This window comes from Oribacterium sp. oral taxon 078 str. F0263, assembly GCF_000469565.1.
In the GTDB taxonomy this organism is placed as follows: Bacteria; Bacillota; Clostridia; order Lachnospirales; family Lachnospiraceae; genus Oribacterium.
This window is the reverse complement of sequence record NZ_KI273128.1, coordinates 1-56538: the sequence shown is the minus strand read 5'-3', so window position 1 is coordinate 56538 and position 56538 is coordinate 1. Positions and strand designations below refer to the sequence as shown.

The following is a 56538-nucleotide window of genomic DNA, read 5'->3' as shown; positions in this document are numbered from 1 at the left end:
GAGACGAAGAAACGGATTCCATCCATAAAGAAAAGATCCATGCCGCATTCCGGAAGGCAGCAGGAATCCCCGATCCCCGGGACAGCGGAGCCGATCGAGGAATCAATTGAAGGAATGAGGGAAAGCGGGAGCGATCCGCGGCGGAGGGGAAAAGATGAGTTTTTTGAAAAAAAGCGGGGGGAAGCCCGAAGAAAAAGCTGATCCTGCGCCCTCCGAGAAGCGGGAACAGGGCGGAGAAGGGAAGCGGCAAAATGCTTTTCTCCGTCCTTTTTCGGGAAAAAAGCTTTTCCTTCCCCTCTTCGCGCTTTTCCTTCTTTTCGCCGCTCTCTTTTTCCTAAGCCGCCTCCTCTCCCCGGAAAAACGGGAGGAGGGAGCAGAGAGGGAGAGAAGAGGAATTTTATATATCGCAGATGGAAGGCTTTATTATTACAGCGGGGGAAAACCCGTGATTTTGACGGAGAAAGCACTTAATCATCGGACGATTACAGATTATAATGAGTATTATACACCGCTCTACAGAGCCGAATACACAGAGGATGGAAAGGCGATCCTCTTCTATGAGGAATTCGACGGAAAGGGCGGGAGGCTCTGTGTGAAGGGTCTTTCTCCTTCGGAAGGGAAGGAGGAGACGAGGCGCATCGCGGATTCCGTCAGCGACTTCGGGATACTGAAGGGAGAGAAGCTTTGGTATCGAAGCGGAAAGGAGCTCTTCTTCGGTTCATACCGGGGCGAGATGGAGAAGCTCTGCGAGGATGCGGCGGAGCAGTTTTTTTCCGAGGATGGGAGCGAGCTGATCTATGCCGATTCGGAGGGAAAGCTCTATCGCCTTTCCACAGAGAGCGGGGCGGAGAGAAGAAAGGTCGGAGAGAATTTCGCGGAGGCCCTGTCCTATAACGGAAGCCTGGACCGCTTTTTCTATGCGGACGGGAAGGGCGCCCTTTATTTCCTTGAGGGGGAGCGGACGGTGAAAATCGAGGTGGATGCGAAGGAGGCCCGCGGCCAAAGCGGCGGAGAGGGGATTCTCTTTCTTCGCTCCGGCGATTTCGACTACAGCCGTTTCTTTGATTTCAGCGGCCTCACGGAGGAGCAGGAGCGGAAGCTTCGGAGAGAAATGAAGGAGGGGGGCGGGGGAGAGAACGGCTTTGGAGATCTCTTCCGAAGCGATGGAAGAAAAGAGAGCCTTCTCGCATCCTCCGTCATATTGGACGAGGCAGAGCTCGAGAGCGGGACGGAAAAGACGGGAAAGGCGCTCCTTGCCATTCCGCTCAGCGAGATCAAGATGCAGAAGATCCGCCTTGCGGAGCTCCCCTCCTCGACTAACTGGGGGAAGGCATTAAATGACAGCTTTCAGGAGGACGCCTCTCTCACGATCAAGGCACAGCTCTACTACGACGGAAGGGCGCTCGGAAGCCTGGACTACCGCCCGAAGGCGGAGTACATTCTGGACCCGGACAATAAGCGTCTCTTTGAGATGAGCAGCGCGGAGGGAAAGACAAACCTCTCCCTCTTTCAGATCCGGGGCGGACATATCGGAGATGCGGAGCGAATCGAGAGAGGGGCATCGCAGATCCGGGGGGTCTTCCTCTCCGGAAAGGATTTCTACTACATCCGGGACCTGGATGAGAAGGGGATGGGGACGCTCTGCCGAAACGGAGAGCGGATCGCGGAGCATGTCGACAATATCGGGTTTTACAGGGGGAAAACCTATATCAACAGTGGGATTGAGAGGGAGGGCACACGGAGCAGCAGCACCTTTTCTGTCCTGGAGGGGGAGAGAATTCATGAGATTTCCGAGGAGGTCGTGGACTGGAATGTCTACGGAGCGGGGAGGATCGTACTCGGAAAGAATTATAAAAAGAAGAAGGACTGCTTTGATCTCTACGAGGTAGAGGAGAAGAGAGAGACATTGGTTCAGGAGAATGTCCAATCGGCACAGAGCAAGTGAACGGGGGGATGAGTATGAAATGTGAGAGATGCGGAGGCGAGATTTCGGAGAGAGCAAGCTTCTGTCCGCACTGCGGAGCGCCGCGTCCGAGGGGAGAGGGGAGTGCTTCCCCATCTGAGGGCAAGAGAACGGAGCAGGCGGGGAACGGAGACCGCCGGGCAGGGGGACAGGGAAGCGCCTTCTACCCGGCTCCAAAGCAGAGACCTCCGAAAAGGGGATTCAATGGCAAAGGGGCCCTGATCCTGGCTCTCGCCCTCTTGCTTTCGGCACTTCTTGGCGCGGGGAGTTTCTTTATGTTCCGTTATTTCACAGAGGACTCCCTTCTCTCTGAGGAAAGCTCTGAGAGAGGAAAGGGGGAAGGAAAGAAGGACAGAGAAGGGGATCGGGAAAGAGACAAAAGAAGGAAGCGGAAAACAGAGCGGGACGAAGAAGAGGAAGACAGCAGCGGCGGGAAGGAGAGAAAGAGCGGGGAAAAGAAGCGGAAAGCGGAGCGGAAGACATCTGAGGGAAAGAAGGGCTGGGAGCGGATGCTTCCGACCGCGGAGTCTTCCGGAGGAGAGGGAGAATCTCCGAAGCCGGAGAATGAGTCCGATTCGGAGTCGGCTTCTCCCGCCTTGACGGAATCGGAGCCGCCTTCGGACAGCGGAGGCTTTATCCTCCCGGACAGCGACAGCCGCTATTACAGCGCGGAGGAGATTTCGGGGCTCACGAAGGAAGAGCTTCGGATCGCGAGGAACGAGATCTATGCCAGGAGAGGGCGGATCTTCAGCGACAGCGGACTTCGGACTTATTTTGAAGGGAAGGACTGGTATCACGGCAGCATCGAAGCGGGCCGATTCAGTGATGATCAGCTGAATGACTTTGAGAAGAAAAACCGGGACCTCATCAAGGCGCGGGAGGAGCAGCTCGGAGGCTGAGAGATGGGAGAGAGCCGGTCCTCAAAGTAAGTAAGGAAAGAAAAACGGCTCTTTTCCGGATTCTGCGGGAAGGAGCAGGGAGAGGAAGATTGACAGACGGCGGCTGACCGGGGAGGAGAGAAGGGAAGATGAAGAGAAAGAAATGGATGTTGCTCCTGCTTTTTGCGCTGTCGCTTTCGGCGTGCCGGGGCCAGGAGAGGGCGGAGCTCAGCTCGGACGCCGCTTCGGCGGAGAGCGCGGCTTCTGAAAGCGCGGGGGGGAGTGTCGGATCGGAGGAGACGGAGAGCGGCGTCCTCTCAAACGGCGCGAAGCTGATTACGGTCGGAGAGACTCAGCCCGCCGCGGAGACGCTCTCTTCGAAGATTGAGTTTCAGAATGTGGATGAAACCGTCTATGTCACGGGGAGCAATATCAATATCCGAAAGAGTCCGGGAAAGGGGGGCGCACTGCAGGGGACTGCACAAAAGGGGCAGAGCTTCCGGCGGACCGGCTACAGCAAGGAATGGAGCCGCATCCTCGTAGATGGAAAGGAGAGCTATATCGCAAGCCGTTACCTTAGCGCAAAGCAGTCGGAGAGCTCCGCTTCCGCGGCCGATGCGGCCGGAAGCGCGGGACAGGCCGCGCAGAGCCTCTCCTTCGATCCGTCATGGCCTCTCGCCGCAAACTCCAAGATCCACAGCGGGAGCGCGCTTCTCTATAAGGCGGATGCCTCCGTATCCAATGGAAAGACGATCTGTGTCAACGCGGGTCACGGCACAAAGGGCGGCTCCGATGTGCGGACACTCTGCCATCCGGACGGGACGGCCAAGGTGACAGGAGGCTCGACCTCGGCGGGGTCCACCACTGCGACGGCGGTCTCCTATGGGACGACGCTGAAGGACGGCACGACGGAGGCCAAGGCGAATCTGACGGCCGCCCTTCTCCTCCGGGATAAGCTCCTCGCCGCGGGCTTTAATGTCCTTATGATTCGGGAGGGTGACGATATCCAGCTCGACAACATCGCCCGCACCTGCCTCGCAAACCAGTATGCGAATGTGCATATCGCGATCCACTATGATTCCACGGATTCCGACAAGGGCGCCTTCTTTATGAGCGTCCCGGAGGTGGGGACCTATCGGAGGATGGAACCGGTCGCCTCTCACTGGCAGGAGCACAATGCCCTGGGAAAGGCCGTCATCGGGGGAATCCGGCAGGCCGGGGGCAAGATCTTCGGAGCGGGCAATATGAATATGGACCTGACCCAGACCTCCTATTCCACGATCCCCTCCATTGATCTGGAGATCGGAGACCGCGCGTCGGACCATTCTCCGGCGGTGCAGGGAAAGCTCATGGACGGCGTGGTACTGGGGCTTAAGCAGTATTTCGGGCTCTAGCTCTCTCCCCTCTTTCTTCGAAAGCGCTTGACAGCGGAAAAATATTTGATAAAATAAAATTGCAAGCAATCAAATAATCTGACTGACGGGGCCTCTCCCCTCCGCATCCGGACAGAGAGAGGCCGGGACAGTTTCCGAAGGAAAGCGAGGATAAGATGGGATTTTATGACTATACGATCAGGAATGCGAAGAATGAGGAGCTTCCGCTCAGGAATTACGAGGGAAAGGTCGTCATGGTCGTGAATACGGCGACCGGCTGCGGCTTTACGCCGCAGTATAAGGATATCGAGGCGCTCTATGAGAAATATCACGATAAGGGACTCGAGATCATCGACATTCCGTGCAATCAGTTCTACGGCCAGGCGCCCGGAACGGATGAGGAGATTCACGAGTTTTGCACGCTTCACTTCAACACGCAGTTTCCGCAGATGAAGAAGTCCGATGTCAACGGGAAAGATGCACTTCCGCTCTATGGCTATCTGAAGTCGCAGCAGGGCTTCCGGGGCTTTCAGGATGGTCCCATCACGGATAAGCTGAAGGAGATTCTCTCGGGGATCGACAAGGACTATGAGCATAATCCGGAGATCAAGTGGAATTTCACGAAGTTTATCGTGGACAGGAAGGGAAATGTCGTCGCCCGCTTCGAGCCGACCGCGGATATGAAGGAAGTTGAGAGCTGCATCGCGTCCCTGCTGTAGGGCGGGCGAGGACCGGGGAAAGAGAAAACAGAAAGAGAGAAGACTGCGAAGGGGCGGAGAGAGCATAAAAAATGCTTTCTCCGCCTTTTCTGCCCTTTGTCCGCCCGGCCCAGGACGCTCTCGCTCCGATTCGGCTTGACTTTTCTAAAACATATGATAATATAATCATATGTTGATACGATGATCAAGGAGGACTCCGATGAGGAGAGGCCGGTACAGTGGGGAGGAGAGATGCTGATGAGAAGCGGAAGAAGTATTGAGCATATTATCCGAGACATTCCGGAGGAGGAGCTCTCTGATCTTGCGGAGCTTTTCAAGGTCTTCGGGGATTCCACGAGAGTCCGGATTCTCTATGATCTTATCAACGGAGAGAAAAATGTGACGGAGATCTGCGAGGACCTTGAGATGAACCAGTCCGCGGTCTCCCACCAGCTGAAGATCCTTAGGGTTTCGAAGCTCATCAATGCGAGGCGAAGCGGGAAGGCCATGATCTATTCCCTTGCGGATGAGCATGTGAAGACCATCATCGCCATGGGAATTGAGCACATTGAGGAATGAGGAGGGAGAGATGAGAAAGAAATTTCGCTGTGAGATCGACTGCGCAAACTGCGCAAGGAAAGTCGAGGATGCGATCCGGAAGCTGGATGGAGTGAAGGATGTGAAGGTCAATTTCCTGATGCAGAAGTTCACTTTGGAGACGGAGGATGAGCGCTTTGAGGAGCTTCTCGGGAAGGCCATCGAGACCGGAAGAAGGATCGAAGCGGGCTTTTCGGTGCTTTTATAAAATCAGGCAGAAGATCGGAACAGGGCGGAGGTAAGGATCGGATGGATGAGAAGCTGAAGAAGAGGGGGAGGAGGATCTTGTTCTCCCTCGCGGTATTTTTCATTATGCTGCTGCTGGATAAAGGCGGGGCGCTTCCCGCGGTCTTTGAGAATCGCTTTCTGAGCTTTCTTTGCTTCCTGATCCCCTATCTTTTCTGCGGATTTTCTGTCCTGCGGGACGCGGTATCCGGCATCAGAAACCGCCGCCCTTTTGATGAGTGCTTTCTGATGACGCTCGCGACGATCGGAGCCTTTCTCTCCGGAGAGAATGCCGAGGCAGTCGCCGTTATGCTCTTTTACCAGGTAGGGGAGTGGTTTCAGAGCTATGCGCTCGGGAGGACCCGGCGCTCAATCTCCGCGCTCATGGAGATCGCCCCGGAATCCGCCAATGTGGAGCGCCCCGACGGAAGCGTCGAGACCGTCGATCCCGAGGAGGTCTCGATCGGAGATATCCTTCTGATCCGGCCCGGGGAGAAAGTGCCGGTCGACGGCCTCGTGATATCCGGGGAGAGCCGGATCAATACGGCGGCGCTCACCGGGGAATCCGTGCCCCGCTCTGTCCGAAGCGGAGATCCCATTATTTCCGGCTGCATCAACGGGGAGGGATCGCTCCGCATCGAGGCGGTGAAGGTCTTTGAGGATTCGACGGTCTCCCGCATTCTCTCTCTCGTGGAGGAGGCCTCGGAGAAGAAGTCCCGGACAGAGAATTTCATCACGAGATTTGCGAGAGTCTATACGCCGATCGTCGTCTGCCTCGCACTTATGCTCGCTGTCCTCCCTCCGCTTTTCCTCCTTCTTGCCGTAAGGCTGGGGCTTACGGAACCGACGGTCTTTGCCCTGCACCCGCCGCTTTCCTTCCTCTATCGGGCCTGTACCTTCCTTGTCGTATCCTGTCCCTGTGCGCTTGTGATCTCCGTGCCCCTCGCCTTCTTCGGCGGGATCGGCGCTGCCTCCTCTTCCGGCGTCCTCGTCAAGGGATCGAACTATCTGGAGCTTCTCGCGAAGCTGAAGGTCGTGGTCTCAGACAAGACGGGGACTCTCACCGAGGGGAATTTCGAGGTCGCGGAGCTGCTTCCCTCGCCCGGAACAGAGGAAAGAGAGCTCCTTTTTCAGGCGGCTCTCGCCGAGGGGCTCTCCACGCATCCGATCGCGAAGTCCATCCGGGAGGAGTACCGAAGGCTCTTCGGGGGACAGGATCCTTCGGAGGGCGGAATTTCGGAGACAGAGAATCTGTCCGGACTTGGGATACGAAGCCGGGTGAACGGGAGAGTCATCCTGCTCGGAAATGAGAAGCTGATGGAGAGCTGTGGGATTTCGTATCAAAGGGCGGAGGACCGGGCCGCTACGATCAGCTATGTCGCCCTGGACGGGCGCTGTCTCGGCGCGATCCTCATAAGGGACAGGCTGAAGAAGGGGGCGAAGGAGGCCGTTGCCGCGCTGAAGAAGGAGGGCGTCGAGCGCTTTGTCCTGCTCACCGGGGACAAAGAGAGCGTCGGGGAGGCCGTCGCGGGGGAGCTCGGGGCCGACAAGGTCTACGCGGAGCTTCTCCCGGAGGGAAAGGTCGAGAAGCTGGAGCTTTTGCTCTCGGAGGAGAGGGAAAAGGGCAGGAAGGGGGTGCTCGCCTTCATCGGGGACGGCATCAACGACGCTCCGGTACTCTCCCGTGCCGATGTCGGGATCGCCATGGGGGCCATGGGATCGGACGCTGCGATCGAGGCCGCGGATGTCGTCATCATGGATGATGATATCGGGAGGCTCCCGGATGTCATCCGGATCGCAAGGCGCGTCATTCGGATTGCCGTGCAGAATATCGCCTTCGCCCTGATCGTAAAGATCTGCATCCTGCTTCTCAGTGCCCTGGGCTTCGCCAATATGTGGGCCGCCGTCTTCTCGGATGTCGGGGTCGCGGTCATCTGCATCCTGAACTCCATGCGCCTCCTCGGAAGGAGAGAGCGGGGAAAAGATTAGAAGCTTCTATCGGACTGTTAGTATTGACTTTGCGGGCTGACAGCGTTTACAATGACCTACGTTGAGGATAGGAAAGAGACTACTGCGGAGAAAACGCAGAGGATAGGATAGTAATAAGGGAGGCAAAATATGTTTTTCTGTGATTGGAAAAAGCTTGGTCTGTTCGCGGGCGGCGTCCTCTTTGGAACCGCTGGGCTGAAGATTCTCTCCAGCGATGACGCAAAGAAGGTCTATACAGAGGCGACTGCCGCTGCTCTGAGGGCGCAGGACTGTGTCATGAAGGTCCATAGCTGCGTCCGGGAGAATGCCAGCGATATCCTGGAGGATGCAAAGCGCATCAATGAGAAGCGCGCAGAGGAAAAGGCCGCCGCCGTTATCGAGGATGAGAAGGCGATCGAGGACGATGCGAAGGAGGTCTGAGAGGACTTCAAGGGGACAGGGGGGCGGAGCATTTCGCCTCCCTCTTCCTTTGTCCCGAGAAATGCCCGATGAGTCCGCCCTCTGCCGCCTAGGCGGAAGAGGGCCTTCGAGAGAGAAAAGGAGAGAAAAGGAAGAGCATGAAATGTCAGATTTTACATGAATCCCCCGGGCGGCTCCGCGTCCATGTGATGCGCCCCCGCATGAGCCTCCGAGAAGCCGACATTTTGGAGTACTATCTCCGTAGACTTCAAGATGTCAGAGAGGTGAAGGTCTATGACAGGACCGGGGATGCCGTCATTTTGTACCGCGGAGAGCGGAGCGGAATCGTCCGCGCTCTGGCACGGTTTCGCTATGAGGGGAATGAGTCCCTCGTCCCGGAGCGCACGGGGCGGGCTTTAAATCGAGGCTATGAGGACAGGCTTGCCCGGGCTATTGCGGAGCGGGTCATCAATGTCCTCTTTTATCCTGCGCCCCTTAAGATCGCGCTCTCACTCATTAAGTCCGTCCCCTTCCTTCTCCGGGGCATAGGCTGCCTTCTCCGGGGAAAGATCGAGGTTCCGCTCCTGGATGCCGTCGCGATCACAAGCTCGATGCTCCGGGGGGATTTCGGCACCGCTTCCTCCGTCATGTTCCTGCTCTCGATCGGAGAGACGCTGGAGGAGTGGACGCACAAAAAATCCGTGGATGATCTGGCCCGCACCATGTCTTTAAATGTGGACAAGGTCTGGGTCGTCGTGAACGGGCAGGAGCTCCTCCTTCCGATCAATGAGGTGAAGACCGGCTCGGAAATCGTGGTCCGCACGGGAAATATGATCCCTCTCGACGGGAAGCTCTCCGCGGGGGAGGCGATGGTAAATCAGGCCTCCATGACAGGGGAGTCCATGCCGGTCCGGAAGACGGTCGGCGGCATGGTCTACGCGGGCACGGTCGTCGAAGAGGGGGAATGCCGGATCCTGGTGGAGCAGGAGGCCGGCTCCGGGCGCTATGACCGGATCGTCCGCATGATTGAGGAGTCCGAGAAGCTAAAGTCGGAGACGGAGGACAGAGCCTCCCATCTTGCGGATAAGCTCGTACCCTACAGCCTGGGAGGGGCGGTGCTCACCTATCTCCTCACCCGGAACCCGGTAAAGGCCCTCGCCTTTTTGATGGTGGACTTCTCCTGCGCCCTGAAGCTTTCCATGCCGGTCGCCGTCCTCTCCGCAATGCGGGAGGCCGGGAAATACCGGATCTCCATCAAGGGAGGGAAGTTCATGGAGGCCGTCTCCGACGCGAAGACCATCGTCTTCGATAAGACCGGGACTCTGACCCACGCCTCCCCCCAGGTGGTGGATATCATCACCTTCGGAGGAGAGGATCCGAACGAGATGCTCCGGATGGCGGCCTGCCTGGAGGAGCACTACCCGCACTCCATGGCGAACGCCGTCGTGAAGGAGGCAAAGAAGCGGAAGCTCCGCCACGAGGAGCGCCACTCAAAGGTGGAGTATGTGGTCGCGCACGGCATTTCCAGTATCTATGAAGGAAAGCGCGTCTTTATCGGAAGCTATCACTTCATCTTCGAGGATGAGCACTGCCTGATCCCGGAGGGGGATGAGGAGAAATTCCGGAATCTCCCGGAGCACTTCTCCCATCTTTATCTCGCGGTGGAGGGGAAGCTGGCCGCCGTCATCCTGATCTCCGATCCGCTCCGCGAGGAGGGTCCCGCGGTGATACGGGAGCTGAGGAAGCTCGGCATCGACAAGGTGGTGATGATGACCGGAGACAGCCGGCGGACCGCGGCGGCTGTCGCAAAGCTGGTCGGAGTCGACGAGTATTTTGCGGAGGTTCTTCCGGAGGAAAAGGCGGCCTTTATCCGGAGGGAGCACGAGGCCGGACGGAAGGTCATCATGACGGGAGACGGAATCAATGATTCACCGGCCCTCTCCGAGGCGGACGCGGGGGTCGCGATCAGCGCCGGGGCGGCCATCGCAAAGGAGGTCGCGGACATCACGATATCGGAGGGGGATCTCTATGAGCTCGTCGTTCTCCGGAAGCTGAGCATGCGCCTGATGGAGAGAATTCAGGAGAATTATCACTTCATCATCGGCTTCAACGCGCTCCTCATCGGACTTGGCGTAGCAAGCATCCTTCCGCCCGCAAGCTCCGCGCTCTTCCACAATGTCTCTACGATCGCGATCGGGATGAAGAGCATGACGAAGCTTCTCCCCGAGGAGGAGCTGGAGCGGGAGAAGAGAGAGGAGGAGAAGGGGAGACTGCTGAAAGCGGGAACCGCCGCCTGACTCCGGTATCGCTGACGGAGCTCCCCTTCCGAAGAGCCGCTTTGTCTGTTTGTGCATAGCCCGTCTTACGACGCGTTTGGGAAGATAAGTCCCGCGCGCTGTGGGACAGAAGGTATATCGGAAGGTCCTGCTGACATTTTCGTGAAGGAAGCTTCTGTCAGCAGGACCTTTCAGCGAAATGAAAGAGCTCCTCCATCCGCCCGCTTTCGGGCAGATGGAGGAGCTTCTTCATTTGCAGCTTTTGGCTTTAGCCTGCTGAGCAGGAGCTTCGTTTGCAAAGCAAGGGAAGCATTGCGAAGCAAAAAACCACCCGCTATGCGGGTAGGGACAAATTTTCTCAGACCTTCGGCTCCACCTTGCAGTGGGCGTGATAGTATTCCTTGATCTTTGAGAAGGATTCCGGGCTCAGCACGTGTTCGATCCGGCAGGCGTCCTGGGAGGCCGTGTAGGCATTGACCCCGAGCGCCACCAGAACATCGGTCAGAACGAGATGCTTCTCATAGGTAGACTGCGCGATCTTAAGGCCCGTCTCGGTCAGGCTCAGGAAGCCTCTCTCATCGACCTCCACCTTTCCCTCCTCCCGGAGGCGCTTCAGGGCGACGCTCACGCTGGGCTTCGAAAAGCCCAGCATATTCGCGATATCGATCGCCCTCACATTTCGATGATCGATGGAGAGCATCAGGATGCTCTCCAGATAATTTTCCTCCGACTCATGTGTTTCGTATGCTTTCATTTCCCATCCTCTTTTTCTCTCCGCTGTCCTTTTCCCCGCTTTTCTCTTTTGTCTCCGCCGCCTCATCCTTTTCTTTCCGCTTCGACGAAACTCCGGGCCGCGCGCAGGATCCATGCTCACAATAAATACCGGGGCGGCAGATCTTGTCCTCTCCGGGGATTAAAGATAGTTTACTATTTTTTTGGAGAAATGCAATTAAATCATTGACTTTTAGGTTAGACGATGCTAATTTATTCTGGCAGTTAGGCAAGGCTACAATTATGCTGGCCGAATTGACGGCTGGCGGTAAGGAGGCGGAGATGGTGCCATTGACATTGGCAGGGACAGGGACGGCCCAGACGATCCAGAAGATCGGCGGAAGCAGCGAGGTGAGACAGCATCTGAGCGATCTGGGCTTCGTGGTCGGCGGGGAGGTGACTGTCATTTCCACCTCGGCGGGCAATGTGATCGTCAAGGTAAAGGAAGCGCGTGTTGCGATCAGCAAGGAAATGGCGAACCGCATTATGGTTTAGGAGTGGTGAGTGAAGGAGGGGAATATGACATTGAGGGAGATGCGCCCGGGGCAGACGGCGGTAGTGACGAAGCTCACGGGAGAGGGCGCCGTGAAGAGAAGGATCATGGATATGGGGATCACGAAGGGGGCGGAGCTCTACGTCCGGAAGGTCGCGCCGCTCGGCGACCCCGTGGAGATCACGGTCAGAGGCTATGAGCTCTCTGTCCGGAAGAGCGACGCGGAGATGGTACAGATAGAGTTGAAGTAAGGAGGCATAGTTATGGCAATCACGATCGCGCTGGCGGGGAATCCCAACGCCGGCAAGACGACACTTTTCAATCAGCTGACCGGATCCAATCAATACGTCGGAAACTGGCCGGGCGTCACCGTGGAGAAGAAGGAGGGGAAGCTCAAGGGGCACAGTGACGTGACCATCGCGGATCTCCCCGGCATCTATTCCCTCTCTCCCTATACACTGGAGGAGGTGGTGGCGAGAAACTACCTCATCAACACAAGGCCGGATGCGATCCTGAATATCGTTGACGGAACCAATCTCGAGAGAAATCTCTATCTTTCCACGCAGCTGAAGGAGCTCGGGATCCCCGTCGTCATGGCGATCAATATGATGGATGTCGTCGAAAAGAGCGGCGATGTCATCAACCTGAAGGAGCTCGAGAAGGCGATGGGCTGCAAGGTCGTGAGCATCTCCGCGCTCCGCGGAAAGGGCGTGAAGGAGGCGGCGGAGCTCGCTGTCCGGGTGGCGAAGAGCGGTGAGGGCACCGAGGTCGTGCACAAATTCAAGCCCGATGTCGCGGAGGCGATCCAGGAGATCGAGGACAAGATCAGCTCCTCCGTTCCGGAGAAGCAGCAGCGCTTCTTCGCGGTGAAGCTCTTTGAACGGGATGACAAGATCCGAAACGAGATGAAGGAGCCCGGAAAGAGCGTCAATATCGAGTCCCTGATCGCGGAGGTCGAGAAGAAGGAGGACGATGATGCGGAGTCCATCATCACGAATGAGCGCTACAGCTACATTCAGAGCATCATCTCCGCCGCCTATAAAAAGAAGAAAAGGAACGGACTGAGCACCTCCGACAAGATCGATGAGATCGTCACGAACCGTTTCCTCGCGATTCCGATCTTTGCGCTCATCATGTTCGTCGTCTACTATGTCTCCATCCAGACCGTCGGTACGGCGATGACGGACTGGGTGAACGATGTGCTCTTCGGCTCGGATCCCTGGAGCTTCTTCGGCCTCATAGATCTTCCCTCCATCCCGGGGCTTGTCTCTGCGGGACTGGAGGCACTCGGAACGGGAGAGGTCCTCTCGGGTCTGGTATTGGATGGTATCGTCGCAGGTCTTGGCGCCGTCATCGGCTTCCTGCCGCAGATGATCACCTTCTTCCTCTTCCTCGCCTTTTTGGAGGGCTGCGGCTATATGGCCCGCATCGCCTTCATCATGGACAGGATCTTTCGGAAGTTCGGTCTCTCCGGGAAGTCCTTCATCCCGATGCTGATCGGCTCCGGCTGCGGTGTCCCGGGCGTCATGGCCTCCCGCACGGTGGAGAATGAGAGAGACCGGAGGATGACGATCATGACGACGACCTTCATCCCCTGCTCCGCGAAGCTCCCGATCATCGGCATCATAGCGGGAGCGATCTTCAACAATTCCGCCTGGATCGGCTGGTCGGCCTACTTCCTCGGGATTGCCGCGATCGTCTTTTCCGGAATCGTCTTAAAGAAGACGAAGATGTTCGCCGGGGAGCCGGCCCCCTTTGTCATGGAGCTCCCCGCCTATCATCTTCCCAGAGTGATCGACGTCTTAAAGAGCGTCTGGGAGCGCGCCATGTCCTTCGTCAAGAAGGCGGGTACCGTCATCCTGCTCGCGACGATCCTCGTCTGGTTCCTCTCCCGCTTCAATTTCCAGCTTCAGCTTCTGGGAGAGGATGATATGGACAACAGTATCCTCGCTGTGATCGGAAACGGGATCGCCTGGCTCTTTGCTCCTCTTGGCTGGGGGAAGTGGAAGGCCGTCGTCGCGGCAGTCACCGGCCTCATCGCGAAGGAGAATATCGTCGGTACCTTCGGCACCCTCTTCCATTACAGCGGTGCGGAGGAGCTTGCGGAAAACGGAGACCAGATCTGGCAGCAGGTGCATGAGTACTTTGGAAACGGCATCGCGGGCTACAGCTTCCTTGCCTTTAACCTTCTCTGCGCTCCCTGCTTTGCGGCGATCGGAGCGATTCGGAGAGAGATGAACAACGGAAAGTGGACGCTCTTTGCCATCGCCTGGGAATGCAGTCTGGCCTATTGCGTATCCCTTGTCATCTACCAGATCGGCGGCCTGATCGCAGGAGTCGTGAGCTTTAATGTCTTCACGATCGTCGCGCTCGCACTGATCGGGCTCGGCATCTGGGGGCTCTTCCGGCCCTACAAGGAAGCGACAGCGCTCAGCGGCTCGGCGGAGACCGCGGTAGAGAGAGCGACCGCTGCCAGGGCCTAGGCGGAGGATGCAAAAAACTCCGGCCTCTGACCGGAGAGAAAGGAGCATTTCATGGGAAATTTCATTGTGGGAGCGATCATACTGCTCATTGTGCTTTATGTCATTCTGAGTCTTCGGCGGGAGCATAAGAAGTACGGCTCCTGTGCCTATTGCAGCTACGCCCATGCGGGGCACTGTGATCACGTCGGACACAAGGAGCTGGACGGGAAGGACCATGAAATTAAGCTCACAAAGGAGCAGCAGGCGATTATCGACAGGCACAGCAGGAAACGGCCGCTGAAGAGCTGAGTGCCGTGCTCTGTGGCTGCTCCTGGGGCCGGTCTTGGCCGGTCCCGGACTATCCTCAAAAGAGGGGAGAGGCGCGAAAGCGTCTCCCCCCTCCTTTTTTCTTATAAAATTATCATACATTCGGCGGGGCCGGGAGGCTCTTTTCCTCGAGAAATGCCTGCGCCCGGCGGCAGATTATATTACGAAAAGAGCTCTGCGGGCCCCTCCTCAGCGGTCCAGGAAGTTTCTCTGGATCACGCTGTAGGCCGCGCCGACCGCGCCGCGGTTTTTATGGAAGGGGACAAAGAGCAGGCGGACCCCTTTGTTCAGGCTGTAGAAATACTTTTTGGACTCCTCCAGAAGGATTCCCCGGTTCATCGCATTTTGCAGAATGCTCGCGTCCACGACCACGAGCTCGGGATTTAAGAGATTCACTACATTTGCGAGGGCGGCCCCGGCATATCTCAGAGTCTCCCGGAAGCAGCCACGGATGATTTCATCCCCCGCCTCCTCCATGGCGAGAAGGAGATCAATGGAGAGCTTTCCCTCCTGCTCGAGAACCTTTTGCAGCTCCGGCGCCCTTCCCTCCAGCAGGAGCTTTTGGCAGCGCTCGAAGAGTGCCCGCTCGCTCGCAAGCTCATCGACGGAGCGGCAGACACCGCTCTCATGGTCGACGGAGAGCAGGACTTTTCCGAGCGCTCCGGCGCCGCAGCTGGAGCCGGACAGACTCTCATTCTGTACGATCATCGGACAGGAGACATCTCTGGACAGAAAGAAGTAGGCGAAGGAGGCGATGCCCCTGTCCCGCATGATCATATCCTGCCCGATGGCGCGGAGCCGGACGTGGTTATCGATATGGACCGGCTCGCGGAAGACCTTATAGAGCTCTCTCGCGAGGGCCCGCCCGCTCCAGCGGGCCTTCGGTGAGCGGAGAATCACGCCCTTTTCATTGTCGATAAAGCCGGGGAGGCCGACGCCGATTCCCAGGAAACGCTGCCTCTCCTCGGGGAGGAGGTATTGGATCATTTCCCTCAGCTCGCGGAACATGTGCTCATAGGAGGGATTTGCGGGACCCGCGGAGCGCTCCTTCAGGACTCTGCCCTTCATATCCATGAGAACACCCCGGGATTGATAGGCCCCGAGCTCAATGCCGACCGCAGTCCCCGCTTCCGCGCGAAAGGCGAGGGAAACGGGCTTTCTCCCATAGGAGCCGACGAGGGCCTCCCGGGATAGGGGGAGCTCCTCCAGGATCCCCTCCCTCAGAAGCTCATTGACGCTTGTCGTGATGGTGGCCTTGGTGAGGCAGAGCCTCTCCGCGATCTCTGTCCTTGTGATATTCCGGTTTCTGAAGATGGAATTTTTAATCAGAACACGGTTTTTTCGCCTGGTCTCCAGAAGACTGTTTCCCTTTTTTTCCATAACGCTTCCCCTCGCGCCGCCTTCCTTTGGGATTCTCCGTCTCCTCTCTCTTACGTCCCGTCTTCCGATGCACTGAGCTCTGTAAATCCTGCGGCGATTCCTGTTTAAAGATCCGGCAGCGCATCGCGTCCGCACAGAAGCTGTGAGAGCACGAGGGAGCCGGTTCAATCTATAGCAAAACACTATAAGTATAACATAGGAAGGAGGAAGGGGGAACAGTGGAAACGTTTTTTTTTCGGAAATGAAGTGAAAACTTTTCCGGAATCCTGATCTTAAGCTGCAATTTCAAACGGCAGTCCGAAAAAACCGGGCCGGAGATTTCTCCGGCCCGGCTTTTGGATTTTATCAGAATTTCATCAGAATCAGGCCTGCGCTGCGGCCGCGCTCTTAATTCCCGTGAGCTTTAAAACCTCCTCAACGGTCTCGACAGGGACGATCTCCAGCTTCTCCCTTACCTCCTCCGGAACATCCCGGAGGTCGTCCACATTATCCTTTGGGAGCAGGACCTTCCGGACACCGGCGCGCTGGGCGGCCATGAGCTTCTCCGGCAGTCCTCCGATCGGATTCACATCCCCCTCGAGGGAGACCTCTCCGGTCATCGCGATTCTGGGTGTGACGGCGTGCCCGGTCACGAGGCTCGCAATCGCGGTCGTCAGTGTGATGCCGGCGGAGGGGCCGTCCTTCGGCGTGGAGCCGTCCGGCACATGGATATGGATATCATTCTCCTTAAAGACGGAGATCCTGTCCGGAAACATGGATTTTACGAGGCTCACTGCGATCTGCGCGGACTCCTTCATGACATCGCCGAGCTGTCCGGTGATGGTGATCTTGCCGTCTCCCTTTGTGGGGAGAGTTTCGACGTAGAGGATCTCTCCTCCGACGGCGGTCCAGGCGAGTCCGGTCACGACGCCGGGCTTTCCCTCGTCCTTTACCTCGCGGTGGTTCAGAGGGTGCATGTCCAGAAAGTCCCGGAGCTCGGATTTCTCCACCCGGATCTTTTCGCCCTGGCCCCGCACGGAGCGGACCGCGGCGATGCGGCAGAGTGTGTCCATCCTCTTTTTGAGTCCTCGGACACCGCCCTCTCTGGTGTAGTCGGATATGATGGTCCGAAGGGCATCCTCCGTGAGCTCCACATTCTCCTCCGTAAGACCGACCGAGGAGAGCGCCTTCGGCAGGAGGTGCCGCTTTGCGATTTCAAACTTCTCCGTGGGCGTATAGCCCTGGAACTGGATCAGCTCCATGCGGTTTAGGAGCGGAGACGGGATGGTGTCCACGCTGTTCGCCGTGCAGATGAAGAGCACGTCGGAGAGGTCATAGGGGACATTCATATAGTGATCGGTGAAGCTGTTGTTCTGCTCCGGGTCCAGGACCTCCAAAAGGGCGGAAGCGGGGTCTCCGTTGTAGGAGCTGGAGAGCTTGTCCACCTCGTCCAGAACCATCACGGGATTGGAGACGGCTGCCTTCTGGATGCCGTCCATGATCCTCCCCGCCATGGCACCGATATAGGTCCTGCGGTGCCCCCGGATATCCGCCTCATCTCTCACTCCGCCCAGGCTGACGCGGGCATACTTCCTCCCCAGAGCCTTCGCGATGGACTTTCCGATGCTGGTCTTCCCGGTTCCGGGTGCGCCCACAAAGAGGAGGATGGAGCCGGACTGCTGCTTCTTCAGATTCATCACGGCGATCTGCTGTATGATTCTCTCCTTGACCTTTTTCAGGCCGAAGTGGTCCTCATCCAGGACCTTTTCCGCCTGATCGAGGGCGATTTCCTTCGGCTCCTCCTTTTTCCAGGAGAGGCTTGTCATGAAGTCGAGATAGTCATAGAGCATCCCGGCCTCCTGTCCGTTCATGCCCTCCTGCTTCAGACGGTTTAAGACCTTCTCGCACTCCCGCCTTGCGGTCTCGTTCATGCCCGATTCTCCGATCTTCAGCTCCAGCTTCCTAAGATCGGAGACCTTCTCCGGGTGCATCTCATCCAGCTCCTTCTGAAGATAGTCGATCTGCTTCTGAAGGGCCTGCTCGCGGTAGACCTTCTGGTAGTCCTCCTGCTGCTGCTCTCTGGCATCCGTCGTGACCTTTGTCACCTCCGCGTATTCGTAGATGATCTTTTCCAGCATCTGGAAGCGGACGGAGAGTCGGTCCTCCCGGAGCACCGCATAGCGCTCCTCATTCGAGATGCTGAGCCAGGGGGAGAGGATCGCCGCCACCTCCTGGATCGTGGAATACTGATCGATCATGGTCTGCATCACATTTCCGCCGCGGAAGCGGGATGCGAGCTCTTTCAGCTCCGCCTTGATCTCCAGAAGCCTTTTGCGGGAGTCCTCCCTGTCCAGATCGTCGACATCGTATAGGCTGGAGGTCCGAACCGTAATGCGGGCCTCCTCGTCCACATGGACCTCCTCGACCCTGGCCCGGTTTCCGGTGCGGACGACGAGATAGCCCTCCGCGTTGATCTCCGTGACACTTCCCTCCACGGCGATCGGATAGAAGCTGTCGGGACGGATCTGATCCCTCCCGGTCTCCTCCTTCAAAATCAAAAGTAAAATATGGTCCCCCTGCTGGACCTCGTTTCCCGCCAGACTCCGGAAGTTCTGGGTCTGAAAATAGATATAGGAATGCGGCAGGACCATTACATTATAGATTGGTATCGCTGTCATTTGATATCCTCCTGCTCCTTCTTTCTTTTCCTCCTCCGGCAGAGCCTCTCCGGCTTCTGCGGAAGGGAGGGCCCCGCCCTCAGGGCGGAGAGACCTCGTAGGATCTGTGGGATCGGTCCGGGGGGATGAAACAGGGGCCTCGCCGGCGTCGGCTCCGCTCCGCTCCGCTGAGGCCGCGCGCTTTTTTTCCACACGCGCCTTTTCCTTTGCTGCGAGCTTTCTGTCTCTCTGAATCTGTTTTTGCAGCCAGTCTACGGCATCCTTTATATTCATATGAAAATCCCCTCTATCACCCGACTGCCGCCGGGCTCTGTAAGTGCCGGAAGCTCTGCTGCCTTCCTTCACCTTCGTCCTCCCCACAATCTGTTAGCAATAGACACTATCGAGTGCTAACATCGCAGATAGGATAACACTATTCTGTCACGGTGTCAATGATATTGTTGCGGAAATGCTGATGCGGCCGGGAAAAGCCCGCGCCGATGGGCCTGCCGCCCCCAAAGAGTGCGCCAATGGGCCTGCTGTCCTGAACGTGTGGGACGCGGCTGCCCGGGGAAGGCGAGCAACAAGTGCTGTGAAGCGCCGCTGCCCGGGGAAGGCGGCTGTCAAGAGCCGTGAAGCGGCAGTGCGGCAGAGATCAGCCTGTCTTTTTCCGAATCCCCTTGAGCTGCGGCTTCAGTACAAGCTCTGAGATACAGACCCCCTCCCGCCTTGTCAGGATGAATTCCAGGGCATCCGCGACATCCTCCGGGAGCAAACGGGCGAGAGGCTCTTCCGATACCGTAAAGTCCGCGTTTCGGTAGAGTCCGCTTTCCGTCATGTCCGGGAGTATGGTGCTCACCCGGAGACCGGCCTTCCTTCCCTCCTCAAAGATGCTTTCTCCAAAGCGGAGGAGTCCGGCCTTCGCCGCTCCGTAGGCCGCTGCCCGCGGAGCGGGGCAGCGCGCCGTCACGGAGGAGATATTGATGAGCTGCCCGCGATTTTTCTTGAGCTCGCGGAGGCAGAGCGCTGTGAGCAGGATGGGAAGCTCGAGATCCGTTCGGATGAGCTCCCGGAGCGCCTTCTCCCCAAGCTCCTCCTGAAGACCATAATACGCGACTCCGGCGTTATTCACAAGAAGAGAAATTTCCCCCTCTCTTCGGAGAGAGCGCAGGAATTCCCGAAGCGGGCCAAAATCCAGTAAATCCATGGACAGCGCTTCGAAGCCTCGATCCTTCTCCGAAAAGCTCCGCCCGATTCCGATTACCCGAAAGCCAAGCCTTGAGATCCGCTCTGCCGCGGCCTCCCCGATTCCGGATGACGCTCCCGTCACTACAGCGATCTTCTTTTGCATGTGAACTCCTTTCCAAGGCCCGGCTGCGGGGCACGGTCTGACATCGGGATCTTACTTCATAGGGGAGAAAGTGTCAAAAGCAGTGGGGGATGGCTCGGAAAATATTTTCTAAATCCATGCTTAATATACAAATATACGGGCTTCGAAAAGGATATAATTATGCAAAGTAGGAGGAGATTCGGAAAGAAAGTTCAGAAAACGCGGGAAATCTTGAAAATAGAATCTCGTCGTTTTATAGTCAGGAGGAAGAAGAATGATGCGGAGCGGCTTATGGAAAAGAGCTTCAGGCTCGCATTAAGGAGGAATTTATGAAAAAAGGATTGTTTTTATCGGTGACGGCAATCATGGCGGCAGCGCTTCTTTCGGCCTGCGGCGCTTCGAAGAGCGCGGAGACAGAGCTTTCCGAGAAGGAGAGCGGTGAGGAGAAGACAGCGGACGCCGGGAAGGGAGACGGACAGGAGGTCGTGAATTTCTGGTATCTCTGGGGCGGAGAAGAGGGGAAGCGCATAGAGGAGATCATCGACAGCTATAATAAGAGTCAGGACCGCTACAAGGTTGTCGGACTCAGTACCCCGGATCAGCAGAAGGTGATCGCCGGGATCTCCGGGGGCAGCGGACCGGATATCACCGATGATTTCGGAAGCAATATCTCAAACTATGCCGCGCAGAATATCGCGCTCCCGCTGGAGGAATATATCGAGAAGGAGAAGCTTGACCGGAAGCTCTTCCTGGACAGCGCGATCGCTCAGCAGGAGGTCGACGGGAAGCTCTACGCTCTTCCGATCAGCTCGAATGTCATGGCGCTCTATTATAATAAGAAGCTGCTTCAGGAGGGAGGCTATACCGAGCCGCCAAAGACCATGGAGGAGCTCCAGGAAATGAGTAAAAAGCTCACGAAGGTCGAGAACGGAACGCTGAAGGAGCTCGGCGCACCCTTTGTCCCCGGGGGCTATGCCTGGCCTTGTCTTAGCTATGCGGCCGGGACGAATTTCGGAACCCCGGATCAGCTCACGCCGGATAACGAAGGCTTCCGAAAGACACTGGACTACCTCTCGGATTATGTGAAGGAATTCGGAGCATCCTCTGTGAACAGCTATATCAGCTCCGGAAATTCGAAGCTCAACACCGCGCAGGATCCTTTCCTCTCCGGAGAACAGGCGCTTCGGATCGACGGCCCCTGGTTTTATGATATGGCAAAGGACGCCGGACTGGACTTCGGAGTCACGATGATTCCGTCCTATGCCTCCCAGGGGGAGAAGCATTACAGCTATCTCGAGACCTCGAATCTCTATATCCCGTCCACGGCGAAGAACAAGGACGGGGCCTGGGATTTCCTGAAATACATGACGCTTGGAGAGGGCGCGAAGGACTTTGCCGTAAAAAATGTCCAGCTTCCCGCAAGGCGGGATCTTCTCACGGACCCGGATCTTATGGAGGGGACGAATGAGGTCTACCGCGAGGTTCTCTCCGATGCGGAGCTTGTGACGATGCCGAACGCCCCCTTCTTAAAGGAGTACAGTGCAGCGATCAACAGCGCGGTGGACTCCGTTCTCCTGGGAGGGAGCCCGGAGGAGGCTCTCTCGGAGATGAAGAAGAGCGTGGACGCGATCTCCCGCTGACCGGATCTGATGCATCCTCTTTCGCCGCATTTCGAAACCTTTGCAGGATTTGCAAAGCCCGCCGTGGATTTTGTCAGCGGCAGGGGATACCGATATTGTGCGGCGAAGGGATGCGGGGGATTTGTCTGCTGATTCTTTGAGGGAGTCTTTGCTTTGATAAAGGAAAGAGAGAAGGAGGGAGCTATGAGGAAAAGGGAGAAGAGAGCGGAGCGGGCGGGACTCCTCTTTTTGCTTCCGTGGCTGATCGGATTTGCCTGCTTCAGCCTCTATCCGATTCTGATGTCGGCCTACTACAGCCTTACGGATTTCAGCGCCGTGAAGGCCCCGGTATTTGTCGGCATGAGGAATTATACTTCCCTTTTCCACGATAAGCTTTTTTGGAAGAGCATACAGAATACGCTGTACTATACCGCGCTTTTTGTGCCGGTCTCCATCTCGCTTTCTCTGCTTCTCGCTCTTCTTTTAAAGCCTCTCAGGATCGGGAAGGGCTTCTTCCGCTCTGTATTTTTCCTCCCCTCGATCTTTCCGGCCGTGGCCTCCACCATGGTCTGGATCATCATACTGGATCCCCTGAGCGGTTATCTGAACCGTTTTCTGAAGCTGTTTGGGATTCCGGGTGTGAACTGGCTCGGGGATCCGAAGGCCGCGATTCCGGCTCTTGTCCTCATGAGCAGCTGGGGGATCGGCGCGACCATCGTCATCCTCCTTGCGGCGATGGGGGATATTCCGGCGGAGCTCTACGAGGCGGCCTCTTTGGACGGGGCGGGAATGTGGAGGCAGTTTTGCTATGTCACAATCCCCGGGATCGCGCATGTCCTTCTCTACCAGATCGTGCTTTCGATCATCAATGCCACGCAGTATTTCACCCAGGTCTATATCCTGTGCAGTGCGCAGTCCGGCAATCTGAGCAGCGGCGCGGAAGCCGGGAGAGGGAACAGTCTTCTCATGTATCCGCTCTATCTCTTTCAGAATGCCTTTTCCAGGCTGAAAATGGGGACCGCCTCGGCGATGGCCTGGATTCTCTTTCTGGCTGTGCTTTTGTTCAGCGTCGCCTTTACCCGGATCGGCGGCCGCTTTGTGGACGAAAAATAGGGGAGGAGATCAGAATGCTTAAAAAGTCTGCTGCGGGATTTTCCCGGCTGTTTCCGACGATTCTTGTGCTGCTTGCGGCCGTGATTTTTCTTTTCCCGCTTCTCATCATGCTCTCCTCCGCTTTTCAGACGAATGAGAGGATCTTTGACAGCTCGCGCGGACTCTGGCCGGAGCATTTTGCATTCGAAAACTTCCGGAAGGTCTTCGCGCAGATCCCCTACTGGAGATATTTCGCGAATACGATCTGGGTCAGCGGCATGAATGTGCTCGGGACCTTATTCAGTACACCGCTGGTCGCCTTTTCCCTCTCAAAGATCCGCTGGAGAGGAAGGGAGCTTTTCTTCGGCATCATTCTCTCCAGCATGATGATTCCCTATACGGTGACGATGGTCCCGCTCTATCGGCTCTGGACGCTTCTGCATCTGACCGGGAGCTTCTGGCCGCTCATCATCCCCGCCTTCTGCGGCTATCCCTTTTATATCGTGCTCCTCCGCCAGTTCATGCTGACCATACCCGATGAGCTGATGGAGGCTGCGGAGATCGACGGCGCGGGGCGGCTCAGGATCTTTCGCTCCGTGATCCTTCCGCTCTCCCGCCCGGGGCTTGCCACCATCACCATCTTCAGCTTCATGTATACCTTTTCCGACTTTATGGGGCCCTTGCTCTATGCGAACAGGAGCGATCACTACACGCTTTCCCTGGGACTTTATTCCTATATGAATGAGCACACAGTGGACTGGGCGGGAATGATGGCGGCGACGGCGCTTTTTATGCTGCCGATTCTGCTGGTCTTCCTTTTCTGCCAAAGATATCTGATGGATGGGATTTCCACCTCCGGTTTAAAGGGCTGAGGAGGATTTCGGAAAGGGAGCTTTAAGGAGCAGGGCCTAAGGAGAGGCGCGCGATGAAAAAAGTATTATATGTTCCCCTCGACGATCGGGACTGCAATTATGATTTTCCCTATCAGCTGAGTCTGATGACGGACTGTCTCAGCATCCTCCGCCCGGAGCGGGCTCTGATGGGCAGCTTGAAAAGGGCGGCGGAGCGGGAGAGGATCTGGGACTGGATCTTCCTCCACGCGGAGGAATGCAGCTATGCGATCCTCTCTGTGGACACCCTCCTCTACGGAAATCTGATCGGCTCCCGGATCCATGAGGAGGGGATGGAGAGCTGTGAGGAGAGGATGCGGCGCTTTTCGGAGCTTAGAAGGAGGGCACCGGGTCTTAAGATCCATGCGCTTCATCTCGTCGCAAGAGCCGCCGCCTACAACAGCGCCCAGGAGGACCCGGATTACTGGGCGGACTACGGCTATTTGATCTGGAGATATGGATATCTCCTGGATAAGCTGGAGAGAGGAGAGGCGGCGGAGGAGGAGAGGGCAGAGCTTCCCTTACTGAAGGGGAAGATTCCGGAGCGATATCTGGAGGATTTCCTCCGCCGGAGGAAGCTGGATCTTTCGATGAACCTAAGGAGCATATGCCTTCTCCGGGACGGGGTCTTCGATACGCTCACGATTCCGAAGGATGATACGGCGGAGTACGGCTATGCGGCATCGGACCAGAAGCTGATTCAGGAGAAGCTCCGGGAGGAGAGGCTTTTTGATCGGGCCTATATCTATCCGGGTGCGGATGAAGCGGGCTCTGTCCTCTTTGCGAGGATCTTTAATCTGGAGGTCGGCTGGACGCCGTCTGTCTATCTGCGCTTCTCCTCCCTCAGCGCTGCGGCCATGATTCCGAAATACGAGGACCGGGCTCTCGGGGAGAGCATCCGATGGCAGCTTCTGTCCGCGGGAGCGCTTACAGCCGACGCGGCCTCGGATTCGGACTGTATGCTCGCCGTTCACGCCTCCGGCGCGGGACAGCTTGAGGCCATGGAGCAGGAGAAGGCGGATCTTCGCTTCCGAAACAGCATGAACCCGCTGGAGCTTCTCCGCTATATTGAATATTATAAGAAAAGATATCAAAGGGCCGTGGGGCTTTCTGATGTCGCGATGGCGAACGGAGCCGACAATCTTTTCATGGATCTCATGGTGAAGATGGGACTTCAGGACAGGATCAGCGCCTTCGCGGGCTGGAACACGGCGGAGAACAGCAACGGGACGGTGATCGCCCAGCTCCTCATCGCGGCCTATTATCGAGACTTCTCCGGCATGAAACGGCAAAAGGAGGTGTCGGACTGCTTTCTCGGGAGAGCCCTCACAGCGGACTGGCTCTGCCAGGCCAATGTGCTGAGAGACTTCGTGGAAAAGTGTCGGAGCGAGGGAGAGCGGGTGGATCCCTATCATCTTGGGGAAAATGCGGCGGAGGCGAGAGAGTATTTTCTGGAAAGGCTTCGGGCTCTCCTCATGGAGAAGCTGTCCGGGATGCTGAAGGGGAAGAAACTCTCTCTCCGGGACCTTCGCTTTCACTGGGACGGCGCCTGGTACTTCTCCCTGGACTGCGGGCTGGGAGAAGAGGAATGAGCGGCCCTGGATTCAAGCGGCGGGAGAACGAGCGCCCGGCGGCGCGGATGATGCGGCTCCGCTCAGCGGGAGGACAATCGCCCGGCGGCAAAGACGCCTCGGATATAGCCGGCGGGGAGACGATCACATGGCGCTATAGACGTCTCGGATATAGCCGGCGGGAGGGCGGGGGCATTGCGCGCGGCCGCTTCTCTCAGCAATGCCGTCGGAAAGAAAGAAAAGCCAAATTGCATTTTCCGGCTTTTTGCGTTACAATAAAACTATCTTCAGGGCGGGGTGCGATTCCCCACTGGCGGTAAAGTCCGCGACCTGCGAGAGCAGCTGAACCGGTGCGACTCCGGTACCAACAGTATAGTCTGGATGGAAGAAGAGTTCATGTTTTTTAAAGTCTTCGCCCCGGGAAATCCCGGGGCGTTTGCCTTTTTGGGACAGGACCTTTTCGAGGATCTGAAGAATGGGGAGCGGAGTATCGTTTTCTGCGGAACCTTTTCTGCGGAAAGGAGAGGCTTCTCGAAGTGAAATGCGCCTGTGGGGCAGTCCGCTGATGAGACTGCCTCGGGGCGCGGGGATTTCCCGGCCTCCGGCCGGGAACGGAAAGGAGAAGGTCCTATGAAGGAAGAGAGCAGCATTCGAAAGAGCGAGTATTTTATGAAGGGCAGGGAAAGCGCGAGGAGGGTCACAGCGGCGGGGATTTTATCCGCGATCGCCTATCTTCTCATGCTGATCGAAATTCCGCTCCCGCTTCTCATCCCAAGCTTTATCAAGTTCGACTTCTCGGATCTCCCGGCGCTCATCGGGGCTTTCGCCCTCGGGCCGCTCTACGGGATCCTCATCGAGTTCATCAAGAATGCTTTGCATGGCATAAGCTCCGGGAGCTTCGGTGTGGGAGAGCTCTCGAACTTTTTGCTTGGCGCGGTCTTTGTAGGAGTATCGGGATTTTTGTATCAGCGGAATAAGACGAAGCGTGGGGCGATTTTCGCTTCCGTCAGCGGAGCTGCGGCGATGGCGCTCTTCTCTCTGCCGTCGAATCTCTATGTGGTCTATCCGGTCTACTATAACTTCATGCCGAAAGAGACGATTCTGGCCGCCTATCAGGCGATTCTTCCGTCCGTAAAGAGCATCTTCCAATCTCTTCTTATCTTCAATCTGCCCTTTACCTTTGCGAAGGGGATGGTCGATGTGCTCATCACCTTCCTGATCTATAAGCAGCTCTCTCCGCTTCTCCATGGAGGGGAATAAAAGCCCCTGTCTTTGTTGACAGACCGCTTCTCCAAAGCTATAATGCAAACGTGCAGGGAGAGGGGAAGCTCTGTTCCCAAAGAAAGAAAATGCCGACGGAGATTTCAGAAGAAGCAGCAGTTCCGCGGTACCCATGGAGGAAATGATAATGAATAGAATGGATTTGGTAGCAGCAGTCGCTAAGAAAGCCGAGCTTTCCAAGAAGGATGCGGAGGCTGCAGTGAAGGCTGTCTTCGATTCGATTTCCGAGTCCCTGGAGAAGGACGAGAAGGTTCAGCTGATCGGCTTTGGAACCTTTGAGGTTTCCAAGAGGGCCGCAAGAGAGGGAAGGAACCCGAGGACCGGTGAGACCATGAAGATCGCGGAATCCAAGGCACCGAGGTTCAAGGCCGGAAAGGCGCTGAAGGACAGGATCAACTGATTCATGAGATTGGATAAATACCTGAAGGTATCGAGGCTTATCAAGCGCCGCACTGTGGCGAACGAGGCCTGTGATGCGGGAAGGGTTTCCGTAAATGGAAAAGCCCAGAGAGCATCCTACGAGGTCAAGGCCGGGGATATCCTGGAGATCCGTTTCGGAGAAAAATCCGTGCGCGCGGAGGTTTTATCGGTGGCGGATAGTATTCGGAAGGAGGAGGCGTCGGAGCTGTTTCGCTATCTATGAGAAAGTCTGCGAAAAGAGAAGAGAGACCTGCGAGTCGGATCGCTATGATCGGGATCCTTGCGGTTGTTGCTTCTCTGGCGCTGATCGTCTCTTACCGAAGCTCCAGTCTCCGGGAAAAATGCAGGGATTATCAGCAGCTGGAAGAGAGTCTCGATGCGGAACTGAAGGAAGAGGAGCTTCGCGCCGCAGAGCTGAGTAAAAAAAAGGATTATGTGAAAACCCGGGAATATATCATCGAGAAGGCGAGAGAGATCTTCGGCCTGAAGATGCCGGATGAAATTATCGTCAAGCCTGAGAATTGAGAAAAGCATAGACGGGACAGAAAGAGGAAGGCGAATCTAACCTTCCTCTTTCTCTGCTCTATGCGAAGATCCGGGCCATGCGGTGAAGGACAGCGGATGAAAACAGGGGAGAAGGTAGAGCGCTTTATCCGGGAGAGGAGACTGATCGGAGCGGGAGACACGATTTTGCTCGCTCTCTCCGGCGGTGCGGACTCCGTCTATCTTCTCCTTCTCCTGGAAAAGCTGCGGGGGGAGCTTTCCTTCTCTCTCCATGCCGCCCATGTGCAGCACGGGATCCGGGGGAAGGAGGCGGAGCGGGATCTGGAATTCAGCCGGGAGATCGCAGAGCGCTTTAAGGTCCCCTTTCACGGGATTTTCGTCAATGTCCCGGAGTTTTCCCGGAAGCATCACCTGGGGCTCGAGGAGGGGGCGAGGCTGCTTCGCTACCGAAGTCTCCGGGACTGCCTCAGTGAGATCATGGATAAGGCTCCCGAGAGAGCGGGCGGCAGGGGAAAGATCGCTGTAGCGCAGCATGGAAATGACCAGGCGGAGACCGTGCTCTATCATCTTTTCCGGGGGAGCGGTCTCCGGGGTCTCCGGGGCATGGAGGCGGAGAAGGACGGCATCATCCGCCCCCTGCTCCCGATCCTGAAGGAGGAAATCCTATCGGAGCTTTCGGAGAGAGGCATCGCGCACCGGGAGGATTCCACGAACCGGGATCTATCCTATGCCAGGAACCGGATCCGGGAGCGGATCCTCCCGGAGGCGGAGAGGCTGAATGCCGGAGCGCTTCCTCATATACTCCGGACGGCGGAGCTCATCGGAGAGGCCGAGGACCTTCTTTTGGAGAGGGCAGAGGAGATTTTCGGAAAAGAGGGGGAAGAGCTCCTTGAAGGCGGAGAGCTTTGGGGACTTCGGATCTCTGTCCTTTCCCTCCGCCCGCTCCGGCCTATCCTCCGGAGGACACTGCTTCTTCTTATGTCGGAGCGCCTTTCTCCCGGGAGAAAGGACTGGGGGGCGGTGCATTTTGACGCACTGGACCGCCTTCTTTTCAGCGGGAACGGGGCGCATCTGGATCTTCCGGAGAAAATCACGGCGGATATCCGGGGAAAGGAGCTTCGGCTTCTCCGGCATTCGGAGGTTCTGAGTATGAAAGGGAGAAAAAAGCGATGAGAGAGCGGATCAAGGAATTGATATCGGAGGAAAGCATCGAAAGAAGGATCCGGGAGCTGGCGGCTCAGATCTCTTGTGACTATAAGGGAAGACCCCTTCACCTGATCTGCATCTTAAAGGGGGGAGCGGTCTTTCTCTGCGAGCTCGCAAAGCGAATTCAGAATGAAGGGCTCACGATGGATTTCATGTCGGTTTCCAGCTATGGCAGCGGGACGGAGAGCTCGGGGATTGTGCGGATCGTGAAGGATCTGGATGAGCCTCTTATGGGGAGAGAGGTATTGATCGTGGAGGATATCATTGATACGGGATCCACGCTGAATCACCTGAGGAAGCTTCTCCTTGAGAGGGGACCCCGCTCCCTGGAGATCTGCACGCTGCTCGACAAGCCCTCCCGCCGGCTGCAGGATGTCCCGGTTCGTTATTCCTGCTTTAAGATCCCGGATCGCTTTGTCGTCGGATATGGGCTGGACTATGACCAGCGCTATCGGAACCTGCCGTATATCGGCGTTGTGGAGTTCCAGGACTCCGAAAATTCGTGAGAGGAGAGGCCATGGATCACAGTCCTATCGACAGGGAAGCGCTTTACACCGCAGGGATCGATTTCTATCGTTCTCCCGATGAACCGAAGCCCGGAGACCGCGTGCGGCTTCGTTTCCGGGTGCGGCGGCAGGATGTGGACGGAGTATACCTTTCCTTTCCGGAGGAAGGAACGAAGATCGCCATGGAGGCCCATGTGAGCGATCACTATTTTGACTACTATGAGACCGAGGTCGTGATGGGGGAGGAGGAGCGCCGCTATGTCTTTCTCATCGAGAAGGGGGAGGAGTGCCTCCTCTATAATCGCCTCGGCGTCACGGAGGACCGGGATCCCCGCTATGCCTTTCGCCTGATCCCCGACTTTCATATCCCGGACTGGCTGAAGGGCGCGCTCATGTACCAGATCTTCATCGACCGCTTTCGAAATGGAGATCCGAAGAACGATGTGGTGGAACGGGAATACAGTTATCTCGGACATCCCGCGCATGCGGCGAAGAGCTGGGAGAGCCCGATCGAGAAGCTCGACGTCTATCGTTTCTACGGGGGAGATCTGCAGGGAGTTTTAGAAAAGCTGGATTATCTCAGCGCTCTTGGGATCCGGGCGATCTATTTTAACCCCCTCTTCGTCTCTCCCTCGAATCATAAGTATGACACGCAGGACTATGAGCATATCGATCCGCACATCGCCTGCATTGTGAGGGACGGCGGATCAGAGCTCCCGGAGGGAGAGCTCGACAATCACCTTGCGGAAAAGTATCGGATCCGGACGACGGATCCCGAGAATCTCCGGGCGTCGGATGAGTACTTTGCCTCCTTTGTCGCGGCCTGCCATGAGAGGGGGATCCGCGTCATCATTGACGGCGTCTTTAATCATTGCGGCTCCTTCAGCAAGTGGATGAATCGGAGCGGCTTTTACTCGACAAAGGCGGGCTCTGAGGAGAGCGGCCGTTATGAGCACGGCGCCTTCGAATCGAAGGAGAGTCCCTACCACAGCTATTTTTCCTTCGCGGACGATCGCCCGGAGGCCTGGCCGAATAATGAAAGCTATGAGAAGTGGTGGGGAAATGACACGCTCCCGAAGTTAAATTATGAGGATTCGGAGGCGCTGGAGAACAGGATCTTAGAGATCGCAAAGCGCTGGGTCAGTCCCCCCTTCTCCTGTGATGGCTGGAGACTGGATGTCGCGGCGGATCTAGGGCATTCCGAGGACTATAATCATCGTTTCTGGCAGAAATTCCGAAGCGTTGTGAAGGAGGCCAATCCCGAGGCGGTGATTCTGGCAGAGCATTACGGGGATCCCCAGAACTGGCTGAACGGCGGGGAATGGGACACCGTGATGAATTATGACGCCTTTATGGAGCCGGTCAGCTGGTTTTTGACGGGGGTGGAGAAGCACTCCGACACGGTAAACCCCGAGCTTCGGGGGGACGGGGAGAGCTTTTTCCTCACGATGAGCTATAATATGGCGAGGCTTCCGGAGAATTCCGTGCTCTCTGCGATGAATCAGCTCTCAAATCACGACCATTCCCGCTTCATGACGAGGACGAATCAGCGGGCGGGGAGGATCGGGATATCGAAGCCGGGGAGCGCGGACGAGGGCATACGGCCGGAAATTTATCGCCTCGGTGCGATGATACAGATGAGCTGGCCCGGCGCGCCGACTCTTTACTACGGAGATGAGGTCGGGATGTGCGGCTGGACAGAGCCGGACAGCCGGAGACCGTTTCCCTGGGGGAAGGAGGATCTGGAGCTTTTGGAGTACCATCAGTACCTGAGCAGGACGCACCGCTATTATAAGGCGCTCTCGGGCGGCTCCCTGATGCCGCTTATGGCGGGAAAGGAGCACATCGTCTATGCGAGACTTCTGGGAGACCAGGTTGTGATCGTCGCGATCAATTCGGGTCCGGAGGAATATGCGCTCCAGATCCCGATCTGGAGGACCGGGCTGACCGATACCATGCTGATCCGAAGGGTTCTGAAGACCGACCAGGCTCACTATAATGCGGGGGAAACGAAGCGCTATGGGAGCAATGGCTGCCTTAGAAGCTATATGCAGCCATATACGGGAAAGATCTACGTGGCGGAATTGAAGTGAGGCGGAGGAGCGATGTCGGATCAGTTTTCGAGGACGAGGCTCCTGCTCGGGGACGAGGCGGTGGAGCGTCTCCGAAGGGCGAAGGTCATTGTGTTCGGGATCGGAGGAGTCGGAGGCTTCGCGGCGGAGGCTCTCGCAAGGGGCGGGATCGGCAGGCTGGAGCTCGTGGACAGTGACGTGGTCTGCCTCAGCAATCTGAACCGGCAGCTGATCGCTTTGCACAGCACCATAGGAAGGGCGAAGGCGGAGCTCATGGCGGAGCGGGTCCGGGATATCAATCCGGACTGTGAGCTAAAGGTCCATAAGCTCTTCTATCTTCCGGGAGAGGGAGAGAAGGTCTTTCGCTTCTCGGACTATGATTATATCGTGGATGCCGTGGACACGGTGAGCGCGAAGCTCGCCCTCGTCGAAGAGGCGAAAAGGGCGGGGGTTTCGATTATCAGTGCGATGGGCGCCGGCAATAAGCTGGATCCGACGGCCTTTTCCGTAGCGGACATCTATGAGACCAGTGTCTGCCCGCTCGCAAGGGTGATGCGGCGGGAGCTTCGGAAGCGGGGGATCTCCTCCCTGAAGGTGGTTTATTCCAGGGAGAAGCCGGTGGATCCGGAGAGGGAGGAGGGAGAGGATGCGGCAGTGCTCCCCGGCTCTGTCTCCTTTGTCCCATCCGTCGCGGGGATGATTCTCGGCGGAGAGGTCATACGGGATATTCTGGGGATTGAGAGGAGACGGGACGGAAGCTCCTCTCCTCCCTGCTTTTCTCCTCCGGAAGCTTTGCGAGAAGAAGGTCGAAGAGAAGAAGGCAGAGGAGAGCGCATTCCAGGAGGAAGATGAGAGGGAGCATCCTGAGAAGGAAGGAGAGCCCCCGGAAGAGATAGAAGCAAAGCGGCAAAAGCAGCATGAGGAAGAGACAGAAGACCTGCTTTTTTCGAAGCTTCTGTCTCTTTTTTTCAGCCTCTGCGATCTCAGTCAGCTCTGTCTCTTTTATCATAAGAGAGCCGCTTTCCGCCGGGAGAAGGAGAGGGCTTTCCTCTTCTTCTCTCTCTCGTTCCTCCCGGAGGCGGAGTATTCCATTTTTCAGGATGAGCTTGTCCTCCTCCGGAGCTTCCCGCCGGGCGGTTTCGATCCCCTCTTCAGCAATCTTTTCGAGAGATGCCCGAAGATCGGAGTCTTCTGCCTTCTCTTTCCCCTTCCTTTTCTCCCTCTCTCCGCCTTCCGCTTTCTGTCTCTCTTCCCTTGCCTTCTTCCCGTTCTTTCGAACGATACGCATGAGCTCCTCCATTCGAAAATCCTCCCTGCAGCTTTCGCGAAAGAGAGAATAGGCGAGGATGATGCTCCGCTCAGAGCGATAGTCGATCTCCTCCAGTACCCGGCGGAGAAGGGCGCGGAGGGAGAGGGGGAAGTGATTTTCCCTCTCCGGAAGCAGCGGGAAAAGATATCGCTTTTCCTCCGGATGGTAATAGATCAGGGAGGGATCCAAGAGGATCAGCTTTTCCGGGAGCAGATATTCCTCCAGGGAGAGAAGGAGTCCGTTCAGGCTCTCCATGAGGACAGACAGCTCCCGATAATCCAGCTTTTTTTCTCGGCAGCGGCTGTCCAGACTTTCCAGGGAGCTGATATCGTAGGAGAAGAGGATCTCTTCATCCCGGAGCAGAGGGCGGAAGGGGAGTGATCCCGGGATTCTGCTGTTCTGAAGGACCTTATTTTCGTAGTTATCCTCCCGGAAGGAGCCTCCCTCGATCAAAAGACGGCTGCCGGAGGGACTTTTCTCTGTGCGGGTCTTAAGCTCAGGGATCTTCTTGTTCATCAAAAACCTCGCTTTCTTTGCGCTCTCGCAATGTATGCTCCCGGAGGAAGCGCTCCGGGCGGAAAAGCTCCTTTTCTCCTCCCATCTCATGGCTTCGATACTCTGTTCTCCATTTCTTCTTCGAAAAGTGATAGATTTTACGGTGAATTCGGAGCGCTCCGCCGATCAGGGAGAGGATGATCAGGAAGGTGAGCGCGGTGAGATAGCTCGCTTCGATGGTGTACATGGAATTCCTTTCTCAAAAAGCGGAGGGGAAGAGGGATATCGCGGTGAGGAGAAGGAGACCGGGAAGGAGACAGGGAAGGAAGGGAAAGCGCAGGGAGCGGGCGCTTCTTCTTTGAAAGCGGAGCCGGATCAGGAGAAAAGCCCCGACCAGACCGCTTACAAATACTGCGGAAAAGAGAAGAAAGAGAAGGCTTCGGAGAGGGAGGTAGAGAGCGGAGATCAGGAAGAAGACAGCGTCTCCTCTTCCCAGTGCGGAGCAGCTGAAATGGCTTAGAAGGAGGAGAAGAAATCCGGGCAGAAGGGAAAGCGGGAGAAGAAGGAGGGAGAGGGCTCCTCCCTTTTCCGGAGGGAGGAGGGGAAGCAGGAAGGAGATGAGCCCCGGCGGCAGAAAAAGCCAGAGGATCCATCGGGGAATCCTTTTTCTGAGAAGGTCAGAGAGAGCGGAGACGGAAAAAAAGAGGAGAAAACAGCAGAAGGAGGGGGAGAGATTTGAGAGCTTCATTTTCGGTCCTTATCTCCCGCAGCGGATGCAGGGGTGTCTCCCGGCGGCGATGGCCCGTTCGAGAGTGGTTGTGCTGACATAGCTTTGCATGGCGGGGCAGTCCGGACTGCTGTGATAGCGCCTTCCGGCCTCTGTGTAGTAGACCAGGGGGCTGTCCGGGGATGGACGGCAGCTCCTGCAGGGGGAGAAGCGTCCGCCGTAGCGGGCAGGACGCCCGTCGATCTGCCTTGCGGGGCAGGAGAGGAAGGCATTGGAGATGTAGCTGCAGTCCCGGGAGAGGTGGTAGACGTCGGGGCGGAGGACGCTGATATAGACGAGGCTTTCCTCAGCTTCGTTTCCTGCTGTCTTTTTCCAGCGCGCGGGATCCGCTCCGACAAAGGCCCGGCGGCCTGCGATTAGCTCCTGGGGGATGGAACGCTGAAGAAGAAAGGGGAAGGGGAGAGCGGCATCGTAGCGGAGACTGCAGCGGATCATATCCCCCTCGCTCTCTGTGCGGAGGACGGCCTGCTTCATTCCCCGGTCGGAAAAGGAGGAGAGGAGCTCTTCATCCTCCGGAAGATCCAGAAGGAGGGGGGAGAGGGAGTCCGGGCGAAGGAGTGACGGGAAGCGCTCCCCGTATTTCAGGATGGAGAGCTTTCGCAGCTTTTCCTCCATGAGAACCGAGCCCCGCAGATTTCGGGAGAGGATCAGAAGAGGTGTCATGAGGAGAAAGCCGCAGAGGAGAAAGAGCGTCATGGAAAGCGCGGCCTCCATGGTGAGAGAGGCGTTTTCTGACTTTAATATCCCGGAGTCCGTCGGATCCGGAGGGAGGAAGGACCGGATTGTTTTCACTTTCTTTCACTCCTTTCTTCTCTGCCTTTTCTTATAGCTTCCGCGTTTTCCCTGCCTTTTGGCGGGGATCGCTACTGACTGTCGTTTTTATATTTATAGTAGCTCCTCGCCTGCGGACGAAACAGAGTTTCCGTCTCCCTCCCGCTCACGGCCCGGACGGGGCTTAGGTCGAGGAAGAAATGCCGGGACCGGCTGTCCGCATCAAGCTGCAGGGCATAGAGGCAGTCCGTGATGCAGAAATCCTCTTCGGATTCAGAGACTCCGCTCCGAAGATTCCTTTCGATGCAAAGCAGCATCCGTGTATTGATGCCGGATTGATCGCGAAGACCGGCGTGAAAGAGAAGGGCCCTGAGATAATCCCGGTAGGAGGGGGCGGATGCCTCTTCGCGGGGATTCGGATTCCTTTCCCTGCTTCCGGCCCGGAGCAGGATCTCCGGGGAAGATCCCCAGCTCTCCTCCGAGGGAAGGAGAGCCGCTCTTCCGCCCAGGAGGAGTGTTTGAAGATCAGAAAATGCCTGTGCGAGAGCCCAGAGGGAGAGAACCTGGATCGTAAGAAGAGAGAGGAGGGCGGGATTTTCCCCGCCTTCACCGAGGCAGAGAGAGGATCTTGCGAAGTCTCTTGCCTCCTCTCTTTTTTTGCTGCTCTGAAAGAGAAAGAAAAGATTTCTGCTCTCCCGCAGCGCGAGGAGCTTTTTTAAGCTCTCGGAGAGAGCGCTTTTACTGTCCGGAGCGCCGCTGAGAAGATACTCGATCTCACATTCCCGGCTTCCGCTCGGAGGGCGCTGATCCGAGGCCTCGCTTTGCCAGAAGTGAAAATAGCAAAGGGAGTATTCCCCGAGAAGAGGGAGCTCCCAGGGAGAATCAGAGGAAGCGGCCCGAAAGGGAGGGTCCTTAGGATAAAGCTTTTCTTCCCCCGGAAGAAGCTCTCCCTCCGGGAGCGAGAGGAAAAGAAGTCTCTCCTCCGGAAGAGACGGAATCTTCTCGAGCCTTTTCATGTTTTCCGCTCGGATGCGACTCCCGCCCTCCCGGAAGGAAAGTTCCGAAAGCGCGCGCCATTCCCTGAGCTTCTCCCGGCAGAAGGCGGAGATCCGACGCTCCTTTGCTTCCTCCGCCTCATGTTCTCCCTCTTCCTCTTCCTCCAGCTCATTTAGAAAGCTTTCTGCCTCCTCCATGATCTCCTGCACGCTTTCCGAGAGAGAGGCGGAGAGCTCGGAGAGCCGTTCTATTTCGCTGAGGATCCTCCCGCTTTCTTCCAGATAGCCCCCATAGGCGCGGAGCTCCTCTTGGAGGATCGCCTGCCCCTCTTCCGAAAGTTCCGCCATCCCGGCTTCAAAATCTGCCTCTGTCTTTTGGAGAGCTTCTGAAAGGAGCTCCGCCTTTTCCCGGCAGAGTCCGGCTGCATCGGGGAGTTCGGAGAGAAGGTCCTGAAGCTCTGCGGCCTCCCAGAGAAAGCCCTGAAGATAGCCGGAGTCCAGTTCGGAGTCCGCGGCCTTTTTCCTTTTCTCCGCGTTTTCACAGAGGCGGGAGAAATCAGAGAATGCGGTCTCCAGTGCGAAGAAGTCGCTGCCGCAGAGCTGATACTCCCTCTGAAGCGGAGAGAGATGGATGCTCTCCTCTATGAGGCGTGAGAACTCCTCCAGTGATTCCAGGACCTCCTCTTCTTCGACGCTTTCTCCAAGATAAGAAAAGGGAGATCCGGGGAGGGAGCTTTTCATATATTCCAGGACCTCTTCCTCAAAGGAGATTCCCTCTGTGAGGAGAAGCTCTTCCGAAAGGCGGAGCTTCTCCTCGGAGAGCTCCAAAGGGAAGAGATTCTCCGACTCCATATAAGGGCGGAGAAAGTCCGATAGCTCCTCCTTCAGACTCTCTTTGTCCCGATACTCGAGTCCCAGAAGGCGATAGTTTTCCCAAAGAGGTCTATGGTACTGGGAAAAGAGAGATTCCATCGCACTGTCCAGAGCGAGCTGCAGATACAGGCGCTCCGCGGCAGTGCGGGAGGCCTCCGTCACTGTCAGAAGGAGAGCCGCTGTGAGGACAAAGCAGATCGAGAGAAAGACGGTGATGGAAGCGCTCTCCCAAGTCCCCCTTTTTTCTGTCTTTATCCGCATGGATACTCCCTTCTACTCCCAGACGGAGCCGGCGGAGCCCTGGATCTGATCCATGATCGTGATGAGGAGGGAGCGGACCCGGTCTCTGAAAATGATGACGAGGGCGATCAGGACGACCAGGATCAGCACAAGCTCAATCGTCCCAAAGCCCGATTCTTTGTCCCGGAATGCCCCCAGTCTATGGGAGAGAGCGCGGAGAAGCAGAATTCCGTTTTTCAGGAGATATTCTTTACAGAGCTTCATAAGTTTCCTCCTTTCAGAGTGCCAGTCAGAGTGCCAGGATATCAAGGGGATGATTTCAGCTCTTTTCCCTCGGGGAGATCAGAGCCCGGAGAGCGCGCTCATCGCCGGAAACAGAATTAAAAGGAGAATGATTCCAAGCTGAAGCAGGAGGGGGAGGAGGAGCTTGGTGGAGGCCTCCTCGCCGAGCCTTTTTGCGGTATTTTTCCGGCACTCAAAGGCATCCTCCATCTCCAGCTTCAGAGCCTCCCGGAGATTCCGGCTTCCGTTTCGCCTCTTCTGCTCGATGAGAGCGATTAGCCTCGCATAGGGATTCAGAGAGATTCTCCGGGCAAAGCTCCGATAGGCCTCGGACTCGGATACATTGCTCTTAAGCTGTAAAAGCATGGTGCGGAGCTCTCCCGGGAGGGCTCTCTCTTCTCCGGGGTCTTCCCGGGGGAGCGCCTCGTAGTGCTCACTGATTTTTTCAAAGGCGTTTCGCAGAGAGAGTCCCGCCCCGAGATAGAGAAGAAGCTTGGAGACCAGGTCAGAGTAGTCGAGAAGAAGGGAGAGCTCCCGTTTTTTTGCCCTTTCTCTAAGGCGGAGGCTTTCTCTGAGATAGAGAAGCACAGCGGAAAAAAGGCCGAGGAGGGGGAGGAGCAGATAGCTTTGATCCCTTTTCTCCCGAAAATGAAGCTTGTGTCCCTCGATGGAGTCCGGGAGGCGGAAGCGGCCTTTTGTGAGGCTGGAGCGATCCTCTTCCAAAAGCCGATCGCTCAGAGCCTTTTCCAGCTTTTCCAGCTCGCTTCTCTCCCGAGGAAGGATGCAGACATAGAACCTTGAGGGCTCGGAGTGCCAGCGAAGAGGAGCAGCGGAATTTTGCCCCGATTCTCCGGCGATTTCCGCACTCATCCGAAGCTCCAGATAGCCGTGCACCTCCTCTCCTTCCGAGAGGATCTCATTGTGGACCCGGCCGTCGGAGCTTATGAGATCCCGGTACTTTCGGATATATTCAAGCTCCGCCAGCCGCTTTTCGGCACTCCTTCTGCCGGGGCTCTCATGCTCCCCTTCTCCTTCCTCATACCCGTTTTCTTTCTCCTGGCTATTTAAGACGGGGACAAAGTTCCAGTTTGCCTTTACACCGAGCTTTGGAAAGCTCCGGGGGAGGAAGAGATCCGTCTTTACCGCGTCGAGGCTTTCCGTCGTCTTTGTGAGCTGTCCCTCTATCTCAGAGAGGATTCCCGCGAAAACCTGTTCCGCCTCTTCCTTTGTATAGCGGGAGGCAGAGACATGGACCTTGACAGGGATGGGAGCTTTCCCGGAAAGGCCAAGCACCTCCAGAGAGAAGTCTTCCCCTCCCGATCCGTGCTTCCCCCTCGAAAGGAAGCCGCCGGGCAGGATGGAGGACTGAAGCCCATCGGACAGAAAGAGAAGGAGAGAGAGAAAGAGGGAGAGAAGGAGTACCGCGGCCTGGAGCTTCAGTACTCTCCGGGGCGTATGCGCAAGGAGACGGCGCGGAAGCGAAGAAAGGGGGATTTTTGAAAGGAGATTCATAGTTGGCCTCGCTCAAAAGCTGTCGGCCTCTCCGCTTCCATCCAGGCGGAGAGCGGAGGGCAAGCTGCGGATCATGGAGCTTCAGACCTCGATATCCAGGATGCGTTCGGAGAGGCGGACGGCGAGGAGATAGAGAAAAAGGCAGAAACTCATCAGGATTCTTCCCGCCGCCGTCTCATAGAGGATGCGGAGGAAATCGGGACTGCTCAGCTTCATATAGAGGAGGAGCAGGAAGGGGATCAGATTCATGATCCTCTGCTCATATCTTCTTGCGGCACTCAGCGTCAGGATTTCCTCCGAGATTCCGATCTTATCGTGGATGAGCTCACTGGAACGGCGGATGATCGTCTCGAGTTCTCCTCCGGACTTTCTGGCCACGGAGAAAAGCTCGGAAAAATTCCGGATCTCATCCAGGCCGGAACGGGTGGAGAAATCGAAAAGCAGATCCTCGATCGGGAGCTTTTGCTTAAGTCCCTCCGAAATTTTTTGAAATTCCCGGGAAATCATCGCATTTTCTCCGAGAAGAGAGTTGAGCTCCCGTCCGGAGAGGCGGAAGGCATTTTCCAGGGAATAGCCTGCGCCAAGTAAGGAGCTCAGCACAGAGAGAGCCTCCCGAAATTCCAGGAGGAGCTTTCGCTGCCTTTGCTTTCTGAGAGAAGCTCTGAGATAGAAGGGGTAGAGAAGTGCCAGGGGGATACTGAGAAAGAAGAAGAGGAGACTTTGATAAAAGCAATAGGCCAGGAGTCCGGAGAAGAGAAGAGCGCGGAAGAGCTGCCTGAGATAGTCCGGAAGACTGAGCTCATAGCGCCGATAGTCGTTCCCGGAGTCTTTTCTGATCCGTAAGCTCCGCAATCCTTCGGAGAGTCTTTCCGTCATACTCGAAAAGCTTTTTCGTCTTGATTTCTCCATTCTCAACCCCCAGTATTTCCGAGATCTCGAGGACGCGCCGCTTTTGATCTCCGCCCCGTCCGAGATGCACAAGGATCTGTATTGCGGAGGCGATCATGTTTCGGATTGCGGGAAGCGGAAGCTCCGCTCCCTGCAGCACCATAGTCTCCATGCGCCTCAGCATATCGCGGCCGGAGTTTCCATGCCCCGTGGAGAGACTGCCATCGTGCCCGGTATTCATCGCATTCAGCATATCGAGACATTCCGCGCCGCGCACCTCCCCGACGATGATCCGGTTGGGACTCATGCGAAGACTTGAGCGGATGAGCTCTGCGATCGTGACCTCTCCCTCACCCTCGGAATTTTTATTTCGGGTCTCCAGACTCACGAGATTGGGAATGTGCTTGAGCTGAAGCTCCGCGGAGTCCTCGATCGTGATCACTCTCTCCCTCTCCGGGATGAACTGGGAGAGTGCATTCAGGAAGGTGGTTTTCCCGCTGCTGGTGCCTCCGGAGATAAAGATGCTGTAGGCGCTGATGACGAGCTGCTTTAAAAAATCCGCGGCCTCCTCCGTGATGGAGCGAAAGCGGATCAGCTTCTCCATCGTGATCGGCTCCGGGAATTTTCGGATATTGACGATCGCCCCCCGGAGAGAGATCGGAGGAAGCACGATATGCACCCTGGAGCCGTCCGGAAGTCTGGCATCCGCGATGGGATGAAGTGTGTTCACGCTTCTGTCAATGCGGGATACGATCTGCTGGATGAGTTCCTCCAGCTGCTCCGGGCTCTCGAAGCACTGATCCCAGCGCTCGTATTCTCCGTTTCGCTCGATGAAAATCTCCCGATAGCCGTTGATCATGATCTCTGTGACGGAGGGATCCTCCAGGGGCTCCGAGAGGATATCCAGCTTTCGGAGACTGTTAAAAAGCCTGTTCCGAAGCCAAAGCTTATCCCTTAGCTTAAGCTCCTCCAGAGGAAGGAGGGCGCCGTCAATCTGATCCAAAAGCTCTCTGTCCGTAAAGGAGCTTTTGGAGAGAAGAGAGAGAAGCTCAGACTTAAGCTCCAGGCGTAGCGCTTCCAGTGACTCCATAAGGGACTCCTTTCGGATCTCTCCGTTAATTTTCCGTTGGTCTTTTCGCTGTCTTCCGGGCTTTTACCCGTGTCCGCTTCTTATCCGAAGGATCTCTTTCTCCTTCCAGCTGCTTCTCCCCTGTGGAGAGCGGGGGAAGCGCGAAAATCCTTTTAAAGTCCCCGGCAGAGGTCGATCTCCGAGACCTCCTCCGGGCTCTCGGAAAGCTTCTCTGAAAGAGGGAGGGAGTCCTCCCCGTCCTCTCTCTCCGAAGCTTCATCTTCCTCTGTCTCCTCTTCCTCCGCCTCCTGAAACAGGAGCTCCTCCTCAGGGGAGAGCAGGCAGCGCTTTGCGAAGGAGAGGGTAAAATCCGAGAGCAGGCTCTCCGGGAGAGCAGCGATGGACGCCGGGTCCTCTCCCTCCGTGAGGGGGAGAAGGAGCTTCACAAAGCGCTCCGGGCGGCCCAGGAGGGAGGAGTATTCCAGATAATGAATGAACTGCGAGAGCTTTCTTCTGCTGCACGCATCCTCTCGGACCGGGATCAGGACCCGTTCGGAGAGAGGAAAGATGGGGGCGATGCGGGAGACCAGAGGGTCTGTGTCGAGAACGACCGCATCAAAGCCGGAGGAGGAAAGCAGAAGCTCCGTGAAATCGGCGAGCTCCGAAGCGGAAAGAGCCGAAAGATCCTCCGGATTTCGGACCGGAGGAAGGACAGAGAAGCCCGCGTGCTCCAGAGGATAGCAGAGAGAGTTAAGCCTGAGCGCGTTCAGCTTCCCCTCTTTAAAGTAATAGAGAGCCTCTGTGAGGCTCCCCTCTTTTCCGCGATAGAAGGAGGCGGGAGCCGCTGTTTCCTCAAAGCTCAGAAGAAGCGTATGCATGGAAGCGGAGAGCGTCTTTGCGAGGCTCAGCGAAAGACTGGTCTTCCCGGAACGCCCGATCGGACTAAAGACCGTATAGAGCTTCGCTCTCCCGTCTTTTTCTATGGGGGCTCGACGCTCCTCTCCGTAGAGCCGGCAGAGCTCCCGGAGTATTTCAGAGCCGGAGCGGTAGCGATAGATCTCGTGCGGCCCGGAGGAGTCCTTCTCCGGAGGCGTTTCCGAGAGATAGACCGGATGCTTCACCCCGGGCAGAAGAAGCCTCTCTGTCGAGAGAAGGACATGGATTTCCCTCTTCTCGGAGAAATCCTCGATGGCCTCGACACTTTGAAACTGCTGGAGACGAAAGGGGGAATCGCAGTGGGAGAAATAGAGGAAAAGACGCTCCATATAGAGGCGGTCCTTCCCATAGAGCGCAAGAATTCTGTCCATGGAAGACCTCCGAAGGAAAAAAAGAAATGAATTTTACGAAAATCCGCGCTTGGAAAGCGGGAAAGGAGAAATCCCCGGCGGGGAAGAGAAAAAAACCATAGAAGGCCAATGAAAGACCAATAGAAGCGGTATGGCCGAATCAGGGGGCCGGCAGAAGAAGCGGACCTCTCGATAAAAGTATAGAGAAAAAAGGCATCTTTGCCTATCCGCGTTAACGACAGAAAAATTTGAGGCCATTTGGCAATCCCTTCCAAAAAGCCTTCCGGAATCGAAAGAAAAAGAAGGGAGCCGAAAACTGCGCCGGAGGAATGCTTCTTCCGAATTTTCGACTGCGAAGGAGTGAGGCATGGCTTTTTGCCTCTTGCCTCTGACCTTCGCTGTGGAGATTTACTTGACAGTGCCGGGCGCCTGAATTATGCTGATTTTGTCCGGAAGGATCCCTGATCGGAAGGGACAGACGCTTATCCGGTGAGACAGCGATGGGAGAACGGCATCTGCGGAAGGAGAAGAGTACGTATGAAATGTAAGAATTGCGGGGAAGAGATACAGGAAAACGCGAGATTTTGTCAAAATTGCGGTGCAGCTCTGCCGCCGGAACCCTCTGAGGGGAAGGAAGAAGATGCGGCTCTTCGCAGCGAGGCTCAGGCTCCGGAAGAGATGGAAAAGAAGGAGGGGCAGGGCTCCGGAGAGACCGCGGAGAAGGACAGCGCGGCGGAGGAAAAGCAGGAGCCGGAGAATACTGAGGCAGAGGGGCAGAAAGCAGGGGAAGGGAAGGACGCGGAAAAGCCGGAGGTGCAGCAGAAGGAGAATTCGGAAAAGCCGGAGAGGCAGCAGAAGGAGAATGCAGCGAAGGCCGCTCAGGAAGAAGGGGGAACGAGTTACCAGACGGTAAAGAGCGGAGAGAGCGGAGAACCCGGGAAGAAAAAAAGAACCGCTCTTTTCCTCGGAATCGGAATCGGAGCGGTGCTTCTTCTCGTCCTTGTCGTCGGGATCGCCCTTATGCTCACGGGTAAAACGAAGACCATCGACCTGAGTACCTATACCAGCGTGAGCTATGAGGGCTATAACGGATATGGGAAGGCGGAGCTCCAATTTGATCGGGAGCGCTTCCTCTCTGACTGGAGGAAAAAGATCCGCTTTGGCCGGGGAAGGCTTGCGAGATCCTATAAGAGGGCTGCCCGAGGTGACGATCCGGCGGATTTCCTCTACGAGCGCTTTCTCGAAGTGAGCGCTGATCTCGATACGAAAGAGAGGACGGATCTGAAAAACGGGGACTCCGTGCAGCTCCACTGGTCTTTGGACAAGGACGATGACCGCGATATCCGGAAAACCTTCGGGGTCAAGCTGAAGCATGAGGATCAGAGCTTTACGGTGGAGGGACTGGAGGAGATCAGGACCTTTGATCCGTTTGCGCAGATTGAGCTGAGGCTGGATGGGACCTCTCCGAACGGAAGGGCGAGCCTTGAGATTCAGGACGACAGCAATTTTATCCGGGAGCTCACGATCGAGCTGGACAAGAGGGATGATCTGAAGAATGGGGACAGCGTCACGGCCAGCATCGATGAGGAGAGAGTCTCTTATTTCATTCAGAAGCATGGGATCGCTCCCTCCCCCCTCAAAAAGGAATATAAGATTGAGAATCTCGCGGCCTACGCGGAAAAGGACAGTGAGGTTCCTGAGGAGCTTCTCGAAAAGATGAAGAAGGATACTGTGGATAAGCTCCAGGCGGAGCTCGCATGGCAGTCCAATTCCGGTGTCAGCTACAGCGGGGCGGAATATATCGGGAACTATTTCCTCAATGCGAAGAAGGAGGGAAGAAGCGGAAACCGCATGGTGCTTGTCTATAAGGTGACGGCAAATGTGAAGTTCCCGGAGGCCGGCTTCGACCAGAATTTTAACTACTACTATTACGGGAGCTTTTCACAGATCCTCTTGAAGCCGGACGGAAGCTACAGCATAGACAGCTATTTCAGCACCCCCACAAACTATGTGCAGTTTGATACCGGCGTCAAATTCCTGGGCATCTCGAGGATTCTCGACTTCAACGGCTTCCAGACGCTGGAGGAACTGAAGACTGAGGCAGTCACGCGGGGCGTGGATTCTTATACCGTGGAGGAGCACATCAACGAAGGAGGCTCCGGAGAGAGCGCTCAGGAGTCCGCTTCCGCAGCCGAGTCCGGAGAGGGAGGAGAGAGTGAAGCGGCAGGCAGCAGTGAGGCGGAGACTACTGCGGCGGCATAGAACGCCGAAAAACCGCATGCAGGGCTTCGCCGGGGAGGAAGCTTCCCTCTATGAGGATTTTTGAAATCATTCCGGAGCGCTTTTTCAGCATCCTCAGCGCACAGAAAAAGGAGCTTTATGTGGATGCGCTCATGGTGCTCCGGACCGCCTTTAAGACGGAGCTTCTGATCCGCCGTCCGGAGCTTTTCTCCATGATGCTGGACTCTTTGGAGGACAGCTTTCTCTCGGCGGATTTCTCCGAGGAGGCCATGGAGATCGGAGAGGAGGGGGAGAGCCAGGATCTCTCCGGCAAGGTTCACCTCCTGCTCCGTAAGCTCCGGGACTGCGGCTGGATTGAGATCGAGTATGAGCCTGGCTCTTTTGAGGAGATCGTGACGGTACCGGACTATGCGGTGGCCTTCATGGATCTCCTCTATGATTTTTCCCATGAGAGGATCCGGGAGTACAACAGCTACGTATATGCGAGCTATGCGGCGCTCAAAAATGCGGGAGAGAATCCGGACTTTCAGCTTCAGGCTCTTCTGAGCGCCCATCAGAACACGGAAAAACTGGTGGATGAGCTAAAGAGCCTTTTTAATGGCATCAAGCGCTACTATCAGCGCCTCGCCGGGCAGCAGGACATCAATATCCTTCTGAGAGAGCATTTGGATCAATACAAGGAGAAGCTCTTTGATCAGATCTACTATCCCCTTAAGACGATCGATTCCGTGCCGCGCTTTAAGGGGGAGATCCTCCGCATTCTGAATGCCTGGAGTATGGATCGGGAGGTCATGGACCGCATCGTCGGACAGGGGATCCGGAGAAGGCTCTTCTCCTCGGAGGAGCAGGGCAGAGAAGAGAGCTATGCCATGCTGAATGCCGTCATCAATACCTACGAGAATATCGAGGAACTGATTGCCGGAGTGGATGCGAAGCACAACGAGTATGTGAATGCCTCCATTGACAGGATTCGCTATATCGTAAATGCAGACCGGAGCGCGAGAGGAAATCTGGTGGATCTTCTGAAAAACGCCGGGAGAGAGGATATTCTCAATGAGATGAGGGGGAAGCTCCTCCTCAGCCGGCACCGCTTCCTGGACAGCCAGTCTCTCTACCACCGGATCAAAGGGGAGAGAAGGGAGGGGGAAAAGGCGAAGCCTCTCGAAAGGAGAGTGGAGAGCCCCGCCGCGGTGGATGGCTTTCTCACGGAGCTTCGCCGACAGTACAGCGATGCGAAGATCGATCGCTACATCCTCTCGATTATGGGGGAGAGGGGAGAGCTTTACAGCGAAGAGGCCTCGATCCGTTCCCCGGAGGACTTCATCCTCTTTCTCCTCGGCACGCTTCGAGGGGAAGAAAAGAGGGCTCCCTTCAGTGTAGAGTTCTTTCAGGGGAATGTAGAGCGAAATGGCTGCAGCCTGCCGCGGCTTTGCTTCCGGGAAAAGGGAAGGAAAAGAGCGGACAGAGGAGAAGGAGAGGGAGAAGGAGAGGGGAATGCTGGAGGAGCAGTTTGAAAAGCTGAATATGACGGAGAAGGAGCAGTTCCGGAGAATGGTGAATAAACTTCTTGCCCACAGCTACCTTCTCTCCCGAAGCTATGACTTCACAGATCATATCGCAAGGACAAACCCGGAGTATCTCTTTGTGGAGCGGAACTTCGAGCTTTTTCAGGAATATTTTTCCTACAGTGCCTTTCATCTTGAGAGGGATAATAATTACGGCGTGATCAGCCTTCAGAGCGAGTATGATGAAAACCGGCTGAGACTCGACAAGCAGAGCACGCTGATCCTCTATACGCTTCGCCTGATCTACGAGGAGGAGAGAGAGAAGCTCTCCCTCTCGCGGGAGATCTTCGTCAGTGTCGCGGACCTCGTGCACAAGATGATATCGGTCGGTGCGATCCGGAAGAAGCCCTCAAACCTGGCGCTCTCCTCCTCCCTTCGCATACTCTCGCATTTTCGCCTGCTGGAAAAGGCGGGAGGCAGGTGGGAGGACGCGGATACGAGGCTTTTGATCCTGCCCACGATCCTCTTTGTGGTCTCCAACGAGCAGATCACGGGGATGCACAGACTTCTCGAGGAGGGGGACGGGAATTTGGCGGGGGAGGAAAGCGAGTCCCATTCGGAGGAGGGAGAAGAGTTTTCCGCGGAGGACGAAGGGAAATGAAGAAGCTGACGAGAATGCTCATGATCCGCTGGTACAGCTATGAGAAGGAACTGATCGACTTTGATATGATCAATTTCCTGACGGGGAAGACGGCGGCCGGAAAGTCCACTATTATCGACGCCCTGCAGCTGGTAATTCTCGGAGACAGCAGCGGGTCCTATTTTAATAAAGCGGCCAATCAGAAATCCGTCCGCTCTCTCAAGGGGTATCTCTACGGGGAGATGGGGGATGATGGGGATGCGGGCTATGAGTATCTTCGCACGGGGCCGTTCACGAGCTATGTCGCACTGGAATTTTATGATACGGAGAAGGGGAAATACTTTACGGTGGGATTTGCCGCGGACTGCGGGAGGGAGCTTTCGGTGAATTACCGCTGGTTTCTCATCCCGCAGAAAGGAATTCCGGAGAACTGCTTCATCGACGAGAGGACGGACATACCCTATGACCTGAACGGGCTGAAGCTTTTTCTGAATCGCTATGCGGGGAAGAAGGGCTTTGAATTCTATGATACGAATCGCCGCTATCAGGAGGTCACGGAGGGAAAGTTCGGCCAGATCAAGAGGAAGTACCGGCTCCTTTTTAAAAAAGCGGTGCCCTTTACGCCGATCACAGATATCGAAAAATTCATCACGGAGTCGATCTGCGATGTGAAGCATGAGATCCGCGTGGAAGAGATGCAGAGCGGTATCCGCCAGTACAAGAGCCTGGAGGATGAGGCGAAGCGGACGACGGAAAAGGTGGAGGCGCTGACGGAGATTCGGGTTCTCAGTGAGAGATATGAGGCGGAAAAGGAGAAGCTGAAGCAGCAGCGCTATATCGTGGTCCGTGCGGAAAAGGAGGGGTATCTCCGGGAGGAAGAGGGCTTAAAGGCACAGCTTCTGGAGACAGAGCGACTTTTTCGGGAGACGGAAGAGAGGATTCAGTCTCTGCGGAGAGAAGGGGAAGAGCTCTTTTGGGAGCTCGAAAAGCTGGAGGAGGAGTATCACGGCTCCGACCTTGTAAAGAAGGCGAGGGAGCTGGAGGGAAGGATATCTGAGGCGGAGGAGGAGATCCGGGCGCTTCATGGCTCCGCGGAGGAAGCTCTGAAAAAGCTTCGAAGCTTCGGGGAGAACTGGAGCCTTCGGCTGAAAAGGGCGGAGGAATGCGGCTTTCGGGGAGGGGAGGAGCAGCGCACCCTGCTTGATCGGCTCTCCCGCCTTCGTCTTCCCGGAGAGGAGGGAGGGGAGCCGGAGGAGAGCTCGGACTTCCCCTTCCGCTTGGCGGCGGAGAAGCTCACAGCGCTCAAGGAGGATTTCCTTCTCTATCGGGAGGAGCTTCGCGCAAGGAGGAGACAGCTCTCCTCCCGTCTTTCGGAGCTTGAGGCAAAGATCCGGGATCTTGAGAAGGGATTTAAGCCCTATCCTTCCTATGTCACCGGCCTTAAGGCGGTCCTTGAGAAGACTTTCTTTGAGAGGACTGCTCACACGGTCACGGTATCCATCCTCGCAGAGCTTTTGGAGGTCCGGAATCCGGAGTGGAGAAATGCGGTTGAGGCCTATCTGGACCGGCAGAAATTCTATCTCCTTCTCCCGGAGGAGTATTACGAAGAGGCTCTGAAAATCTACGATGAAGTGCGGAGAGAGCGGGGACTCTATGATGCCGGTCTTGTCGACATCGGAAAGCTTAAGCGGAGCGGGAGCTTTAAGGCGCGGGACGGCTCCCTTGCGGAAGAGCTGGAGGCCGAAAATGAGGACGCGCGCATTTTCATCGACTACCTCCTCGGACAGGTCATGAAGTGTGAGAGAGTGGAGGAGTTGAAGGAGCATCGGACCTCCATTACGCGTTCCGTTATGCTCTATAAGAATTTTGTGGCGAGAAAAATCGATCCCAGGCGATATCAGGATCCCTTTATCGGGCGGAAATCCACGAAGATCCTGCTGAAAAAGCTGAAGGAGGAGCAGGAGGAGCTCCAAAGAGAAGAGAGGATTTTGGCGAAAAACCATGCGCTTATGGAGGAGCTGAGCCGTGCGGAGGCTCTGTCCAGCTATGAGGCGGAAAGTCATGCGGAGTCACTCCGTGCCTATAGGGAGCTTCCCAAACTCAAAGAGAGGGTGAAGATTCTTTCCGCGGAGCTTGAGAAGCTGGACCTAAGCTATGTCGATCGGCTCCGGGAGGAGATTCAGAAAAAGAGAGCGGAGCAGAAGAGACGGGAGGACGAACGGGAGAGACTCCAGAAGCAGCTTGGCAGCTTTCAGGAGAGGAGAAGGCTCCTGTCGGAGGAACAGCTTCCGAGACTCCGGAAGGAAGTCGAGAGGATAAAAGAGGCGATATCCGAGAACTTCTCCCCGGACTGGATTGAGAATACGGGGGAAGTGCGCTTTTTAAAAGAGCAGGCCCGGAAGGGCGCTAGGACGAGCCTTTCCCTTCGGGAAAGCTTTCAGAGAGCGGCAAAACTGACGGAAAATGAGATCAAGAAAAAATTCGATGAGAGAGGGCGTCTCAGGATGCGCTATAATTCTCTCTACAGGATGCCCTTTGACGTGAACAGGGACTCCAATGAGGATTACGACAGGGAGCTTCGGGAGAAGAAGGAGATTCTGCTCCCCGAATATATCGGGAAGATCCGAGACGCGAAGGAGAAGGCCTATGCCCAGTTCCGGGATGATTTCATCGCGAAGCTGAAGTCCAATGTGGAATCGGTCCGGGAACAGATCCAAGAGCTGAATGAATCCCTTCGCCGCAGCGTTTTCGGAACGGACCGCTATCATTTTGTGCTGAGTCCGAGATCGGAGTACAGGGATTATTACAATATGATCACAGACCCTCTCCTCATGGATACGGGCGGCTGGAATATCGCCTCGGAATCCTTTAACAAAAAATATCAAAAGCAGATCGATGAGCTCTTTCAGCTCCTCGTCATCAGCGAGGAGCAGCCTTCCGCGGAGAGGCAGCGGGAGTACGAAAAGAATATTGCGAAATTTACGGATTATAAGACCTATCTGAGCTTTGACCTTATTGTGAGCAATGAGCAGGGGGAGGAGCAGCGCCTCTCAAAGACGCTCCTTAAAAAATCCGGGGGAGAGACCCAGCTCCCCTTTTATATTTCACTCCTTGCGTCCTTCTCTCAGGTTTGCCGGATCCGGATGAAGGGAAGCGCGGCGGCCAATACCATCCGGCTCATCATACTGGACGAGGCCTTCAGTAAAATGGACGGGGAGAGGATCCGGGAGAGCATTGTCCTTCTCCGAAGATTCGGGCTGCAGGCGATTTTTTCCGCGCCGCCGGATAAGATACCGGACATTGCGCCCATTGTAGACCGAAACATCGCGGTTTATCGGGAGCATCACCATTCCTTTACCCGGTATTTTGACCCAAGAGAGATCGAGGAGGAGACAGAGCCGGAGTCGGGCTATGAGCCGGGCGGAGAGTCGCGATGAACTATAGAGAATATCTTCTCAGGACACTTTTGGACCGCTATGAAAGGAGCGCGGGCTTTCGAAAGGGGGATGAGGGAGGGCGGCGCAGACTGCTTCATCCCATGAAGGAGGCCGCGCTCTCGCAGGCAATGGAAAATATCGATGAGAAAAAAAGCTTTCTCTCAGAGCTGGACCAGCTGAAGGAGGAGGGCATCCTCGACTACAGCTGGCTCCGCTATGAGAGGGGAAATCTCGTAGAGTCCGTCTGGCTTCTCTCCGGGGAAAAGGCAAGAGAAAGGGCTTATTATCTTCTTGACAGGACGCCTCTTTCCTCCCAGCTTGCGAGGCTTCGAATCAATATCGAGGAGACGCTCTCTGCGATAGAGGTAGAGGACAGGGCTTCCGAAAGTCAGGAAGAGTCCGGGGCCCCTTCCGCCCGGGAGGGGAGAACGGGGGAGGCGGAGCAGCAGCTTGGAATCCGGCGTTTTCTCCTCGATATGCTGGAGAGTATAGAAAAGAGGCAGAGGATTCCGCGCTTTTTCCGAAGAGGAGAGAGAATCAATGGAGAGCTTTTACAGGCCCTTCTCTTTCTCTATAAAAACAAAACTGAGGAGACAGAGCGGGTATTCAGCGCAAGAAATTATGGGGACAGCAAATATTTCGAGAAAATACTGAAGGCTCCCCTTCTCTCGATTCTTCGAGAGATTGATCGGAATTCTCCGTATGAAGGACAGGGAGATGAGACTCTTTTTGAGAATTATGGTCTTTGCCGCTGGCCGGAGGTACTGCAATTTTGCGGCGGAATCTCCGTCTGGCTGGAAGAAGAGGAGCCCATCCGATTTTATGGAGAATGTTACGGAGCCTACCTGAATTCCGAGACATTTCGGCATATCAAAAGACTGGAGCTTTCCGGGGTGGAGCGGGTGCTCTTTATCGAAAATCTCGCAAATTATCTCTGGTATCTGAAAAAACGCTCTCCCTTAGAGCTCGTGATCTGGCACGGAGGCTTCTACAGTCCTCTGAGGGGACGCTGGTTTCGGAAAATCTATGAGGCGGGAAAAAGGGCGGGGAGCGCCATTTCCTATTTCCACTGGAGTGATATCGACCTCGGAGGCTTTCGGATCTTCGCAAGGCTTAAGCGAAATATCGTCCCGGAGCTAAAACCGTACCGAATGGACACCGAGACCCTGAGAAGCTATAGGGACAGAGCTCTTCCGCTTTGCGGGGAGAGCTATCGGAGGAAACTGGAGGCTCTGCTCGGAGATCCGGAGTACCGGATTTTTCACAGCTTGATCGAAGAGATGCTTCGGAGCGGACTTCGGCTTGAGCAGGAACAGCTGCTCTGAAGCCTCAGCCGCCCCCCTCTTTCCCGCTTCAGCCCGCCTTTCTCCCGCTCTTTTCCGCGAAGCAGGCGATGAGCGCCTCACTGTCCTCGGGGCGGCTTGCCCAGCTTGTCGCGAGGCGGATGATGGAATGCGCTTCGTCATATCTTTCCCAGAGGCTGAAATCCACTTTCTCTGCGAGAGCCCGCAGAAAGCGGTTTTCCAGGAGACAGAAAATCTGGTTGCTCGGGGAATCAAAGCAGAGCGGAATGTTCATCGCGAGCAGGGCGTTCCGGATTCTCCCGGCCTCTCGTATGGCCGGGACACCGATCCTTTCATAGAGCCGATCCCGGAAGAGCTCGTCAAACTGGATTCCGAGGATTCGCCCCTTTTCGAGGAGGGCGCCGTGCTGCTTTATGATAGAAGTCATATGAGGGATCAGGCCCCTTTTTGGTATGACGACGGCCTCTCCGAGTAAAGCACCGCACTTTGTCCCTCCGATATAGAAGACATCGCAGAGCTTTGCGATATCCGAAAGACTCAGATCATTTTCCGGGCAGGCCAGGGCATAGGCGAGCCTTGCGCCGTCCAGATAGAGGGGAATGTGATATGAGCGGCAGAGCTCACTGATCTCGCGAAGCTCCGCCTTCGAGTAGAGGCTTCCGTATTCGGTCGGATGGGAGAGATAGACCATGCCGGGCATGACCATATGCTTTTGGTTTTCGTCATTTTGATAGGCGAGGAGGAGGGCCTCGATCTGCGATGCGGAGATCTTTCCCTCGTGGTTTTTCAGTGTCAGAACCTTGTGTCCGTCCGCCTCGATCGCGCCGGTTTCATGGACATTGATATGGCCGCTGTCCGCCGCGATCACGCCCTGATACATCCGAAGGAGAGCATCGATCACCGTCGCATTGCTCTGGGTGCCGCCGAGGAGAAAATAGATCTCCGCGTCCGGGGAGGCGCAGGCCAGGCGGATCCTTTCCCTCGCCACCTCGGAAAAGGAATCCTCCCCATAGCCCGCTTCGCTCTCGAAATTGCTCTCCGAAAGCCTCTTCAAGATCCTGGGATGAGCGCCCTGCAGATAATCACACGAAAAAGGTAAGCGACCGTCCATAGAATTTCCTTTCCGCCTGAGCTCTGTGCCCGGCCTGAGCCTGCTTTTCCTTGCTCTTTTCCTAACTGAATTGTAGAATAAAAGCAACTATGACGCAAACGGAGAAGTATCATGAAAGTCATGACATTCTGTCATGAAGCGGAAGGAGAGACGCCGTGGAAGCCCTGCAATGCGAAGCCGTCCTTCTTGCCGCGGAGCAGGGAAGCCTGACCGCGGCCGCGGAGCGCCTGGACTATACGCAGTCCGGGATCACCAGGATGATAAGCTCGCTGGAGGAGGAGCTCGGCTTTCCCCTCTTTATCCGGAGCAGACGTGGTGTCCGTCTCACGGAAAACGGGAAGGAGATGCTGCCCTTGTTCCGGGAGCTGCGGAGGGCACAGCAGAGGGCAGAGCAATCCGCGGCGGAGATCCGAGGCATTGTGAGCGGCTCCCTCACAATCGGCTGCTACTACAGTATTTCCGCGATGTGGATGCCGGAGATCCTGAAGAGATTTAAGAAGCGCTATCCGAAGATCATCATTCGTCTCAGGGAGGGAGGAAACGAAGAGATGTCGCACTGGCTCGGAGAGCGCTCCGTCGACTGCTGTCTCGGGGCAGAGCCGAGGAGAAGGGACTGTGACTGGCTTCCGATTTTTCGGGATGAGCTTGTCGTATGGCTTCCGAAGAAGCATCCTCTTGCGGGAGAGGCCTCCTTTCCTCTGGAGAGACTGGCGGAGGAGGACTTCATTCATACCGCACCGGATCAGGACACCGATCAGGATCGCCTCCTCAGTCGATATGGGATCCGGCCGCATAGCCCCTTCTCGACGAGGGACGGCTTTGCAACCTACAATATGGTCGAAGCGGGGCTTGGCATCAGCTTTAATCAGCGTCTGATCTCGAAAAGATGGAAGGGAGAGGTCGCGGAGCTCCCCTTCTCTCCCCCGCAGTATGTCACGCTCGGGATCTCCCTTCCCTCCCTTCGGGATGCCTCCCCGGCCGCAAAGCGACTGATAGACTGTGTCTCAGAGACTATGGGAGAGCAGTTCTGGGCTTTGGACAGCGGACGGCAGACAACGTGAAGGAGGGGTCAGGGAGATTTTTTCAGTATAGCGATGGGGTAAAGATGCAAAAGAATGAACGATTGGAACTCACGATCACGGACCTTTCCGAGGAGGGACTCGGGATCGGAAAAAAGGATGGATTTGTCTGGCTGGTAAAGGGAGCCCTCATCGGAGACAGGATTTTGGCCCAGGCTCTGAAGCTGAAGAAGCACTACGGCTTTGCGCGGCTTATAGAGCTCCTCACCCCTTCCCCGGATCGGGTGGAGGCCCCCTGCCGGATCGCGGGACAGTGCGGCGGCTGCCAGCTTCAGAGCCTTAAATATTCCGCGCAGCTTAAGTTCAAAACGCGAAAGCTTTTCACAGATCTTTGCCGGATCGGGGGCGTGGAGGAGGCGTTTCTGAGAGAAATTTCGGATCCGATCGTCGGGATGGAGAATCCGCTCCGCTATCGAAACAAAGCCCAGTATCCGATCGCACGGGATCGGATGGGAAGGCCTTCCGCCGGATTCTATGCGGGAAGGAGCCACCGGCTTATTCCCTGTGAGGACTGCCTGATCGGGGCGGAGGAGAACCGGGATATTCTCTCCATCCTCCTTCGCTGGATGGAGCGTTTTGATATCCCGCCCTATGACGAAGGGAGCGGGAAGGGGCTTATAAGGCACGCGCTTATCCGGAAGGGCTATTACAGCGGAGAATGGATGCTCTGTCTTGTCATAAACGGACGAAGCCTCCCGCATTGGGAGAGTCTCCTCTCAGAATTAAAAGAGGCGGAGACTCCCGATCCGGAAGGCTCGGAGGGAGAAGGCTTCGGAGCGGAATTCCCTTCCGCAGGTAAGGAGGAAGGCCGGGAGAATAGAGGAAAGAGAACGCGGAGCAAGATCCGACTGAGAAGCTTCTCCTTCAGCATCCACACGGGGAGAGACAATGTCATCATGGGGCGGGAGATCGTGAATCTCTACGGCCCCGGCTTCATCGAGGACCGGATTCAGGGAATCCGTTTCCGCATCTCGCCTCTTTCCTTTTATCAGGTGAATCCGGTACAGACGGAGCGGATCTACGAAACCGTACTGGAGTTTTCCGCGCTCAGCGGGACGGAGAATGTCTTTGACCTCTATTGCGGGATCGGAACGATCTCCCTCCTCCTCTCAGCCGCCGCGGGAAGAGTCTACGGGATTGAAATCATTCCGGATGCCGTCCGGGATGCCAGGGAAAATGCAGAGCGGAACGGCATTGAAAATGCATATTTTTTCACCGGGGCAGCGGAAGAGCTCCTGCCGCGCTGGCATGCGGAGCACCCGGGAGAGCGGATCGACCTTGTCTGCGTGGACCCTCCCAGAAAGGGCTGCGACGAAAGATGCCTGGAAACTATCATCTCCATGTCTCCGGAGCGCCTCATCTATGTCAGCTGCGATCCGGCGACCCTCGCCCGGGATATAAAATATCTCCGGGAGCATGACTATGAGCTGAAGCGCGTCCGCCCCTTTGACAACTTCCCGGAGACGGTGCACGTGGAGACGGTTGTCTTGATGTCAAGGGTCAGGGACTAAGGTGTGTAAAAGCCTTTGAAATCAGACACTTTCCGGGATTCGATCGTCTCGGAATGGTCGAGCGGGAGACTTGTCCGTGGTAACTTATCCAAAGCCGATTTATGGCTAAAATGTGATAGGGTTGGGTTGCCGAGATAGATGTCAGGGTCGGGTGTTCGAGTTAGATGTCAGGGGTTTATTGAGTGTTCAGGATAGATGTCGGAAAATTATAGAAGACACATGAATGTATGCTGATATGCAACCAAAGATGACAAAAGTCATATAAATATGCCACGTTTGGTTGGTGGAAACAACGCACGCCCTCGGGTAAAATTAGTATAGAAACTACTGAAAGAGGGTGCGAAATGAATGCGGTAAAAATCGTTTTAATAATTATCCTGATCATTGTCGCCATAGCTGGTATAGCATTCGGGATATATTGGTATCGAAACATTCATTGGTATGACAAATATGAGAAGGCGTTGAAGGAAGTTCATGCTGCTGAAAAGCAGACCACATTACCGACCGGCAGTATCATCAATTACGGAGAGGTTGAGAATGACAAACCTCCGCTTCTCCTGATCCACGGACAGATGAGCATTTGGGAAGACTATGCGCTTGTCATGCCCGAGCTCAGTAGGAACTGGCATATTTACGCCGTCGATGTATACGGACACGGTGAATCATCACATGATGAAAGCCTCTATTATCTTGATGTGAACGGCGACGACCTGATTTGGTTTATCAACAATGTCATCGGGAAGCCTACAGTTGTTTCGGGGCATTCTAACGGAGCGATCACGGCGGCATATGTTGCGGCATACGGCGGTGAGAACATTGCTGGCGTGGTGCTTGAAGATCCTCCGATATTTTCGACGGAGGGAGAAGGCTGGGAGGACAGCTTTGCCTATAAGGACACGTTTAAGACTTTGCATGAATACAATAATTCAGACAAGACGGAGTGCTGGGAAGCTTATTACCTCCGCCACTGTTACTGGGGACAGCTGTTTATGAAAAACGCGATGCCCGGTATTGCAAATTATGCCCAGGGGTATCATGACAAGCATCCTGATAAAGCAGTAAAGATCGGATTCCTTCCTTCTTCCATATGGTCTGTGTTTGAATATGCAAGAGAGTATGATTTTGCATATGGGGAACGGTTTTACGACTTGAGCTGGAATCATGGTTTAAAGCATGAAGATATTCTGTCGGATATTGAAGTTCCATGTGTGTACATCCATGCAAAAGAACAGGTGGCTGATGACGGAACTTACCTGTGCGCCGCATCGCGTGAGCAGGCAGAGCGTGCCGTTTCATACATCGGAGAAAATTGCAGTCTTGTGGAGACAGATACAAGTGATCATGTAATACATACCGTTCATAGCGATTTTTATATCCAGTCGGTTAATTCATTACAGAAATGAGGATTTTGGTTTGCTGAAAGAGAATCTGATTATGCTGCGGAAATTAAAAGGCTTTTCGCAGGAGGAAATAGCGGAGAAAATAGATATTTCCCGTCAGGCATATGGGAAATGGGAGAGCGGTGAGACAATACCGGATATAGAGAAGTGCGCCATTCTGGCTGACGTCTACGGGGTCACCATTGACAGTCTGATCCGGGAACATCGTGTAGAGAATACGCCTTTGGCACCGGCACCTGCCGGTAAGCATATATTCGGGACAGTCGCAATAAGCGAACGTGGCCAGATCGTGATCCCTAAAGAAGCGCGGGAATTGTTCGGGCTGACCGGCGGATGCAAGCTGGTGATTCTTGGAGATGAGAATGAAGGGTTAGCATTGGTCAGGGCCGACAAATTTGAGAAAAAGATAAAAGACTTCCTTGCAAATGCTGGGATGGATACCGACAAGTGAAAAAAATATAGATCACAAATAAAAGAGAGCAAGCGCCCTTACGGTTAATCCCAAGGGCAGCTTGCTCTTATTCTGTAATATCGACGCTTACACCGGATTTGAATTCGACCGTAAAGTGGTCGGTGAAAACGGTGACCTTTTCGATGAGCCGTCTGACAAGCTCCTCGTCGAAGTCTGTGACCTCGGTTGCCTGCTGGCCGATGAAGTCCTGCAGTTCCTTGATCCGCTTCATGGATTCCTCGCGGCTGTGGCTGTCGACGGCAGCTTTTTCTTTCTGCTCCTTTAGCCGGAAGATCTCGTCCGCGATGGCATTGTAGTCCTGCTTGTTGTTAGCTTTCTTGATGAGCTCCTTTTGCAGTTTGTTGTGATATACTATAGTTGTAACAGGAGTGGC

General features: G+C 55.8%; 48 protein-coding genes, 2 pseudogenes and 1 riboswitch. Of the genes and pseudogenes, 34 read left to right on the top strand and 16 right to left on the bottom strand.

The genetic code is table 11. From position 1 onward, the window contains the following. Nucleotides 1–154 precede the first annotated feature (154 nt). The 9 genes from HMPREF1986_RS10045 (at nt 155) to HMPREF1986_RS10005 (ending at nt 10419) form a co-directional block, all read left to right on the top strand. The gene (locus tag HMPREF1986_RS10045; protein ID WP_021774732.1) at nt 155–1945 is read left to right on the top strand and encodes a hypothetical protein; all 1791 of its coding nucleotides are present in this window, start codon (nt 155–157) and stop codon (nt 1943–1945) included. Between the two features lie 14 nt (nt 1946–1959). Next, complete coding sequence (locus HMPREF1986_RS10040; RefSeq protein WP_196806129.1) at nt 1960–2862, top strand: YARHG domain-containing protein; 903 nt, start codon at nt 1960–1962, stop codon at nt 2860–2862. Nucleotides 2863–2990: 128 nt separating this feature from the next. Beyond that, nucleotides 2991–4235 (top strand): N-acetylmuramoyl-L-alanine amidase, encoded by a 1245-nt coding sequence (locus HMPREF1986_RS10035; RefSeq protein ID WP_021774730.1) that lies wholly within the window; start codon nt 2991–2993, stop codon nt 4233–4235. 155 nt (nt 4236–4390) lie between these two features. Then, nucleotides 4391–4933, top strand: coding sequence for a glutathione peroxidase (locus HMPREF1986_RS10030; protein ID WP_021774729.1), 543 nt, complete (start codon nt 4391–4393; stop codon nt 4931–4933). 237 nt (nt 4934–5170) lie between these two features. Continuing rightward, nucleotides 5171–5491, top strand: coding sequence for an ArsR/SmtB family transcription factor (locus tag HMPREF1986_RS10025; protein WP_155812779.1), 321 nt, complete (start codon nt 5171–5173; stop codon nt 5489–5491). 10 nt (nt 5492–5501) lie between these two features. Further along, complete coding sequence (locus tag HMPREF1986_RS10020; protein WP_036600232.1) at nt 5502–5717, top strand: heavy-metal-associated domain-containing protein; 216 nt, start codon at nt 5502–5504, stop codon at nt 5715–5717. A gap of 41 nt (nt 5718–5758) precedes the next feature. After that, nucleotides 5759–7723, top strand: coding sequence for a heavy metal translocating P-type ATPase (locus HMPREF1986_RS10015; RefSeq protein WP_021774727.1), 1965 nt, complete (start codon nt 5759–5761; stop codon nt 7721–7723). Between the two features lie 129 nt (nt 7724–7852). Further along, complete coding sequence (locus HMPREF1986_RS10010; RefSeq protein WP_009215852.1) at nt 7853–8143, top strand: DUF6110 family protein; 291 nt, start codon at nt 7853–7855, stop codon at nt 8141–8143. Between the two features lie 137 nt (nt 8144–8280). Next, nucleotides 8281–10419, top strand: coding sequence for a heavy metal translocating P-type ATPase (locus tag HMPREF1986_RS10005; protein ID WP_036600229.1), 2139 nt, complete (start codon nt 8281–8283; stop codon nt 10417–10419). 337 nt (nt 10420–10756) lie between these two features. On the opposite strand, the gene HMPREF1986_RS10000 is transcribed toward HMPREF1986_RS10005, so the two are convergent. Beyond that, a complete protein-coding gene (locus tag HMPREF1986_RS10000) occupies nt 10757–11152 on the bottom strand; it encodes a metal-dependent transcriptional regulator (RefSeq protein ID WP_036600274.1) in 396 nt (131 codons plus the stop codon). Nucleotides 11153–11451: 299 nt separating this feature from the next. On the opposite strand from HMPREF1986_RS10000, the gene HMPREF1986_RS09995 reads away from it, so the two are divergent. From HMPREF1986_RS09995 to HMPREF1986_RS09980, 4 genes are read left to right on the top strand one after another with little or no spacing between them, the layout of a single operon-like run. After that, nucleotides 11452–11664, top strand: a complete 213-nt coding sequence (locus HMPREF1986_RS09995; RefSeq protein ID WP_036600271.1) for a FeoA family protein — start codon at nt 11452–11454, stop codon at nt 11662–11664. 24 nt (nt 11665–11688) lie between these two features. Further along, on the top strand, nt 11689–11913 hold the full coding sequence (locus HMPREF1986_RS09990) for a FeoA family protein (RefSeq protein ID WP_036600228.1): 225 nt from the start codon (nt 11689–11691) through the stop codon (nt 11911–11913). Nucleotides 11914–11925: 12 nt separating this feature from the next. Continuing rightward, on the top strand, nt 11926–14145 hold the full coding sequence (feoB, locus tag HMPREF1986_RS09985) for a ferrous iron transport protein B (RefSeq protein ID WP_009215847.1): 2220 nt from the start codon (nt 11926–11928) through the stop codon (nt 14143–14145). A gap of 51 nt (nt 14146–14196) precedes the next feature. Continuing rightward, nucleotides 14197–14433, top strand: coding sequence for a FeoB-associated Cys-rich membrane protein (locus tag HMPREF1986_RS09980; RefSeq protein WP_021774722.1), 237 nt, complete (start codon nt 14197–14199; stop codon nt 14431–14433). Nucleotides 14434–14640: 207 nt separating this feature from the next. Here the strand turns inward: HMPREF1986_RS09980 and HMPREF1986_RS09975 are convergent, their stop codons facing one another. The 3 genes from HMPREF1986_RS09975 to HMPREF1986_RS09965 all read right to left on the bottom strand — a co-directional run bounded on the left by HMPREF1986_RS09975 (nt 14641) and on the right by HMPREF1986_RS09965 (nt 19818). Next, on the bottom strand, nt 14641–15831 hold the full coding sequence (locus HMPREF1986_RS09975) for an ROK family transcriptional regulator (protein ID WP_021774721.1): 1191 nt from the start codon (nt 15829–15831) through the stop codon (nt 14641–14643). Between the two features lie 362 nt (nt 15832–16193). Continuing rightward, complete coding sequence (gene lon / locus HMPREF1986_RS09970) at nt 16194–18488, bottom strand: endopeptidase La (RefSeq protein ID WP_242837376.1); 2295 nt, start codon at nt 18486–18488, stop codon at nt 16194–16196. Nucleotides 18489–19122: 634 nt separating this feature from the next. After that, a complete protein-coding gene (locus HMPREF1986_RS09965; RefSeq protein WP_021774719.1) occupies nt 19123–19818 on the bottom strand; it encodes an SDR family oxidoreductase in 696 nt (231 codons plus the stop codon). Nucleotides 19819–20126: 308 nt separating this feature from the next. On the opposite strand from HMPREF1986_RS09965, the gene HMPREF1986_RS09960 reads away from it, so the two are divergent. From HMPREF1986_RS09960 to HMPREF1986_RS09900, 12 genes are all read left to right on the top strand, one after another. Then, nucleotides 20127–21437 carry an ABC transporter substrate-binding protein gene (locus tag HMPREF1986_RS09960; RefSeq protein ID WP_021774717.1) on the top strand — a complete coding sequence of 437 codons (1311 nt, stop codon included), beginning with the start codon at nt 20127–20129 and terminating at the stop codon, nt 21435–21437. Between the two features lie 183 nt (nt 21438–21620). After that, the gene (locus HMPREF1986_RS09955) at nt 21621–22529 is read left to right on the top strand and encodes a carbohydrate ABC transporter permease (RefSeq protein ID WP_036600225.1); all 909 of its coding nucleotides are present in this window, start codon (nt 21621–21623) and stop codon (nt 22527–22529) included. Between the two features lie 14 nt (nt 22530–22543). After that, nucleotides 22544–23380 (top strand): carbohydrate ABC transporter permease, encoded by an 837-nt coding sequence (locus HMPREF1986_RS09950; RefSeq protein ID WP_021774714.1) that lies wholly within the window; start codon nt 22544–22546, stop codon nt 23378–23380. Between the two features lie 53 nt (nt 23381–23433). Continuing rightward, complete coding sequence (locus tag HMPREF1986_RS09945; protein WP_021774713.1) at nt 23434–24990, top strand: DUF4127 family protein; 1557 nt, start codon at nt 23434–23436, stop codon at nt 24988–24990. Between the two features lie 258 nt (nt 24991–25248). Continuing rightward, nucleotides 25249–25366, top strand: a riboswitch (FMN riboswitch). A 233-nt stretch (nt 25367–25599) separates the two neighbouring features. Beyond that, entirely contained in the window at nt 25600–26229 is a 630-nt protein-coding gene (locus HMPREF1986_RS09935; protein ID WP_330365155.1) for an ECF transporter S component, read from the top strand. 70 nt (nt 26230–26299) lie between these two features. After that, nucleotides 26300–26650 carry an HU family DNA-binding protein gene (locus tag HMPREF1986_RS09930; RefSeq protein ID WP_256377462.1) on the top strand — a complete coding sequence of 117 codons (351 nt, stop codon included), beginning with the start codon at nt 26300–26302 and terminating at the stop codon, nt 26648–26650. A 3-nt stretch (nt 26651–26653) separates the two neighbouring features. Beyond that, a complete protein-coding gene (locus tag HMPREF1986_RS09925; protein ID WP_009215833.1) occupies nt 26654–26893 on the top strand; it encodes an RNA-binding S4 domain-containing protein in 240 nt (79 codons plus the stop codon). Then, a complete protein-coding gene (locus HMPREF1986_RS09920) occupies nt 26890–27195 on the top strand; it encodes a septum formation initiator family protein (protein ID WP_021774709.1) in 306 nt (101 codons plus the stop codon). The genes HMPREF1986_RS09925 and HMPREF1986_RS09920 overlap by 4 nt, the downstream gene beginning before the upstream one ends. A gap of 96 nt (nt 27196–27291) precedes the next feature. After that, nucleotides 27292–28347: a tRNA lysidine(34) synthetase TilS gene (gene tilS / locus HMPREF1986_RS09915; RefSeq protein WP_021774708.1), complete on the top strand. Its 1056-nt coding sequence runs from the start codon at nt 27292–27294 to the stop codon at nt 28345–28347. After that, nucleotides 28344–28886 carry a hypoxanthine phosphoribosyltransferase gene (gene hpt, locus HMPREF1986_RS09910; RefSeq protein ID WP_021774707.1) on the top strand — a complete coding sequence of 181 codons (543 nt, stop codon included), beginning with the start codon at nt 28344–28346 and terminating at the stop codon, nt 28884–28886. Before tilS ends, hpt begins: the two co-directional genes overlap by 4 nt. A gap of 11 nt (nt 28887–28897) precedes the next feature. Then, on the top strand, nt 28898–30979 hold the full coding sequence (locus HMPREF1986_RS09905; RefSeq protein ID WP_021774706.1) for a glycoside hydrolase family 13 protein: 2082 nt from the start codon (nt 28898–28900) through the stop codon (nt 30977–30979). A 12-nt stretch (nt 30980–30991) separates the two neighbouring features. Continuing rightward, nucleotides 30992–31810, top strand: coding sequence for a tRNA threonylcarbamoyladenosine dehydratase (locus HMPREF1986_RS09900; RefSeq protein ID WP_021774705.1), 819 nt, complete (start codon nt 30992–30994; stop codon nt 31808–31810). Nucleotides 31811–32273: 463 nt separating this feature from the next. Here HMPREF1986_RS09900 and HMPREF1986_RS13790 read toward each other — a convergent pair. From HMPREF1986_RS13790 to HMPREF1986_RS09855, 10 genes and pseudogenes are all read right to left on the bottom strand, one after another. Further along, nucleotides 32274–32783: pseudogene (locus HMPREF1986_RS13790) on the bottom strand (DUF6382 domain-containing protein); the annotation flags it as partial. Beyond that, nucleotides 32764–33009 (bottom strand): hypothetical protein, encoded by a 246-nt coding sequence (locus tag HMPREF1986_RS09895; protein ID WP_021774703.1) that lies wholly within the window; start codon nt 33007–33009, stop codon nt 32764–32766. The gene HMPREF1986_RS09895 and the pseudogene HMPREF1986_RS13790, both read right to left, overlap by 20 nt. A 12-nt stretch (nt 33010–33021) precedes the next feature. Then, a complete protein-coding gene (locus HMPREF1986_RS09890; protein ID WP_021774702.1) occupies nt 33022–33510 on the bottom strand; it encodes a prepilin peptidase in 489 nt (162 codons plus the stop codon). Between the two features lie 9 nt (nt 33511–33519). Next, the gene (locus HMPREF1986_RS09885) at nt 33520–34341 is read right to left on the bottom strand and encodes a hypothetical protein (protein ID WP_155978804.1); all 822 of its coding nucleotides are present in this window, start codon (nt 34339–34341) and stop codon (nt 33520–33522) included. 71 nt (nt 34342–34412) lie between these two features. Next, complete coding sequence (locus tag HMPREF1986_RS09880) at nt 34413–36449, bottom strand: DUF5702 domain-containing protein (protein ID WP_021774699.1); 2037 nt, start codon at nt 36447–36449, stop codon at nt 34413–34415. Nucleotides 36450–36461: 12 nt separating this feature from the next. Next, complete coding sequence (locus HMPREF1986_RS09875) at nt 36462–36692, bottom strand: Flp1 family type IVb pilin (RefSeq protein ID WP_021774698.1); 231 nt, start codon at nt 36690–36692, stop codon at nt 36462–36464. Nucleotides 36693–36770: 78 nt separating this feature from the next. After that, a complete protein-coding gene (locus HMPREF1986_RS09870) occupies nt 36771–38222 on the bottom strand; it encodes a hypothetical protein (RefSeq protein WP_021774697.1) in 1452 nt (483 codons plus the stop codon). An 81-nt stretch (nt 38223–38303) separates the two neighbouring features. Then, nucleotides 38304–39074, bottom strand: a complete 771-nt coding sequence (locus HMPREF1986_RS09865; protein ID WP_021774696.1) for a type II secretion system F family protein — start codon at nt 39072–39074, stop codon at nt 38304–38306. After that, nucleotides 39022–40200, bottom strand: a complete 1179-nt coding sequence (locus tag HMPREF1986_RS09860) for a CpaF family protein (protein ID WP_021774695.1) — start codon at nt 40198–40200, stop codon at nt 39022–39024. The genes HMPREF1986_RS09865 and HMPREF1986_RS09860 overlap by 53 nt, the downstream gene beginning before the upstream one ends. A gap of 152 nt (nt 40201–40352) precedes the next feature. Further along, nucleotides 40353–41486, bottom strand: a complete 1134-nt coding sequence (locus HMPREF1986_RS09855) for a hypothetical protein (RefSeq protein ID WP_021774694.1) — start codon at nt 41484–41486, stop codon at nt 40353–40355. 516 nt (nt 41487–42002) lie between these two features. Between HMPREF1986_RS09855 and HMPREF1986_RS09845 the strand changes: the two genes are divergently transcribed. From HMPREF1986_RS09845 to HMPREF1986_RS09825, 5 genes are read left to right on the top strand one after another with little or no spacing between them, the layout of a single operon-like run. Next, the gene (locus HMPREF1986_RS09845) at nt 42003–43727 is read left to right on the top strand and encodes a zinc ribbon domain-containing protein (RefSeq protein ID WP_021774692.1); all 1725 of its coding nucleotides are present in this window, start codon (nt 42003–42005) and stop codon (nt 43725–43727) included. A 50-nt stretch (nt 43728–43777) separates the two neighbouring features. Continuing rightward, entirely contained in the window at nt 43778–45220 is a 1443-nt protein-coding gene (locus tag HMPREF1986_RS09840) for a Wadjet anti-phage system protein JetA family protein (RefSeq protein ID WP_021774691.1), read from the top strand. Next, nucleotides 45201–45872: a DUF4194 domain-containing protein gene (locus HMPREF1986_RS09835; RefSeq protein WP_021774690.1), complete on the top strand. Its 672-nt coding sequence runs from the start codon at nt 45201–45203 to the stop codon at nt 45870–45872. The genes HMPREF1986_RS09840 and HMPREF1986_RS09835 overlap by 20 nt, the downstream gene beginning before the upstream one ends. Next, complete coding sequence (locus HMPREF1986_RS09830) at nt 45869–49288, top strand: ATP-binding protein (protein ID WP_021774689.1); 3420 nt, start codon at nt 45869–45871, stop codon at nt 49286–49288. The genes HMPREF1986_RS09835 and HMPREF1986_RS09830 overlap by 4 nt, the downstream gene beginning before the upstream one ends. Continuing rightward, on the top strand, nt 49285–50613 hold the full coding sequence (locus HMPREF1986_RS09825; protein ID WP_021774688.1) for a Wadjet anti-phage system protein JetD domain-containing protein: 1329 nt from the start codon (nt 49285–49287) through the stop codon (nt 50611–50613). Before HMPREF1986_RS09830 ends, HMPREF1986_RS09825 begins: the two co-directional genes overlap by 4 nt. Nucleotides 50614–50641: 28 nt before the next feature. On the opposite strand, the gene HMPREF1986_RS09820 is transcribed toward HMPREF1986_RS09825, so the two are convergent. Beyond that, nucleotides 50642–51703 (bottom strand): threonine aldolase family protein, encoded by a 1062-nt coding sequence (locus tag HMPREF1986_RS09820; protein WP_021774687.1) that lies wholly within the window; start codon nt 51701–51703, stop codon nt 50642–50644. A gap of 155 nt (nt 51704–51858) precedes the next feature. Between HMPREF1986_RS09820 and HMPREF1986_RS09815 the strand changes: the two genes are divergently transcribed. The 4 genes from HMPREF1986_RS09815 (at nt 51859) to HMPREF1986_RS09800 (ending at nt 56144) form a co-directional block, all read left to right on the top strand. Next, the gene (locus HMPREF1986_RS09815; protein ID WP_021774686.1) at nt 51859–52764 is read left to right on the top strand and encodes a LysR family transcriptional regulator; all 906 of its coding nucleotides are present in this window, start codon (nt 51859–51861) and stop codon (nt 52762–52764) included. Nucleotides 52765–52808: 44 nt separating this feature from the next. Then, the gene (rlmD, locus tag HMPREF1986_RS09810; protein WP_036600219.1) at nt 52809–54293 is read left to right on the top strand and encodes a 23S rRNA (uracil(1939)-C(5))-methyltransferase RlmD; all 1485 of its coding nucleotides are present in this window, start codon (nt 52809–52811) and stop codon (nt 54291–54293) included. Between the two features lie 344 nt (nt 54294–54637). Then, a complete protein-coding gene (locus HMPREF1986_RS09805; RefSeq protein ID WP_021774684.1) occupies nt 54638–55696 on the top strand; it encodes an alpha/beta fold hydrolase in 1059 nt (352 codons plus the stop codon). A gap of 10 nt (nt 55697–55706) precedes the next feature. Next, nucleotides 55707–56144 carry a helix-turn-helix domain-containing protein gene (locus tag HMPREF1986_RS09800; RefSeq protein ID WP_021774683.1) on the top strand — a complete coding sequence of 146 codons (438 nt, stop codon included), beginning with the start codon at nt 55707–55709 and terminating at the stop codon, nt 56142–56144. Nucleotides 56145–56211: 67 nt separating this feature from the next. On the opposite strand, the pseudogene HMPREF1986_RS13320 reads toward HMPREF1986_RS09800, so the two are convergent. Further along, nucleotides 56212–56538, bottom strand: a pseudogene (locus HMPREF1986_RS13320) (hypothetical protein); the annotation flags it as partial.

Excerpts from the sequence above, each read along its gene's own strand:
- HMPREF1986_RS10015 (WP_021774727.1), top strand. The coding sequence starts at position 5,759 with ATGGATGAGAAGCTGAAGAAGAGGGGGAGGAGGATCTTGTTCTCCCTC.
- HMPREF1986_RS09890 (WP_021774702.1), bottom strand. The coding sequence starts at position 33,510 with ATGAAGCTCTCAAATCTCTCCCCCTCCTTCTGCTGTTTTCTCCTCTTT.
- HMPREF1986_RS10030 (WP_021774729.1), top strand. The coding sequence starts at position 4,391 with ATGGGATTTTATGACTATACGATCAGGAATGCGAAGAATGAGGAGCTT.
- HMPREF1986_RS10020 (WP_036600232.1), top strand. The coding sequence starts at position 5,502 with ATGAGAAAGAAATTTCGCTGTGAGATCGACTGCGCAAACTGCGCAAGG.
- HMPREF1986_RS10005 (WP_036600229.1), top strand. The coding sequence starts at position 8,281 with ATGAAATGTCAGATTTTACATGAATCCCCCGGGCGGCTCCGCGTCCAT.
- HMPREF1986_RS10045 (WP_021774732.1), top strand. The coding sequence starts at position 155 with ATGAGTTTTTTGAAAAAAAGCGGGGGGAAGCCCGAAGAAAAAGCTGAT.
- HMPREF1986_RS09860 (WP_021774695.1), bottom strand. The coding sequence starts at position 40,200 with ATGGAGTCACTGGAAGCGCTACGCCTGGAGCTTAAGTCTGAGCTTCTC.
- HMPREF1986_RS10025 (WP_155812779.1), top strand. The coding sequence starts at position 5,171 with ATGAGAAGCGGAAGAAGTATTGAGCATATTATCCGAGACATTCCGGAG.
- HMPREF1986_RS09995 (WP_036600271.1), top strand. The coding sequence starts at position 11,452 with ATGGTGCCATTGACATTGGCAGGGACAGGGACGGCCCAGACGATCCAG.
- HMPREF1986_RS09835 (WP_021774690.1), top strand. The coding sequence starts at position 45,201 with ATGCTGGAGGAGCAGTTTGAAAAGCTGAATATGACGGAGAAGGAGCAG.
- HMPREF1986_RS09920 (WP_021774709.1), top strand. The coding sequence starts at position 26,890 with ATGAGAAAGTCTGCGAAAAGAGAAGAGAGACCTGCGAGTCGGATCGCT.
- HMPREF1986_RS09935 (WP_330365155.1), top strand. The coding sequence starts at position 25,600 with ATGAAGGAAGAGAGCAGCATTCGAAAGAGCGAGTATTTTATGAAGGGC.
- HMPREF1986_RS09875 (WP_021774698.1), bottom strand. The coding sequence starts at position 36,692 with ATGAAGCTCTGTAAAGAATATCTCCTGAAAAACGGAATTCTGCTTCTC.
- HMPREF1986_RS09960 (WP_021774717.1), top strand. The coding sequence starts at position 20,127 with ATGAAAAAAGGATTGTTTTTATCGGTGACGGCAATCATGGCGGCAGCG.
- HMPREF1986_RS09870 (WP_021774697.1), bottom strand. The coding sequence starts at position 38,222 with ATGAATCTCCTTTCAAAAATCCCCCTTTCTTCGCTTCCGCGCCGTCTC.
- HMPREF1986_RS10040 (WP_196806129.1), top strand. The coding sequence starts at position 1,960 with ATGAAATGTGAGAGATGCGGAGGCGAGATTTCGGAGAGAGCAAGCTTC.
- hpt (WP_021774707.1), top strand. The coding sequence starts at position 28,344 with ATGAGAGAGCGGATCAAGGAATTGATATCGGAGGAAAGCATCGAAAGA.
- HMPREF1986_RS09965 (WP_021774719.1), bottom strand. The coding sequence starts at position 19,818 with ATGCAAAAGAAGATCGCTGTAGTGACGGGAGCGTCATCCGGAATCGGG.
- HMPREF1986_RS09845 (WP_021774692.1), top strand. The coding sequence starts at position 42,003 with ATGAAATGTAAGAATTGCGGGGAAGAGATACAGGAAAACGCGAGATTT.
- HMPREF1986_RS09805 (WP_021774684.1), top strand. The coding sequence starts at position 54,638 with ATGAATGCGGTAAAAATCGTTTTAATAATTATCCTGATCATTGTCGCC.
- HMPREF1986_RS09825 (WP_021774688.1), top strand. The coding sequence starts at position 49,285 with ATGAACTATAGAGAATATCTTCTCAGGACACTTTTGGACCGCTATGAA.
- HMPREF1986_RS09990 (WP_036600228.1), top strand. The coding sequence starts at position 11,689 with ATGACATTGAGGGAGATGCGCCCGGGGCAGACGGCGGTAGTGACGAAG.
- HMPREF1986_RS09830 (WP_021774689.1), top strand. The coding sequence starts at position 45,869 with ATGAAGAAGCTGACGAGAATGCTCATGATCCGCTGGTACAGCTATGAG.
- HMPREF1986_RS10010 (WP_009215852.1), top strand. The coding sequence starts at position 7,853 with ATGTTTTTCTGTGATTGGAAAAAGCTTGGTCTGTTCGCGGGCGGCGTC.
- HMPREF1986_RS09955 (WP_036600225.1), top strand. The coding sequence starts at position 21,621 with ATGAGGAAAAGGGAGAAGAGAGCGGAGCGGGCGGGACTCCTCTTTTTG.
- HMPREF1986_RS09945 (WP_021774713.1), top strand. The coding sequence starts at position 23,434 with ATGAAAAAAGTATTATATGTTCCCCTCGACGATCGGGACTGCAATTAT.
- HMPREF1986_RS09925 (WP_009215833.1), top strand. The coding sequence starts at position 26,654 with ATGAGATTGGATAAATACCTGAAGGTATCGAGGCTTATCAAGCGCCGC.
- HMPREF1986_RS09975 (WP_021774721.1), bottom strand. The coding sequence starts at position 15,831 with ATGGAAAAAAAGGGAAACAGTCTTCTGGAGACCAGGCGAAAAAACCGT.
- feoB (WP_009215847.1), top strand. The coding sequence starts at position 11,926 with ATGGCAATCACGATCGCGCTGGCGGGGAATCCCAACGCCGGCAAGACG.
- HMPREF1986_RS09905 (WP_021774706.1), top strand. The coding sequence starts at position 28,898 with ATGGATCACAGTCCTATCGACAGGGAAGCGCTTTACACCGCAGGGATC.
- HMPREF1986_RS09840 (WP_021774691.1), top strand. The coding sequence starts at position 43,778 with ATGAGGATTTTTGAAATCATTCCGGAGCGCTTTTTCAGCATCCTCAGC.
- lon (WP_242837376.1), bottom strand. The coding sequence starts at position 18,488 with ATGACAGCGATACCAATCTATAATGTAATGGTCCTGCCGCATTCCTAT.
- rlmD (WP_036600219.1), top strand. The coding sequence starts at position 52,809 with ATGCAAAAGAATGAACGATTGGAACTCACGATCACGGACCTTTCCGAG.
- HMPREF1986_RS09880 (WP_021774699.1), bottom strand. The coding sequence starts at position 36,449 with ATGCGGATAAAGACAGAAAAAAGGGGGACTTGGGAGAGCGCTTCCATC.
- HMPREF1986_RS10035 (WP_021774730.1), top strand. The coding sequence starts at position 2,991 with ATGAAGAGAAAGAAATGGATGTTGCTCCTGCTTTTTGCGCTGTCGCTT.
- HMPREF1986_RS09950 (WP_021774714.1), top strand. The coding sequence starts at position 22,544 with ATGCTTAAAAAGTCTGCTGCGGGATTTTCCCGGCTGTTTCCGACGATT.
- HMPREF1986_RS10000 (WP_036600274.1), bottom strand. The coding sequence starts at position 11,152 with ATGAAAGCATACGAAACACATGAGTCGGAGGAAAATTATCTGGAGAGC.
- HMPREF1986_RS09895 (WP_021774703.1), bottom strand. The coding sequence starts at position 33,009 with ATGTACACCATCGAAGCGAGCTATCTCACCGCGCTCACCTTCCTGATC.
- tilS (WP_021774708.1), top strand. The coding sequence starts at position 27,292 with ATGAAAACAGGGGAGAAGGTAGAGCGCTTTATCCGGGAGAGGAGACTG.
- HMPREF1986_RS09820 (WP_021774687.1), bottom strand. The coding sequence starts at position 51,703 with ATGGACGGTCGCTTACCTTTTTCGTGTGATTATCTGCAGGGCGCTCAT.
- HMPREF1986_RS09900 (WP_021774705.1), top strand. The coding sequence starts at position 30,992 with ATGTCGGATCAGTTTTCGAGGACGAGGCTCCTGCTCGGGGACGAGGCG.
- HMPREF1986_RS09855 (WP_021774694.1), bottom strand. The coding sequence starts at position 41,486 with ATGGACAGAATTCTTGCGCTCTATGGGAAGGACCGCCTCTATATGGAG.
- HMPREF1986_RS09980 (WP_021774722.1), top strand. The coding sequence starts at position 14,197 with ATGGGAAATTTCATTGTGGGAGCGATCATACTGCTCATTGTGCTTTAT.